The 56,677-nt window shown below is 74.2% G+C and carries 52 protein-coding genes (1 of these 52 cut by a window edge); 19 read left to right on the forward strand and 33 right to left on the reverse strand.

Going from position 1 to position 56,677, the window contains the following annotated elements:
• The 4 genes from ACTWM8_RS28895 to disA all read left to right on the forward strand — a co-directional run.
• Window positions 1-772, forward strand: the 3' portion of a protein-coding gene (locus ACTWM8_RS28895) for a UbiA family prenyltransferase (protein ID WP_446211690.1). It extends 68 nt beyond the left edge of the window; the window shows 772 of its 840 coding nt (coding positions 69-840); its start codon lies beyond the left edge, outside the window; its stop codon occupies window positions 770-772.
• A gap of 141 nt (window positions 773-913) precedes the next feature.
• Window positions 914-1,660: a hypothetical protein gene (locus tag ACTWM8_RS28900; protein ID WP_446211691.1), complete on the forward strand. Its 747-nt coding sequence runs from the start codon at window positions 914-916 to the stop codon at window positions 1,658-1,660.
• An 88-nt stretch (window positions 1,661-1,748) separates the two neighbouring features.
• Window positions 1,749-3,206, forward strand: coding sequence for a DNA repair protein RadA (gene radA, locus ACTWM8_RS28905; RefSeq protein WP_377605441.1), 1,458 nt, complete (start codon window positions 1,749-1,751; stop codon window positions 3,204-3,206).
• A gap of 141 nt (window positions 3,207-3,347) precedes the next feature.
• Entirely contained in the window at window positions 3,348-4,529 is a 1,182-nt protein-coding gene (gene disA, locus ACTWM8_RS28910; RefSeq protein ID WP_446211692.1) for a DNA integrity scanning diadenylate cyclase DisA, read from the forward strand.
• Window positions 4,530-4,538: 9 nt separating this feature from the next.
• Here disA and ACTWM8_RS28915 read toward each other — a convergent pair whose 3' ends face one another.
• The 3 genes from ACTWM8_RS28915 to ACTWM8_RS28925 form a co-directional block, all read right to left on the reverse strand.
• Window positions 4,539-5,267 carry a hypothetical protein gene (locus ACTWM8_RS28915; RefSeq protein WP_446211693.1) on the reverse strand — a complete coding sequence of 243 codons (729 nt, stop codon included), beginning with the start codon at window positions 5,265-5,267 and terminating at the stop codon, window positions 4,539-4,541.
• 114 nt (window positions 5,268-5,381) lie between these two features.
• The gene (locus tag ACTWM8_RS28920; protein ID WP_446211694.1) at window positions 5,382-5,945 is read right to left on the reverse strand and encodes a peptide deformylase; all 564 of its coding nucleotides are present in this window, start codon (window positions 5,943-5,945) and stop codon (window positions 5,382-5,384) included.
• Window positions 5,942-6,454 carry a glycine cleavage system protein R gene (locus ACTWM8_RS28925; protein WP_088959964.1) on the reverse strand — a complete coding sequence of 171 codons (513 nt, stop codon included), beginning with the start codon at window positions 6,452-6,454 and terminating at the stop codon, window positions 5,942-5,944. Before ACTWM8_RS28925 ends, ACTWM8_RS28920 begins: the two co-directional genes overlap by 4 nt.
• A gap of 96 nt (window positions 6,455-6,550) precedes the next feature.
• On the opposite strand from ACTWM8_RS28925, the gene ACTWM8_RS28930 reads away from it, so the two are divergent.
• Window positions 6,551-7,456 (forward strand): A/G-specific adenine glycosylase, encoded by a 906-nt coding sequence (locus ACTWM8_RS28930; protein WP_446211695.1) that lies wholly within the window; start codon window positions 6,551-6,553, stop codon window positions 7,454-7,456.
• 252 nt (window positions 7,457-7,708) lie between these two features.
• On the opposite strand, the gene ACTWM8_RS28935 is transcribed toward ACTWM8_RS28930, so the two are convergent.
• From ACTWM8_RS28935 to lysS, 3 genes are all read right to left on the reverse strand, one after another.
• Window positions 7,709-10,240, reverse strand: a complete 2,532-nt coding sequence (locus tag ACTWM8_RS28935; RefSeq protein WP_446211696.1) for an ATP-dependent Clp protease ATP-binding subunit — start codon at window positions 10,238-10,240, stop codon at window positions 7,709-7,711.
• A gap of 510 nt (window positions 10,241-10,750) precedes the next feature.
• A complete protein-coding gene (locus ACTWM8_RS28940) occupies window positions 10,751-11,101 on the reverse strand; it encodes a histone-like nucleoid-structuring protein Lsr2 (RefSeq protein WP_170285401.1) in 351 nt (116 codons plus the stop codon).
• 107 nt (window positions 11,102-11,208) lie between these two features.
• Window positions 11,209-12,717, reverse strand: coding sequence for a lysine--tRNA ligase (gene lysS / locus ACTWM8_RS28945; protein WP_446211697.1), 1,509 nt, complete (start codon window positions 12,715-12,717; stop codon window positions 11,209-11,211).
• 90 nt (window positions 12,718-12,807) lie between these two features.
• Here lysS and ACTWM8_RS28950 point away from each other — a divergent pair, with 90 nt between their 5' ends.
• Window positions 12,808-13,548 carry a class I SAM-dependent methyltransferase gene (locus ACTWM8_RS28950; protein WP_446211698.1) on the forward strand — a complete coding sequence of 247 codons (741 nt, stop codon included), beginning with the start codon at window positions 12,808-12,810 and terminating at the stop codon, window positions 13,546-13,548.
• A gap of 33 nt (window positions 13,549-13,581) precedes the next feature.
• Here ACTWM8_RS28950 and ACTWM8_RS28955 read toward each other — a convergent pair whose 3' ends face one another.
• The 7 genes from ACTWM8_RS28955 to ACTWM8_RS28985 all read right to left on the reverse strand — a co-directional run bounded on the left by ACTWM8_RS28955 (window position 13,582) and on the right by ACTWM8_RS28985 (window position 20,370).
• Entirely contained in the window at window positions 13,582-14,340 is a 759-nt protein-coding gene (locus ACTWM8_RS28955; RefSeq protein WP_238449292.1) for a type III pantothenate kinase, read from the reverse strand.
• Between the two features lie 77 nt (window positions 14,341-14,417).
• Complete coding sequence (nadC, locus tag ACTWM8_RS28960; protein WP_446211699.1) at window positions 14,418-15,314, reverse strand: carboxylating nicotinate-nucleotide diphosphorylase; 897 nt, start codon at window positions 15,312-15,314, stop codon at window positions 14,418-14,420.
• Window positions 15,315-15,336: 22 nt separating this feature from the next.
• Window positions 15,337-17,031 (reverse strand): L-aspartate oxidase, encoded by a 1,695-nt coding sequence (locus tag ACTWM8_RS28965; RefSeq protein ID WP_446211700.1) that lies wholly within the window; start codon window positions 17,029-17,031, stop codon window positions 15,337-15,339.
• Between the two features lie 73 nt (window positions 17,032-17,104).
• Window positions 17,105-18,001: a septum formation family protein gene (locus ACTWM8_RS28970; RefSeq protein WP_446211701.1), complete on the reverse strand. Its 897-nt coding sequence runs from the start codon at window positions 17,999-18,001 to the stop codon at window positions 17,105-17,107.
• Between the two features lie 86 nt (window positions 18,002-18,087).
• Complete coding sequence (gene panD, locus ACTWM8_RS28975; RefSeq protein WP_179802157.1) at window positions 18,088-18,513, reverse strand: aspartate 1-decarboxylase; 426 nt, start codon at window positions 18,511-18,513, stop codon at window positions 18,088-18,090.
• A 34-nt stretch (window positions 18,514-18,547) separates the two neighbouring features.
• Complete coding sequence (gene panC / locus ACTWM8_RS28980) at window positions 18,548-19,396, reverse strand: pantoate--beta-alanine ligase (RefSeq protein ID WP_446211702.1); 849 nt, start codon at window positions 19,394-19,396, stop codon at window positions 18,548-18,550.
• The gene (locus ACTWM8_RS28985; RefSeq protein ID WP_446211703.1) at window positions 19,393-20,370 is read right to left on the reverse strand and encodes a Rossmann-like and DUF2520 domain-containing protein; all 978 of its coding nucleotides are present in this window, start codon (window positions 20,368-20,370) and stop codon (window positions 19,393-19,395) included. Before ACTWM8_RS28985 ends, panC begins: the two co-directional genes overlap by 4 nt.
• A 259-nt stretch (window positions 20,371-20,629) precedes the next feature.
• Here ACTWM8_RS28985 and ACTWM8_RS28990 point away from each other — a divergent pair, with 259 nt between their 5' ends.
• Both ACTWM8_RS28990 and ACTWM8_RS28995 read left to right on the forward strand, forming a co-directional pair.
• Window positions 20,630-21,712 (forward strand): SAM-dependent methyltransferase, encoded by a 1,083-nt coding sequence (locus ACTWM8_RS28990; RefSeq protein ID WP_446214709.1) that lies wholly within the window; start codon window positions 20,630-20,632, stop codon window positions 21,710-21,712.
• Window positions 21,709-22,878 carry an NADH-quinone oxidoreductase subunit D gene (locus tag ACTWM8_RS28995; protein WP_346537825.1) on the forward strand — a complete coding sequence of 390 codons (1,170 nt, stop codon included), beginning with the start codon at window positions 21,709-21,711 and terminating at the stop codon, window positions 22,876-22,878. Before ACTWM8_RS28990 ends, ACTWM8_RS28995 begins: the two co-directional genes overlap by 4 nt.
• Before the next feature lie 21 nt (window positions 22,879-22,899).
• On the opposite strand, the gene ACTWM8_RS29000 is transcribed toward ACTWM8_RS28995, so the two are convergent.
• The 4 genes from ACTWM8_RS29000 to ACTWM8_RS29015 form a co-directional block, all read right to left on the reverse strand.
• Window positions 22,900-24,351, reverse strand: a complete 1,452-nt coding sequence (locus ACTWM8_RS29000) for a hypothetical protein (protein WP_446211704.1) — start codon at window positions 24,349-24,351, stop codon at window positions 22,900-22,902.
• 119 nt (window positions 24,352-24,470) lie between these two features.
• Complete coding sequence (locus ACTWM8_RS29005) at window positions 24,471-25,475, reverse strand: glycine betaine ABC transporter substrate-binding protein (protein ID WP_446211705.1); 1,005 nt, start codon at window positions 25,473-25,475, stop codon at window positions 24,471-24,473.
• Window positions 25,476-25,632: 157 nt separating this feature from the next.
• Entirely contained in the window at window positions 25,633-26,364 is a 732-nt protein-coding gene (locus tag ACTWM8_RS29010) for an ABC transporter permease (protein ID WP_446211706.1), read from the reverse strand.
• On the reverse strand, window positions 26,361-27,047 hold the full coding sequence (locus ACTWM8_RS29015) for an ABC transporter permease (RefSeq protein WP_446211707.1): 687 nt from the start codon (window positions 27,045-27,047) through the stop codon (window positions 26,361-26,363). The genes ACTWM8_RS29010 and ACTWM8_RS29015 overlap by 4 nt, the downstream gene beginning before the upstream one ends.
• 2 nt (window positions 27,048-27,049) lie before the next feature.
• Here ACTWM8_RS29015 and ACTWM8_RS29020 point away from each other — a divergent pair, with 2 nt between their 5' ends.
• A complete protein-coding gene (locus ACTWM8_RS29020; RefSeq protein ID WP_446211708.1) occupies window positions 27,050-28,048 on the forward strand; it encodes an ABC transporter ATP-binding protein in 999 nt (332 codons plus the stop codon).
• A gap of 87 nt (window positions 28,049-28,135) precedes the next feature.
• Here ACTWM8_RS29020 and ACTWM8_RS29025 read toward each other — a convergent pair whose 3' ends face one another.
• From ACTWM8_RS29025 to folP, 7 genes are all read right to left on the reverse strand, one after another.
• Complete coding sequence (locus ACTWM8_RS29025) at window positions 28,136-28,636, reverse strand: hypothetical protein (RefSeq protein WP_446211709.1); 501 nt, start codon at window positions 28,634-28,636, stop codon at window positions 28,136-28,138.
• Window positions 28,637-28,698: 62 nt separating this feature from the next.
• On the reverse strand, window positions 28,699-29,004 hold the full coding sequence (locus tag ACTWM8_RS29030; RefSeq protein ID WP_179802167.1) for a hypothetical protein: 306 nt from the start codon (window positions 29,002-29,004) through the stop codon (window positions 28,699-28,701).
• Window positions 29,005-29,059: 55 nt separating this feature from the next.
• Window positions 29,060-30,280 (reverse strand): ABC transporter permease, encoded by a 1,221-nt coding sequence (locus ACTWM8_RS29035; RefSeq protein ID WP_446214710.1) that lies wholly within the window; start codon window positions 30,278-30,280, stop codon window positions 29,060-29,062.
• Window positions 30,281-30,382: 102 nt separating this feature from the next.
• On the reverse strand, window positions 30,383-30,919 hold the full coding sequence (locus ACTWM8_RS29040; RefSeq protein WP_446211710.1) for a DUF3180 domain-containing protein: 537 nt from the start codon (window positions 30,917-30,919) through the stop codon (window positions 30,383-30,385).
• A gap of 19 nt (window positions 30,920-30,938) precedes the next feature.
• Window positions 30,939-31,466, reverse strand: coding sequence for a 2-amino-4-hydroxy-6-hydroxymethyldihydropteridine diphosphokinase (gene folK / locus ACTWM8_RS29045; protein WP_446211711.1), 528 nt, complete (start codon window positions 31,464-31,466; stop codon window positions 30,939-30,941).
• On the reverse strand, window positions 31,463-31,822 hold the full coding sequence (gene folB / locus ACTWM8_RS29050; RefSeq protein ID WP_088959940.1) for a dihydroneopterin aldolase: 360 nt from the start codon (window positions 31,820-31,822) through the stop codon (window positions 31,463-31,465). The genes folK and folB overlap by 4 nt, the downstream gene beginning before the upstream one ends.
• Window positions 31,823-31,874: 52 nt before the next feature.
• Complete coding sequence (gene folP / locus ACTWM8_RS29055) at window positions 31,875-32,828, reverse strand: dihydropteroate synthase (protein ID WP_446211712.1); 954 nt, start codon at window positions 32,826-32,828, stop codon at window positions 31,875-31,877.
• A 333-nt stretch (window positions 32,829-33,161) separates the two neighbouring features.
• Here folP and ACTWM8_RS29060 point away from each other — a divergent pair, with 333 nt between their 5' ends.
• From ACTWM8_RS29060 to ACTWM8_RS29090, 7 genes are read left to right on the forward strand one after another with little or no spacing between them, the layout of a single operon-like run.
• Window positions 33,162-33,476, forward strand: coding sequence for a hypothetical protein (locus tag ACTWM8_RS29060; RefSeq protein ID WP_446211713.1), 315 nt, complete (start codon window positions 33,162-33,164; stop codon window positions 33,474-33,476).
• Between the two features lie 13 nt (window positions 33,477-33,489).
• On the forward strand, window positions 33,490-33,852 hold the full coding sequence (locus tag ACTWM8_RS29065) for a hypothetical protein (RefSeq protein ID WP_067302246.1): 363 nt from the start codon (window positions 33,490-33,492) through the stop codon (window positions 33,850-33,852).
• 49 nt (window positions 33,853-33,901) lie between these two features.
• Window positions 33,902-37,408 (forward strand): ATP-binding protein, encoded by a 3,507-nt coding sequence (locus ACTWM8_RS29070; protein WP_446211714.1) that lies wholly within the window; start codon window positions 33,902-33,904, stop codon window positions 37,406-37,408.
• 1 nt (window position 37,409) lies between these two features.
• Window positions 37,410-39,365: an MFS transporter gene (locus ACTWM8_RS29075; protein ID WP_446211715.1), complete on the forward strand. Its 1,956-nt coding sequence runs from the start codon at window positions 37,410-37,412 to the stop codon at window positions 39,363-39,365.
• Entirely contained in the window at window positions 39,362-39,919 is a 558-nt protein-coding gene (locus ACTWM8_RS29080) for a hypothetical protein (protein ID WP_446211716.1), read from the forward strand. The genes ACTWM8_RS29075 and ACTWM8_RS29080 overlap by 4 nt, the downstream gene beginning before the upstream one ends.
• Entirely contained in the window at window positions 39,916-41,115 is a 1,200-nt protein-coding gene (locus tag ACTWM8_RS29085; RefSeq protein ID WP_446211717.1) for a M23 family metallopeptidase, read from the forward strand. The genes ACTWM8_RS29080 and ACTWM8_RS29085 overlap by 4 nt, the downstream gene beginning before the upstream one ends.
• Entirely contained in the window at window positions 41,112-41,714 is a 603-nt protein-coding gene (locus ACTWM8_RS29090; protein ID WP_446211718.1) for a hypothetical protein, read from the forward strand. Before ACTWM8_RS29085 ends, ACTWM8_RS29090 begins: the two co-directional genes overlap by 4 nt.
• Before the next feature lie 4 nt (window positions 41,715-41,718).
• On the opposite strand, the gene ACTWM8_RS29095 is transcribed toward ACTWM8_RS29090, so the two are convergent.
• The gene (locus ACTWM8_RS29095; RefSeq protein WP_446214711.1) at window positions 41,719-42,279 is read right to left on the reverse strand and encodes a hypothetical protein; all 561 of its coding nucleotides are present in this window, start codon (window positions 42,277-42,279) and stop codon (window positions 41,719-41,721) included.
• 192 nt (window positions 42,280-42,471) lie between these two features.
• Between ACTWM8_RS29095 and ACTWM8_RS29100 the strand changes: the two genes are divergently transcribed.
• Window positions 42,472-45,039 carry an FtsK/SpoIIIE domain-containing protein gene (locus ACTWM8_RS29100; protein WP_446211719.1) on the forward strand — a complete coding sequence of 856 codons (2,568 nt, stop codon included), beginning with the start codon at window positions 42,472-42,474 and terminating at the stop codon, window positions 45,037-45,039.
• Window positions 45,036-45,770, forward strand: coding sequence for a hypothetical protein (locus tag ACTWM8_RS29105; RefSeq protein WP_446211720.1), 735 nt, complete (start codon window positions 45,036-45,038; stop codon window positions 45,768-45,770). Before ACTWM8_RS29100 ends, ACTWM8_RS29105 begins: the two co-directional genes overlap by 4 nt.
• A 58-nt stretch (window positions 45,771-45,828) precedes the next feature.
• On the opposite strand, the gene folE is transcribed toward ACTWM8_RS29105, so the two are convergent.
• The 4 genes from folE to ACTWM8_RS29125 all read right to left on the reverse strand — a co-directional run bounded on the left by folE (window position 45,829) and on the right by ACTWM8_RS29125 (window position 49,902).
• Window positions 45,829-46,494 (reverse strand): GTP cyclohydrolase I FolE, encoded by a 666-nt coding sequence (gene folE / locus ACTWM8_RS29110; RefSeq protein ID WP_210774414.1) that lies wholly within the window; start codon window positions 46,492-46,494, stop codon window positions 45,829-45,831.
• A gap of 35 nt (window positions 46,495-46,529) precedes the next feature.
• A complete protein-coding gene (gene ftsH / locus ACTWM8_RS29115) occupies window positions 46,530-48,539 on the reverse strand; it encodes an ATP-dependent zinc metalloprotease FtsH (protein ID WP_446211721.1) in 2,010 nt (669 codons plus the stop codon).
• Between the two features lie 441 nt (window positions 48,540-48,980).
• The gene (hpt, locus tag ACTWM8_RS29120) at window positions 48,981-49,556 is read right to left on the reverse strand and encodes a hypoxanthine phosphoribosyltransferase (RefSeq protein WP_346537805.1); all 576 of its coding nucleotides are present in this window, start codon (window positions 49,554-49,556) and stop codon (window positions 48,981-48,983) included.
• Window positions 49,557-49,656: 100 nt separating this feature from the next.
• On the reverse strand, window positions 49,657-49,902 hold the full coding sequence (locus ACTWM8_RS29125; RefSeq protein WP_446214732.1) for a hypothetical protein: 246 nt from the start codon (window positions 49,900-49,902) through the stop codon (window positions 49,657-49,659).
• Window positions 49,903-49,944: 42 nt separating this feature from the next.
• Here ACTWM8_RS29125 and ACTWM8_RS29130 point away from each other — a divergent pair, with 42 nt between their 5' ends.
• Window positions 49,945-50,907, forward strand: coding sequence for a GlxA family transcriptional regulator (locus tag ACTWM8_RS29130; protein WP_446211722.1), 963 nt, complete (start codon window positions 49,945-49,947; stop codon window positions 50,905-50,907).
• Window positions 50,908-51,184: 277 nt separating this feature from the next.
• Here ACTWM8_RS29130 and ACTWM8_RS29135 read toward each other — a convergent pair whose 3' ends face one another.
• From ACTWM8_RS29135 to dacB, 4 genes are all read right to left on the reverse strand, one after another.
• Entirely contained in the window at window positions 51,185-52,819 is a 1,635-nt protein-coding gene (locus tag ACTWM8_RS29135) for a gamma-glutamyltransferase family protein (protein ID WP_446211723.1), read from the reverse strand.
• Between the two features lie 131 nt (window positions 52,820-52,950).
• Window positions 52,951-53,946 carry a tRNA lysidine(34) synthetase TilS gene (gene tilS / locus ACTWM8_RS29140; protein ID WP_446211724.1) on the reverse strand — a complete coding sequence of 332 codons (996 nt, stop codon included), beginning with the start codon at window positions 53,944-53,946 and terminating at the stop codon, window positions 52,951-52,953.
• A 10-nt stretch (window positions 53,947-53,956) separates the two neighbouring features.
• Window positions 53,957-55,024 carry a zinc-dependent metalloprotease gene (locus ACTWM8_RS29145; RefSeq protein ID WP_446211725.1) on the reverse strand — a complete coding sequence of 356 codons (1,068 nt, stop codon included), beginning with the start codon at window positions 55,022-55,024 and terminating at the stop codon, window positions 53,957-53,959.
• 66 nt (window positions 55,025-55,090) lie between these two features.
• Entirely contained in the window at window positions 55,091-56,602 is a 1,512-nt protein-coding gene (gene dacB, locus ACTWM8_RS29150; RefSeq protein ID WP_446214712.1) for a D-alanyl-D-alanine carboxypeptidase/D-alanyl-D-alanine endopeptidase, read from the reverse strand.
• Window positions 56,603-56,677: the final 75 nt, after the last annotated feature.

The following is a 56,677-nucleotide window of genomic DNA, read 5'->3' on the forward strand; positions in this document are numbered from 1 at the left end:
CTCCGGTCTGCTCGCGTGGGGGGCCGGGCACTCCCCGACCGGCGTCGCCGCGATCACCGCGACGGTGCTGGCCAGCCAACTCGCCGTCGGCTGGACCAACGACGCGCTGGACGCCGGGCGGGACGCCGCGGTGGGGCGTACCGACAAGCCGGTCGCCGCGGGCGCGGTGAGCCGGCGCACGGTGGCGGTGGGCGCGATGCTCGCGGCCCTGGCGACCCCGCTGCTGGCGCTGACCACCAACCCGACCGCCGCGCTCTGGGTCACGATCGCCCTGGTCTCGGCGCTGCTCTACGACTGGCCGCTGAAGTCCAGCCCGGTCTCCGTGCTGCCGTACGCGGTCTCCTTCGGGACGCTGCCCGCCTTCGTGGTGCTGGCCCTGCCCGGCGCGCCCGCGCCACCGGCGTGGCTGGTCGCCGCCGCGGCCTGCCTCGGCGCGGGGGCGCACTTCGCCAACGTCCTGCCGGACCTCGCCGACGACGCGCGCACCGGGGTGCGCGGGCTGCCGCACCGGCTCGGGCCGGCGGGCAGCCGGGTGGCCGCCGCCGCGCTGCTGCTGGCCGCGACGGTCGTCCTGGTCGTCGGGCCGCCCGGGCCGCCGTCGTGGCTGGGGTTGTCGGCCGTGGCGGCCGCCGCCGTGGTGCCAGCGCTCGGCTGGTACGGCGGGCGCGCCGCGGGCGGGGCCGGCGGACGGTCGGTGACGGCTTTCCGGGCGGTGCTGGTGGTGGCCCTGATCGATGTGGTGCTGCTGGTCGCGAGCGGTCGGGTGATCTGACCGCCACCCGGCCAGGTGGCAATACCGGGTCGCCGTGCGACCGTCGATCAGCCCCAACTACCCTGGAGCGCGGTCTGCGCGGGTATGACCACCCCGCGCCCGGGGTACGGCCGGGTGGGGATCGTGACGAGGAGGACCGACGTGACGCGCTCGATCAGGGGTTCCCGGCGGGCGGCCCTGCTGCTGTCCGGCATGGCGGCGGCGACCGCCCTGCTGGCGACGGGATGCGGGGCCGGCCAGGTGGCCGAGACCGCCAACAAGGAGCCGTCGATCCAGGGCATCAACGTCCAGACTCCGGACAACGCCTACAAGGTGCGCGGCCTCTACGTGGAGTACCCCGGCACCCAGGGCCTGCGCACCGGCGCGAACGCCGCGCTCAACACCGTGATCTACAACGACACGCAGAACCCGGTGACCGTGACCGTCACCACGGACAGCGCGCGCGAGGTCGTGATCACCGGCAGGCCGGGCTCGACGCCCCCGCCGGAAGGCACCGCGCCGTCGGAGAGCGCGTCGCCGTCGGAGAGCGCCTCCCACTCCGAGAGCGCGTCGCCGTCCAGCTCGGCCTCGGCCAGCCCGTCGGAGAGCGCGTCGGCCAGCCCGTCGGCCCCGGCCGGCCAGCCGGCCCGCTTCGAGATCCCGGCGCTGAGCTACGTGCAGCTCAACGTGCAGGGTGGCCGTTACCTCCAGCTCGTCGGGCTGACCGAGGCGCTGCGCGTCGGCCAGCAGGTCGACCTGACCTTCGACTTCGGCAACGGCAGGACGATCCAGACCGGCGCTCCGATCGGCGTGCCGCTGACCCCGGCCGCCCCGGTCTCCCCGATCATCGAGCGCGAGGGCGGCCACGAGGGCGGTGGCGAGGAGGGCGGCTCCGGCCACGGCGGCTGATCGCCTCGCCCGCAACTGTCGACACCGTCGGCGTGGTGACCACCACGCCGACGGTGTTTTCGTCGTACCAGGGGGTTAGCGTCCTGTGGTGACCACCTCCCGATCGACCCCGGCACGGGGTGGCGCGGCCTCCGGCGCCTCCCGCGGCCGGGCCGCCCGCGAGCCCCGCCCGGCCTACGAGTGCGACGCCTGCGGGCACCAGCCGCCCAAGTGGGTGGGGCGCTGCCCCGAGTGCGGCGAGTGGGGCTCGGTGGTCGAGTGCACGGTGACCGGGCCGATGGTCTCCGGCCGGGTGGTCAGTTCCCGGCTGCCGGCCGAGCCGGCCCGGCCGATCGCCACGATCAGCGCCGCTCCCGCCCGGGCCCGGCCCACCGGGGTCAGTGAGCTCGACCGCGTCCTCGGCGGCGGCCTCGTGCCCGGCGCGGTGGTGCTGCTCGCCGGCGAGCCCGGGGTTGGCAAGTCGACGCTGCTGCTCGACGTGGCCCAGCAGTGGGCCGCCGGCGCGGGCAGCCCCTCCCTGGTGGTCAGCGGCGAGGAGTCGGTCAGCCAGGTCCGGCTGCGCGCCGAGCGGATGGGCACCCTGCACGACCAGCTCTACCTGGCCGCCGAGAGCGACCTGAGCGCCGTGCTCGGCCACCTCGACGCGGTGAAGCCGGGGCTGCTGGTGCTCGACTCGGTGCAGACCATCTCCACCACCGGCACCGAGGGGGTGCCGGGTGGGGTCACCCAGGTCCGGGCGGTCACCGCCGCCCTGGTCGCCGTCGCCAAGGAGCGCGGCATCGCCACCGTGCTGGTCGGCCACGTCACCAAGGACGGCCAGGTCGCCGGTCCCCGGGTGCTGGAGCACCTGGTCGACGTGGTGCTGCACTTCGAGGGCGACAAGCACTCGTCGCTGCGGATGGTCCGGGGCGTCAAGAACCGGTTCGGCGCCGCCGACGAGGTCGGCTGCTTCGAAATGCACGAGGGGGGCATCAGCAGCCTCGCCGACCCGTCCGGGCTCTTCCTGACCCGTTACTCGGAGCCGGTGCCCGGCACCTGCGTGACGGTCGCGATGGAGGGGCGGCGGGCCCTGGTCACCGAGGTGCAGGCGCTGATCGGCGCGACGGTCGCCGGCTCGCCGAGGCGGACGGTCTCCGGGCTGGACGGGGCCCGGCTGGCCATGGTGCTGGCCGTGCTCCAGCGCCGCACCGAGCGGCTGACGCTGCACGACCGGGAGGTGTTCGCCGCCACCGTCGGCGGCATTCGGGTGGTGGAGCCGGCGGCCGACCTGGCCGTCGCCCTGGCCGTCGCGTCCGGCGGGCTGAACCTGGCCATCGCGCCCAACCTGGTGGCGATCGGCGAGGTCGGGCTGACCGGCGAGGTGCGCCGGGTGGGCGCGGTCCCCCGCCGGCTGGCGGAGGCGGCCCGGCTCGGCTTCCGGGTGGCGCTGGTGCCGCAGGGCTGCGGGCCCGGCAGCACCGGGGCGGGCCCGGAGAACATGCGGGTGATGGAGGTCACGGACGTGCGCGCGGCGCTGCAGTGTGTCGCCCGCGCATCCGCCGAATGACCGACGGTGGCCGCCGGGCCGGACCGCGTGGGCCATACCGGACAGGCCCGGCACAGCCACCGGCACGGAGGGATCCGACGCCGTGACACATCACAGTAACCACGACAGCACCCACCGCACGGCAGTCCGTAGACTGTGCGCGTGCCGATCGACCGCGATACCACCAAGCCTGCCGGCGCGACCCCCCACGCCCGCACCGGTGCCGTGGGCTCGCCCGCCCGCCCGATCAGCGTGAGCGTGACCGGGGGCGCCGGGAGCACTGGCGATCCGCTGCGGGCCAACCTCGCCCTGATGGCACCCGGCACCGCGCTGCGCGACGGCCTCGAGCGGATCCTGCGGGGCCGCACCGGCGCCCTGATCGTGCTCGGCTACGACAAGGTCGTCGACCAGATCTGCACCGGTGGGTTCCCGATGGACGTCGAGTTCTCGGCCACCCGGGTCCGCGAGCTGTGCAAGATGGACGGCGCCGTGGTGCTCTCCAGCGACGGCACCCGGATCGTCCAGGCGGGCGTGCACCTGATGCCCGACCCGTCCATCCCGACCGAGGAGTCCGGCACCCGGCACCGCACCGCGGAGCGGGTCGCCCGGCAAACCGGCTATCCGGTCATCTCGGTCAGCCAGTCCATGCGGATCATCAGCCTCTACGTCAACGGCCAGCGGCACGTCCTGGACGACTCGGCGGCCATCCTGTCCCGGGCCAACCAGGCCCTGGCCACCCTGGAGCGCTACAAGCTCCGCCTGGACGAGGTCTCCGGCACCCTCTCCGCGCTGGAGATCGAGGACCTGGTCACCGTCCGCGACGCGGTCGCGGTGGTGCAGCGGCTGGAGATGGTCCGCCGGATCGCCGACGAGATCGCCGGGTACGTGGTGGAGCTGGGCACCGACGGCCGGCTGCTCGCCCTCCAGCTCGACGAGCTGATGGCCGGCGTGGACGCCGACCGCACCCTGGTCATCCGCGACTACCTGCCCACCGGGCGCAAGTCGCGCACCCTCGACGAGGCGCTGGTCGAGCTGGACCTGCTCGGTGCCACCGAACTGATCGACCTGGTCTCGGTGGCCAAGGCGATCGGCTACCCGGCCGCCTCCGACGCCCTCGACGCGGCGGTCAGCCCGCGCGGGTTCCGGCTGCTGGCCAAGGTGCCCCGGCTGCCGGTGGCGATCGTCGACCGGCTGGTCGTGCACTTCGGCAGCCTCCAGCGGCTCCTCGGCGCCACCGTGGAGGACCTCCAGGCCGTCGACGGGGTCGGCGACGCCCGGGCCCGGGGCGTACGGGAGGGGCTGTCCCGGCTCGCCGAGGCGTCCATCCTGGAGCGGTACGTTTGACCGGTCCGGTCAGCCGGTGATGACCAGCTTCACGGGCTCGCTGAGCTTGGTGCCGACCCGGGCGAAGACCTGGTACGTCCCGGCGGGCGGGGTCGGCCCGGCGGCGACGCCGCCAGCGCACCGGCTGACGTCCTTGCCGTTCCAGGTCAGCTGGTAGGAGCGCTCGAAGCCCGGGGTGAACGACTGCACGTCCGAGCCCTTGCCGGTGCCGCAGGTGTCCGACGACCAGACCTTCTCCGCACCCCGCTTGATGTAGAGCTCCTGGAGGTCGGCCCCGACGTCCCGGCTGCAGGTCCGCTGGGCGGTGTTCTTGACCCGTAGCGTCAGGTCGACCAGGGCGCCCCGGCGCACCTCGGACGGGAGCGCCTGCGACGTCACGCGGAGCTCGGCGTCCGTGCAGGTGCCGTCGTCGACCACGGCCGGGCCGGCGGGCACGACGGGCGGCGCGGCCGGCGGCGTGGTGGTCGTACCCGGATCGCCGGCCGGACCGCCCCCGGAGTCCGGCGCGTCCGACGTGGCCGTCGGTGCGGCGGACCCGGAGGCGGGCGCCGGACCGGTCGGTGCCGGATCGACGCCCTGCGACGTCGGGGTGGACCTGGCCCGCGGTGTCGTGGCGGTGTCCCCCGACTGGTTGCAGGAATAGAGCAGGACAATCAGGAAGAGAAGCCCCGCTCCGAGCACGACGGCTCGACGCCGCCAGTACACGGCGGATGGCAGGGGACCGACCGTCAGACGCATGATGCCCCCACCGTAACGGCGCACCGCACTCGGACCCGTCGCGACGCGCCGGACACCGCCCGGATCACGGCCTCCACCCTCCACCCTCCACTCACGACAGCCGGCGGCGGCCGGTCACAGGTAGACCTTGCGCTGGTAGACGGCGTGCGCGCCGGCGACCCGATCGAGGAACAGCAGCCCCGAGCAGTGGTCGATCTCGTGTTGCAGCGCGCGCGCCTCGAAGCCGTCGGTGACCAGCCGCACCGGCTTCCCGGTGCCGGGCAGGTCGCCCTCCACCACCAGCCGGCTGGCCCGCTTCACGTCCCCGGTCAGGTCCGGCACCGACATGCAGCCCTCCCGCCCCGGCTTCCACCGGGTCGCCTCGACCACCCGCGCGTTGCAGAGCACGAAGGTGCCGTGCACGGTGACCGCCTTCGGGTGACCCGTGACGTCCACGGCGAACACCTGCGCGCCCACGCCGACCTGCGGGGCGGCCAGCCCCACGCAGCCCGGCGAGACCCGCATGGTGGCGATCAGGTCGGCGGCCAGCTGGACGGTCTCCACCGCGGTGGGGTCGACCGCGCCACCGGGCCGGCTCAGCACCGGGTACGGGGCGGCGACCACCTGACGTACCTCGCCGGGCACGGCCAGCGTCTCCGGAGTCCAGTCGCCGAGGCCGGCGTACTCCTCCTGGCTCACAGCAGGTCCGGGTCGGCCGGCCGCAGGGACACCTCGACGCCCAGCTCGGCGGCGGTGGCCGCGAGGCGTCCGGCCAGCTCGTCCGCGCTGCCCGGCGGCAGGTCCACCTCGGCCACCACCACGTAGAGCGAACCGGCTAGCCGGGTGCTGAGGTCGGTCACGTTGCCGCCGGCGTCGGCCAGCACCCGGGTCATCGCCGCCACGATGCCCATCCGGTCCGCGCCGTGCACCGCCATCACGTACGGCTCCCCGGCCCGCGCCGCCACCCCGTCGGGCGTGACCGCCCGTACCGTGGCCAGCAGCTGGCCGTCGGCGGCGAGCGGGGCCAGGGCGGCCTCCACCTCGGCAGCGGCCGGGCCGACGCAGATCAGGGTCATCGCGAAGTGACCGCGCAGCCGGGTCATGGTGGAGTCGGTGAGGTTCGCGCCGAGCCGGGCGAGCACCTCGGCGACGTCGGCCACGATGCCCGGCCGGTCCCGGCCGATGACGGTGATCGCGAGCTCGTTCATCCGGGCATTCTGCACGATCCGCGCCGACGGGCCGCGTCGCCCCGCCCGGGTCGCCCATCCAGCGGGACCGTCCCCCGTGACATCATCGGCGACGCGATGACTGAACCGACTTTCGCCACCCTGGTCAGCCGGTGGTACGAGGAGAACGCCCGCGACCTGCCCTGGCGCGAGCCCGGGGTCGGCGCCTGGGCGATCCTGGTCAGCGAGGTGATGCTCCAGCAGACCCCGGTGGTCCGGGTGCTGCCCGCCTGGCGGGCCTGGCTGGACCGCTGGCCCGACCCGGCCGCGCTGGCCGCCGACACGCCGGCCGAGGCGATCCGGATGTGGGGCCGGCTCGGCTACCCCCGTCGGGCGGTACGGCTGCGCGACTGCGCGGTGGCGATCGTGGAACGGCACGGCGGCGAGGTGCCCGACAAACTGGACCAGCTGCTGGCGCTGCCCGGCGTCGGCACGTACACGGCGCGGGCGGTGGCTGCCTTCGCGTACGGGCAGCGGCACCCGGTGGTGGACACCAACGTCCGGCGGGTGGTGTCCCGGGCGGTGGCCGGCGAGCCCGACGCCGGACCGGCCACCCGACCGGCCGACCTGGTCGCCTGCGAGGAACTGCTGCCGCTCGAACCGGCCGCCGCCGCGCTGGCCAGTGCGGCGTTCATGGAACTCGGCGCGGTGGTGTGCACGGCCCGCTCGCCGCGCTGCCCGGCCTGCCCGGTCGAGTCGGTCTGCGCGTGGCGAGCCTCCGGCCAGGAGGCGCCCGCCGGCCCGACCCGACGCCCCCAGCGGTACGCCGGCACCGACCGGCAGGTGCGCGGGCTGCTGCTCGGAGTGCTCCGGGAGGCCACCAGCCCGGTCCCGCACCAGCGCCTCGACCAGGTGTGGAGCGACGACGTGCAGCGGGCGCGGGCGCTGGCCGGGCTGGTCACCGACGGGCTGGTGGAACCGGTCGACGAGGCCGCCTTCCGCCTGGTCGGCGACGGCCCCGCCACCCCACTCCCCCTCCCCTGACCCCGCCTCCGCGTCGGGGGCCGGCCGCCCGGGCCGGGCTGATCGACTCTGTTTGCGGCGTCGCGGTATCCGGCGCCCGGGACACCGCGACACGCCCCAAGTCGTGACGATCGGACGGCCGGCGCCGCCCCGGTTCGGGCGTCTGGCCTATCCGTGGCCCGGTGGCCGGTCGCGCAGGGATCGGGCACGCGAAAAGGCGGCGGCCCCGGATGGCTTTCGCCGTCCGGGGCCGCCGCCCTCGTGCTGTCGTCCTTACTCGTCCGCCCCCGCGGTGGCCGCGCCACCGAGGTCGGCCGGAACGGCGTCCGGCACCTCGGCCGGCCGGTCCGAGCCGCGGAAGACCAGCTTGGACTTGTCGATGTTCTCCGGGTCGCCCTCGCAGTCCACCACCACGATCTGACCCGGGGTCAGCTCGTTGAAGAGGATCCGCTCGGAGAGGTTGTCCTCGATGTCGCGCTGGATCGTGCGACGCAGCGGACGGGCGCCCAGCACCGGGTCGAAGCCCTTCTTCGCCAGGTACTTCTTGGCGTTGTCGGTCAGCTCCAGGCCCATGTCCTTGTTGCGCAGCTGCGTCTCGATCCGGGCGATCATGATGTCCACGATCGAGAGGATCTCGTTCTGCCGCAGCTGGTGGAAGACGATGGTGTCGTCGATCCGGTTCAGGAACTCAGGCCGGAAGTGCTGCTTGAGCTCGTCGTTGACCTTCTGCTTCATCCGGTCGTAGTTCGACTCGGCGTCCTCAGAGGCCTGGAAGCCCAGCGACACCGCCTTGGCGACGTCACGGGTACCGAGGTTGGTGGTCAGGATGATGACCGTGTTCTTGAAGTCCACGATCCGACCCTGACCGTCGGTGAGCCGACCGTCCTCCAGGATCTGGAGCAGCGTGTTGAACACGTCCGGGTGGGCCTTCTCGATCTCGTCGAAGAGGACCACCGAGAACGGTCGACGCCGCACCTTCTCGGTCAGCTGACCACCCTCGTCGTACCCGACGTAGCCGGGAGGGGCACCCACCAGCCGGGAGACCGTGTAGCGGTCGTGGAACTCGGACATGTCCAGCTGGATGAGGGCGTCCTCGCTGCCGAACAGGAACTCGGCCAGCGCCTTGGAGAGCTCGGTCTTACCCACGCCGGACGGGCCGGCGAAGATGAACGAGCCGGACGGACGCTTCGGGTCCTTCAGGCCGGCCCGGGTACGCCGGATCGCCTTCGAGACCGCCTTGACCGCGTCCTCCTGGCCGATGACGCGCTTGTGCAGCTCGTCCTCCATGCGCAGCAGGCGCGAGGTCTCCTCCTCGGTCAGCTTGTAGACCGGGATACCGGTCCAGTTGCCGAGCACCTCGGCGATCTGCTCGTCGTCCACCTCGCTGACGACGTCCAGGTCACCGGCCTTCCACTCCTTCTCCCGCTGCGCCTTCTGACCGAGGAGCTGCTTCTCCTTGTCACGCAGCTGGGCGGCGCGCTCGAAGTCCTGCGCGTCGATCGCGGACTCCTTGTCGCGACGCACCTGGGCGATGCGCTCGTCGAAGTCGCGCAGGTCTGGCGGCGCGGTCATCCGACGGATCCGCATCCGGGCGCCGGCCTCGTCGATCAGGTCGATCGCCTTGTCCGGCAGGAAGCGGTCCGAGATGTACCTGTCGGCCAGGGTCGCGGCGGCCACCAGGGCGGCGTCGGTGATGCTCACCCGGTGGTGCGCCTCGTACCGGTCGCGCAGGCCCTTGAGGATCTCGATGGTGTGGGCCAGCGACGGCTCACCCACCTGGATCGGCTGGAAGCGGCGCTCGAGAGCGGCGTCCTTCTCCAGGTGCTTGCGGTACTCGTCGAGGGTGGTCGCGCCGATGGTCTGCAGCTCGCCACGGGCCAGCATCGGCTTGAGGATGCTCGCCGCGTCGATCGCGCCCTCGGCGGCACCCGCACCCACCAGGGTGTGGATCTCGTCGATGAACAGGATGATGTCGCCGCGGGTGCGGATCTCCTTGAGCACCTTCTTGAGGCGCTCCTCGAAGTCACCGCGGTAGCGGGAACCCGCGACCAGGGCGCCGAGGTCCAGCGTGTAGAGCTGCTTGTCCTTCAGCGTCTCGGGCACCTCGCCCTTGATGATCTTCTGGGACAGCCCCTCCACCACGGCGGTCTTTCCGACGCCGGGCTCACCGATCAGGACCGGGTTGTTCTTGGTACGGCGGGAGAGCACCTGCATGACCCGCTCGATTTCCTTCTCGCGCCCGATCACCGGGTCGAGCTTGCCTTCGCGGGCGGCCTGGGTCAGGTTGCGGCCGAACTGGTCCAGCACGAGGCTGGTCGACGGCGCGGCCTCACCCGGCGCGGCGCCCGCCGCGGCCGGCTCCTTGCCCTGGTAACCGGAGAGCAGCTGGATCACCTGCTGGCGGACCCGGTTGAGGTCCGCGCCGAGCTTGACCAGCACCTGGGCGGCGACGCCCTCACCCTCGCGGATCAGACCGAGCAGGATGTGCTCCGTGCCGATGTAGTTGTGGCCGAGCTGCAGCGCCTCGCGCAGCGACAGCTCCAGCACCTTCTTGGCCCGCGGCGTGAACGGGATGTGCCCGCTCGGCGCCTGCTGGCCCTGGCCGATGATCTCCTCGACCTGCTGGCGGACGCCCTCGAGGGAGATGCCGAGGCTCTCCAGGGCCTTTGCCGCGACGCCTTCACCTTCGTGGATCAGGCCCAGCAGGATGTGCTCCGTACCGATGTAGTTGTGGTTGAGCATCCGGGCCTCTTCTTGGGCCAGGACGACAACCCGTCGCGCTCGGTCGGTGAACCGCTCGAACATGCCCTCGTGCTCCTCACGTGCCGTGCGCCTTGATGTTCTAGATCTTGGCGGGGCCGGTGCGCGGACGTCCGGGACGGGCGTCCGTGCCTCCTTACTCTATCGCCGCCGACCGACTCCGCTGAGGTCGTGTGTCCCCGCGATGAGCCGTTCTGACGTCGTTTTGACCAACCATCCGCGCTCAGGAGGTGTTCCGGGACCCCGACCTGTACGCGCAGAGCGAAATTCGCCCCGGGTGCGGAAAGCTCCCCCGGCGGACCGGTGGCTCGTCCACAGGTTGTGGACAGATCTTCCACCGCCTGTGGACAACGCCGCCCCCGGCGGGAATCTTCCCGCCCGCCCGGCCCCGCCCGGCAACCGCTGCGCGGCACCACAAGAGGCAACTCGGGGCCGCCGAGCCCCGTTAGCCACAGCGAGCACACCCGACCCCAACGCCCCCACTGGCCGGGAAAACGGCGACGCCGGCCCGGAGTGGTGCTCCGGCCCGGCGTCGTGTCGCCCCTGGCGCTGGTGTCAGTGACCCGCCTTGGAGTGGTACTCGTCGACGATCTCCTGCGGGATGCGGCCCCGGTCGGAGATCTCCTTGCCGGCCTTCTTGGCCCAGGCCCGGATCGCCTTGTTCTGCTCGCGGTCGGCCGTGGCGCCACCCCGGCCCCGCGCCGCCCGGCCACCCACGACCACGCCGCCACGACCGACCCGGGTGCCCGCCGCCACGTACGGCGCGAATACGTCGCGCAATTTCTCGGCGTTGGAGTTCGACAGGTCGATCTCGTACTGAACGCCGTCGAGGGCGAACTTGACGGTCTCGTCCGCGTCCCCGCCGTCCAGGTCATCGACCAGCTTGTGAATGATCTGCTTGGCCACGTCCCACATTCCTTTCGAGCAGGGTGCTCCTGCAATAGGAGCACAATAACCTGCGTGGCACTCGACGCGTCAATAGGATGCGGTAACGAGCCGGAGAAGCTTCCCACTCACTCCGGGCGGACCAACGGGAAGAGGATGGTCTCCCGAATTCCGAGACCGGTCAGCGCCATCAGAAGCCGGTCGATTCCCATTCCCATACCGCCGGCCGGCGGCATTCCGTACTCCATCGCGCGCAGAAAGTCCTCGTCCAGCCGCATGGCCTCGTCGTCGCCACGGGCGGCCAACTGCGCCTGGGCGACCAGCCGCTCCCGCTGCACCACCGGGTCCACCAGCTCGGAGTACGCGGTGCCCAGCTCGAAGCCGAGGACGTAGAGGTCCCACTTCTCGGCCAGCCCCGGCTCGCTGCGGTGCGCCCGGGTCAGCGGGCTGGTCTCCTCCGGGTAGTCGCGGACGAAGGTGGGGGCCTGCAGGCCCGGCACGACCAGTTCCTCGAACAGTTCCTCGGCCAGCTTGCCCGGGCCCCACTTCGGGTCCACGGCGAGCCCCACCTTGTCGGCGTACTCCACCAGGCGGGACCGTTCGGTGCGGACCGTGACCTCCTCGCCGAGCGCCTCGGAAAGCACCCCGAACAGCGTCACCGAGCGCCACTCGCCGCCCAGGTCGAACTCGCCGCCGTCGGCGTGGGTCACCACGGTCGAGCCGCTGACCGCGATCGCCGCCTGCTGCACCAGATTGCGGGTCAGCTCGGCCATCGTGTCGTAGTCGCCGTACGCCTGGTAGGTCTCCAGCATCGCGAACTCCGGCGAGTGCGAAGAGTCGACGCCCTCATTACGGAAGTTGCGGTTGATCTCGAAGACCCGGTCGACGCCGCCGACCACGGCCCGCTTGAGAAACAGTTCCGGCGCGATTCGCAGATACAGATCGGTGTTCAACGCATTGCTGTGGGTCACGAATGGGCGGGCCGCCGCCCCGCCGTGCAGCAACTGCAGCATCGGGGTCTCGACCTCGATGAATCCCTGCCCGTGCAGCGAATCGCGCAGGCTGCGCACCGCCGCCGCCCGGGTCCGCACCATCTGCCGCGCCTGCGGGCGGACGATCAGGTCGACGTAGCGCTGGCGGACCCGGGCCTCCTCGCTCAACGGCTTGTGCGCCACCGGCAGCGGGCGCAGCGCCTTGGCGGTGACCGCCCACTCCTGGGCCAGCACGGACAGCTCGCCCCGGCGGCTGGTGATCACCTCACCGGTCACCCCGACGTGGTCACCGAGGTCGACCAGGCGCTTCCAGTCCTCCAGCCGCTCGGCGCCGACCCGGTCCAGGGAGAGCATGGCCTGGAGTTCGGTGCCGTCGCCGTCGCGCAGCGTCGCGAAGCAGAGCTTGCCGGTGTTCCGTACGAAGATCACCCGGCCGGTGACCGAGACCTGGTCGCCGGTGGCGGTGTCGGTGGGCAGCTCGGCGTACTTCGCGCGGACCTCGGCCAGCGTGCTGGTCCGGGGGAAGCCGACCGGGTACGGCTCGATGCCCTCGGCGAGCATCCGGTCCCGCTTCTCCCGGCGGACCTTCATCTGCTCGGGAAGGTCGTCGGCGGGGTCCACTGGCACGGCGTTCTGCTCGATCACGGCACTGTCCTCAGAAAGGAGATATCGGCGGGGTCAGCCCCCGAGCGTACTCAAGCGCCCAGGTCGCCGTTACGGGATAACCTGCCGCCCATGACCGACCCCACTCACGCGCTGTCCTTCGGGACGGCCGCCACCGACTACGACCGGTTCCGGCCCCGCTATCCGCAGGCCGCCGTCCGCTGGGCCCTGGCGAGCGTCGACGCGCCGGCCCGCGTGGTCGACCTCGGCGCCGGCACCGGCATCCTCAGCCGCGCGATCCTCGACCTGGGCCACGAGGTGCTGCCGGTGGAGCCCGATCCGGGCATGCGGGCCCAGTTGGCCACCGCCACGCCGGGCAGCACCGCCCTGGCCGGCAGCGCCGAGGCGGTGCCGCTGCCGGACGGGATGGCCGACGCGGTCCTGGTGGGGCAGGCCTACCACTGGTTCGACAAGGAGCGGGCGCACGTCGAGATCGCCCGGGTGCTCCGGGCGGGCGGGACGTTCGCCCCGATCTGGAACACCCGGGACGGGAGCGTCGGCTGGGTGGCCGAGCTGGACCGGATCGCCGAGATCCACGACGACGCCGGCGACCTGACCGAGAAGATCACCGACTTCAGTCCGGCCTTCGGCCCGGTCGAGCTGGGCGAGTTCGCCCACCGGGCCACGCTGACCCCGGACGAGGTGGTCGGCATGCTGCGTACCCGCTCGAACTGGCTGACCGCCACGCCGCGGCAACGGCAGCGGGTCGACTCGGAGCTGCGCGAACTGTTCGCCACCCACCCCGACCTGGCCGGGCGGGAGACGGTCGAACTGCCGTACCGGACGCTCGTCTTCCGGGCCCGGCGGCGCTGAGCCCCCGGGCGGCGCCCGACCCGGCGGCCGGGGTCAGGTGTTGCGCTCGTAGACCATCCGCAGCCCGATCAGGGTGATCATCGGCTCGTGGTGGGTGATGGTGCGGCACTCGCCGATCACCACCGAGGCCAGCCCGCCGGTGGCGATCACCGCCTTCACCTCGCCCAACTCCTCGACCATCCGCTCGACGATCCGGTCGACCTGCCCCGCGAAGCCGAAGTAGAGGCCGGACTGGAGGCACTCGACGGTGTTCTTGCCGATCACCGACCGGGGCTTGGTCGCTTCCACCTTGCGCAGCTGGGCGGCCCGGGCGGCCAGGGCGTCGAACGAGATCTCGATGCCCGGGGCGAAGGCGCCGCCGAGGAACTCCCCCCGGCCGCTGATCACGTCGAAGTTCGTGGTGGTGCCGAAGTCGACCACGATCGACGGACCGCCGTAGAGGGTGTACGCGGCAAGGGTGTTGACCACCCGGTCCGAGCCGACCTCCTTGGGGTTGTCGATCGCGAGCTGGACGCCGGTGCGCACCCCCGGCTCGACGATCACGCTGGGCAGGTCGGCGTAGTAGCGGGCCAGCATGGACCGCAGCGAGCGCAGCGCCGCCGGAACCGTGGAGCAGGCCGCCACCCCGGTGATCTCCACCGCGTCACCGGCGAGCAGCCCACGGAACATCAGACCCAGCTCGTCCGCCGTGGACCGGGCGTCGGTCTTGATCCGCCAGGAGTGCACCAGCTTGTCGCCGTCGAAGGTCGCCAGCACGGTGTTGGTGTTTCCGATGTCGATGCAGAGCAGCACACGCGCAGCCTAGACGCCGCCCGGCGGGTCGAACCCGCCGAGCCGCCGGCCGGCCGGCCCGGCCCACCGCGCCCGGCTCACCGCGTCCGCAGGTCCAGCGCGATGTCCAGGATCGGCGAGGAGTGGGTCAGCGCGCCCACCGACAGGAAATCCACACCGGTGGCCGCGTACTCGGCCGCCACCGCGAGGGTGAGCCCGCCGGTCGCCTCCAGCTCCGCCCGGTCGCCCACCCGGGCGACCACCTCCCGCAGCGTCTCCGGGGTCATGTTGTCCAGCAGCAGGAAGTCCGCACCGGCCTCGACCGCCTCCACCGCCTCGGCGACGGTGTCGACCTCCACCTGCACCGGCACGTCGGGGAACGCCTCCCGGACCCGGCGGAAGGCGGGCGCGATGCCGCCCGCGGCGAACTTGTGGTTGTCCTTGATCATGGCAACGTCGTGCAGGCCCATCCGCTTGTTCGTGCCGCCGCCGGCGCGCACCGCGTACTTCTCCAGGGTGCGCAGGCCCGGGGTGGTCTTGCGGGTGTCCAGCACCATCGCCTTCGTACCGGCCAGGGCGTCGGCCCAGGCCCGGGTGTGGGTGGCCACCCCGGACATCCGGCTGAGCAGGTTGAGCGCCGTGCGCTCGGCGGTGAGCAGCAGCCGGGTCGGGCCGGTCACCGTGGCCAGCACGTCGCCGCGCGCCACCCGCTGCCCGTCCCGGGCCACCAGCGACACCTCGACGGTACGGTCCGCACCGGTCACCTCGCCGACCAGCTCGAAGGCCGCGGCGGCCACGGCCAGCCCGGCCACCACCCCGTCGGCGCGGGCGACCACGTCGGCGGTGTCGGTCTGCGTGTCGGGGATGGTGGCCACGCTGGTCACGTCGAGGAACTCCGGCCCCAGGTCCTCGGCGAACGCCCCCACGACGACCGCCCGCACCTGCGCCGGGTCCAGGCCACCGGCCCGCAACGCCTGCTGCGTCGACTCCCTCACGCCGCCACCTCACTCCTCGCGCTCACGCCAACTCCTCCCACCGAGACGTCAACCGACCCTGCGCACCGACCGCACCGAGCAGATGGCCCCGCCACCGCTCGTCGGCGGCCGGGAAGTCCTCCCGCCAGTGGCACCCCCGGGTCTCCTGCCGGGCGTACGCGGCGGCGACCAGGGTCGACGCCACGGTGAGCAGGTTCGTCGCCTCCCAGTCGGCGGTACGCGGAGTGCCCCGGCCCAGGCCCAGCTCGCCCAGGACGGCGGCGGTCCCGGTCAGCGTGGCGGCCGACCGCAGCACCCCGGCGCCCCGGGTCATCGCCCGCTGAAGCGCCGACGTGCCCTCGGCCGGCGCCACCCAGCCCTCGCCGCCCACCCACGCGCCCGTCTCCGCCGGTCGGGCCTGCTCGGGCAGCCCGGCGGCGATGTCCTCGGCGATCCGGCGGGAGAAGACCAGCCCCTCCAGCAGCGAGTTGCTGGCCAGCCGGTTGGCGCCGTGCACGCCGGTGCAGGCGACCTCGCCGCAGGCGTACAGGCCGGGGATGGAGGTGCGGCCGTGCAGGTCGGTACGGACGCCGCCGGAGGCGTAGTGGGCGGCCGGGGCGACCGGGATCAGGTCGGTGGCCGGGTCCACGCCGATGGCCAGGCAGGACGCCACGATGGTGGGGAACCGCCCGGCCAGGAAGTCGCCGCCCAGGTGCCGGGCGTCCAGCCAGACGTGGTCCGCGCCGGTGGCCAGCAGCACCCGGTGGATGCCCTTGGCCACCACGTCCCGGGGGGCCAGTTCGGCCAGCTCGTGCTGGCCGACCATGAACCGCTTGCCGTCACCGTCGACCAGGTGGGCGCCCTCGCCGCGCAGCGCCTCGGAGACCAGCGGCTGCTGGGCGAGGCCGGCGCCGGACACCCGGGCCGCCTGCGGCACGATCAGCGCGGTCGGGTGGAACTGGACGAACTCCACGTCGGTGACCGCCGCGCCGGCCCGCATGGCCAGGGCCACCCCGTCGCCGGTGGAGACGGCCGGGTTGGTGGTCGCCGAGAAGATCTGCCCCATCCCGCCGGTGGCCAGCACCACCGCCCGGGCCAGCAGCGCGCCGACGCCGTCCTCGCTGCCCTCGCCGAGCACGTGCAGGGTGATGCCGCAGGCCGGCCCGAGGCCGTCCGGGCCGTCGCCGGGCGCGCGCAGCAGGTCCAGCACCAGGGCGTGCTCGACCAGGCGGATCCACGGGTCGCGGCGGACCGCCGCGTGCAGCGCGCGCTGCACCTCGGCGCCGGTGGCGTCGCCGCCGGCGTGCACGATCCGGTCCGCCCGGTGCCCGCCCTCCCGGGTGAGCATCAGCGACCCGTCCGGCTTGCGGTCGAACTCCGCGCCGATGCGCATCAGCTCGCGGAGCCGGGTCGGCCCCTCCTCCACCAGCACCCGCACGGCCGCCGGGTCGCAGAGCCCGACGCCGGCGATCTCGGTGTCGTGGGCGTGCGCGGCCGGGGTGTCCGTCGGATCGAGCACCGCCGCGATGCCGCCCTGGGCCCACCGGGTGGAGCCCTCGTCGATATTGACCTTGGTGACCACCGTGACGTGCAGGCCGGCCTCGCGCAGATGCAGCGCGGCGGTGAGGCCGGCGACCCCGGAACCGACCACGATCACGTCGGTCGTCTCCACCCAGCCGGGCGCGGGCGCGGCCAGCAGTCTGGGCAGGGCCGGCAGGTCGACGGTCGGAAGGTCCATGAGCACAGTCAACCCGAACGCCCCTCATCCCGGGCGGCGGGGGCACGACGAGTGGTTTGGACTACGGCGTCCGCTACTTCGTCCGGACGGGCAGCCCGGCCGGGCCGGCGCCCTTGAGCGAGGCGGTCACCGTCCGGTCGCTGAGCCAGAGGTGACAGCGCACACCCCGGTCACCCGCCCGCCAGCGGCCGGCACCGGGCGGGCGGACCACCACGCCGCTGCGGAAGCGCAGGTCGGCGTCGTCCGGCACGCCGACGTACCGGGCGAGGACGCTGCGGCAGCCGGCGTAGAGCGGCAGCCAGTCGGCGTCCCGGGTCGGGTACGGTCGGTCGGGCGCCTGCCACACGCCGACGAACTCGGCGTCGTGGGCGGTGGCGCACTCCGCCGGGAGCAGCACCTGCACGCCCCGGCCGGTGCCGGTGCGGGTGCGCTGGCAGCCCAGGCGCAGCGGCGACGGACCTTTCAGGGCGTCACGCAGGCTGCCGGTGCGGGTCACCACGGCGGCCGCCGCCTCGACGGTGGTCAACTCGCTGAGGTCGCAGCGGTACCAGCGGGAGCCGGCCGCCCAGCCGGGACGGGTGGGCAGCGCCACGGCCATCCGCAGCCGGCCGGCACGCCAGTCGTCGCCGACGTACCCGGTGGCGTGCGCGTCGCACTCGGCGAAGGCGCCACGCAGGTCGGGCGAGCCGGTGGCGGGCGGGTCCGCCCGGCCGGCCGGGAAGGTCCCCACGTGCACCGTCTCCACCCGGTGCGCCACGGCGCAGTCCACCGGCGCGTACGCGTCCAGCGCGACCGTGTCGGTGAAGTCGCCGACCTGGCAGATGCCGGCCTCGGGGGTGAACGGCCCGGCAGCCGCCGGGGCGGCCCAGTCGTCGGTGAGGTCCCCGTCGACCCCGGCGGTGGCGGCGCACCCGGCCAGCAGGACCCCCGCGACCAACGCGGCGAGCGGTCTCGTCATCGCACGGCGCATCGCGGCCTCCCCCAGCCGACCGTCGATCCCGACGGTCCGCCCAGGGTAACCAACAATGACCTTCCGGTGACAGACCGGAAGTGCGCTCAGCCCACCACGGCCAGCGGGCTCGGGGTGGGGTCGCCGGCGGTGCCGGGAGCCACGGCGGCCGGGTCGGCGCCCAGGTCGACGACCTTGTTGTCGGCGTCGACGTGCACCACCCGGGGCCGGTACGAGCGCGCCTCGGCGTCGTCCATCTGACCGTACGAGATGAGGATGACCAGGTCGCCGGGGTGCACCAGGTGCGCCGCCGCGCCGTTGATGCCGATCACCCCGCTGCCCCGCTCGCCGGGGATGACGTACGTCTCCAGCCGGGCCCCGTTGGTCACGTCCACGATCGCCACCTGCTCGCCGGGGAGCAGGTCGGCGGCGTCGAGCAGATCCTGGTCCACGGTCACCGAGCCGACGTAGTGCAGGTCGGCCTGGGTCACCGTCGCCCGGTGGATCTTCGACTTGAGCATGGTCCGGAACATCGGTCGCCTCTCAGCGGGTGTGGTGGTCAGGTGGTCAGGAGCGAGGGGCGAGTCGGATCGCCATGTTGTCGATCAGGCGGGTGTCGCCCACCCAGGCCGCGACCAGCAGCCGGGCCGGGCCGGCCACCGGACCCGGTTCCAGGTCCGGGTCGGTGAGCACCAGGTAGTCCAGCCGGGCGTCGGCGCCCACCGCGGCGAACGTCCGGTGCGCGGCGGCCAGCACCTCCCCGGCGTCCCGGCCCTGCTCGGCGGCGGTCGCGCCGGCCCGCAGCGCGGCCGACAGGCTCAGCGCGGTCCGCCGCTGGTCCGGCGAGAGGTAGCGGTTTCGGCTGGACAGGGCCAGTCCGTCCGGTTCGCGGACGGTCGGCACGCCGACCACCTCCACCGGGACGTCCAGGTCGCGGGCCATCCGGCGGACCAGGGTGAGCTGCTGGTAGTCCTTCTCGCCGAAGAAGGCGAGATCGGGGCGGGTGAGCTGGAGCAGCTTCATGACCACGGTCAGCACCCCGTGGAAGAAGCCGGGTCGGCTCTGCCCCTCCAGGTCCTCGCCGAGCTGTCCCGGGTTCACCCGGACCGCCGGCTGCCCGTCCGGGTACATGTCCGACACGGCGGGGGCGAACACCACGTCGGCCCCGGCCCGGCGGCAGATCTCCAGGTCGGCGTCGAGGGTGCGCGGATAGCGGTCGAAGTCCTCGTTCGGCCCGAACTGCAGCGGGTTGACGAAGATCGTGACGAGCACGTGGTCCGCCCGCTCCCGGGCCGCCCGCAGCAGCGTCTCGTGCCCCGAGTGCAGCGCACCCATGGTCATCACCACGCCGACGGTGCCCTTGAGTCCGTCCCGCGCCTTCGCCAGCTCGGCCCGGCTGTGCACCAGCTCCGTCACGCTGCCACCTCCCGATGGATCCCGGCCAGCACGTCGAGCAGCGACTCGGCGTCCACCGGCCGCAGCCGACCGGCCGCGATCGCCCGATCCGCGCTCCGTCGTGCCAACGCCAGGTAGGGGGCCACCGATTCCGGGGCGGTCTCCGCCAGCCGGTCCAGGTGTCGGCGCACGGTGCCCGCGTCGCCCCGGGACACCGGGCCGGTCAGCGCGTCGTCGCCGAGCCGCAGCGCGTTCTCCAGGGCCGCCCGCAGCAGCGGGGCCAGCACCTTCTCGGGCTGGGCCACGCCGGCGTCGCGCAGCCGGTCGGCCGCCTCGTTGACCAGGGTCACCAAGTGGTTCGCACCGTGCGCCAGCGCCGCGTGGTAGAGCGCGCGGTCCGCCTCGCCGACCCACTCCGGCACCCCGCCCAGGTCGGCGACGAGCCGGGCGGCGAGCGGGCGCAGCTCCGCCGGGGCGGTCACCCCGTACGAGATGCCGGCCAGCCGGCCGAGGTCGTCGGGCGTACCGGTGAAGGTCATCGCCGGGTGCAGCGCCAGCGGGCGCGCGCCGACGGCGGCGGCCGGGGCCAGCACGGCCAGGCCGTGCGCACCGGAGGTGTGGGCGACCACCTGGCCGGGGCGCAGCGCCCCGGTCTCGGCCAGCCCGGCGACCACGCCGGCCAGCGCGTCGTCCGGGACGGCGATCAGCAGCAGGTCGGTGGCCGCGCGGGCGACCGAGGTGGCCGAGCGGTTGCGGGTGCCGGGCAGCAGCAGCGCGATCCGGGCCTTCGCGGCCCCGGAGACGCCGGCGGCGGCGACCACCCGGTGGCCGGCGGCGGCGAGCGCCGCGCCCAGCACCGCACCGACCCGGCCGGCGCCGATGATGCCGACGGTGAGGGTGCGGGGGAAGACGAGCGGGGCGCCGGCAGGGGCGCCGCCCGCGGGAACGGCGGCCTCGCGCGGGGCGGCCGAACGCGGGCGCAGCGGTGCGCTCATGGCAACGATCCAGTCCTCGAAGGGGGTACCGGTCGACCGCAAGTATGCGCTGGGGTTACGGAGCCCTAACAAGAGTGTGTGAAAACCTTCACCGGCCGGTGGGCGGGCGGTTTCCGGGCGGCGCGGACCACGCGCCGCGGTTACAGTGCCGCCCGCCGGCCCCGGCCTCCCGGACGTCCGATCCGTCCCGGCGGGGATGAACAGTCGTCTCATCCCGGCTGACCGTAGGGTCGGCACGGTGACGCACCCTGAACGCGGGATGAACTCGATGCGCTGGCGGGACGCCATGGACGCCGCCCTCTACGGCCCGGCCGGCTTCTTCGTCGCCGGCGCCGGACCCGCCGCCCACTTCCGCACCAGCGCGCACGCCCCCGGTGTCCTCGCCACCGCCCTGTCCCGCCTGGTCGACCAGGTGGACGCCGCCCTGGGCCGGCCCGACCGGCTGGACGTGGTCGACGTGGGCGCCGGCCGAGGCGAGCTGCTGCGCGCCCTCGCCCGGGCCGTGGGAGCCGACGGGCATCCCACCGGGCGGCCGGCTTCCCCGGAAGCCCCGACCGCCACGGCCGCCGCCGCGCCGTCACCCGCCGCGCCGGTGCCGCTCGCCCACCGGGTACGGCTCACCGCCGTCGAGCGGGCGCCCCGCCCCGACGACCTGCCCGCCGGCATCGACTGGCGGGACGAGATCCCGGACGGCGTCACCGGCCTGCTGGTCGCCACCGAATGGCTGGACAACGTCCCGCTCGACGTCGCGGTGCACGACGGGGACGGCTGGCGGTACCTGCTCGTCGACCCGGCGAGCGGGGCGGAGTCGGTGGGCGATCCGGTCGACGCCGCCGACCTCGACTGGCTGCACCGCTGGTGGCCCGCCCCGGTGGCCGCCGGGCGGGCCGAGATCGGCCGGACCAGGGACGACGCCTGGGCCGACGCGGTCGGCAAGCTCGACCGGGGACTCGCGCTGGCCGTCGACTACGGACACCTGCGGCAGGAGCGGCCGGTGGACGGGACGCTGACCGGGTACCGCGCCGGCCGGCAGGTGCCACCCGTACCCGACGGCTCCCGCGACGTCGCCGCGCACGTCGCCGTGGACTCGGTCGCCACCGCCGGCGCGCGGGTCGCCGGGTGCGCGTACACGCTGGTGTCGCAGCGGGAGGCGCTGCGGGCGCTCGGGGCCGACGGCGGCCGACCACCGCTGACCCTGGCCGGTCGCGACCCGGCCGGCTACCTGCGGGCGCTGGCCGCCGCCTCGGCGGTGGCCGAGCTGACCGACCCGGCCGGCCTCGGCGGGCACTGGTGGCTGCGGCAACCGGTCGGCGTCGACCCCGCCGCGTTCATGGCACGATGACCCACATGACCACGGACGCCGGCGACCTCCGCGAGCTGACCGTCGGCACCGGCGCGGGCGGGGAGCAACTGGGCACCGACATGGTGCTCAACATCGGTCCGCAGCACCCGTCCACGCACGGAGTGCTCCGGCTCAAGCTGGTGCTCGACGGCGAACGGGTCGTCGCGGCCGAGCCGATCGTCGGCTACATGCACCGGGGCGCGGAGAAGCTCTTCGAGGTCCGCGACTACCGGCAGATCATCGTGCTGGCCAACCGGCACGACTGGCTGTCCGCGTTCTCCAACGAGCTGGGCGTGGTGCTCGCCGTCGAGCGGCTGATGGGCATGGAGGTGCCGGAGCGGGCCACCTGGCTGCGGATGGCCCTCGCCGAGCTGAACCGGGTGCTCAACCACCTGATGTTCCTCGGCTCGTACCCGCTGGAGATCGGCGCGATCACCCCGGTCTTCTACGCGTTCCGCGAGCGGGAGACCCTCCAGGCGGTGATGGAGGAGGTCTCCGGCGGCCGGATCCACTACATGTTCAACCGGGTCGGCGGCCTCAAGGAGGAGGTGCCCGCCGGCTGGACCGGCCGGGCCCGCGCCGCGATCGGCGAGGTCCGCCGCCGGATGCCCGACCTGGACCGGCTCATCCGGCGCAACGAGATCTTCCTGGCCCGTACCGTCGGGGTGGGGGTGCTCTCCGCCGCCGACGCCGCCGCGTTCGGGGCGTCCGGGCCGGTCGCCCGCGCCTCCGGCCTCGACCTGGACCTGCGCCGCGACGAGCCCTACCTGGCCTACGACCAGCTCGACGTGCCGGTGGTCACCCGCACCGCCGGGGACTGCCACGCCCGCTTCGAGGTGCTGCTCGACCAGGTATACGCCTCGCTCGACCTCGCCGAGCAGTGCCTGGACCGGGTCGACCGGCTGACCGGGCCGGTGAACACCCGACTGCCCAAGGTGGTCAAGGCGCCCGAGGGGCACACCTACGCCTGGACCGAGAACCCGCTCGGCATCAACGGCTACTACCTGGTCTCCCGGGGCGAGAAGACCCCGTGGCGGCTCAAGCTGCGCACCGCGTCGTACGCGAACGTGCAGGCGCTGGCCAGCCTGCTCCCCGGCACCCTGGTGCCGGACCTGATCGCCATCCTCGGCTCGATGTTCTTCGTGGTCGGCGACATCGACAAGTGACCGGCGGCTGACCGGAGCGGGTCAGCGCCAGCGGCCACCCGCGCGCGGGGAGTCGTCCTGCGGCGGTTGGCCGTACCGCTGCTCGCCGCCCCACTGCTGCTGGCGGGCGCGCGGCTCCGGCTCGGCGGCCCGCCAGGAGTCCACCGGCTCCCGCTGCGCGGGCGCTCGCCACTGGTCGGCCGACCGCTCGCCCCACGACTGCTCGGCATGCTGCTGGCCGCGCGCCTCCCCCCGCCACTCCTGCGGCACCGGCACCCCGCCGGCCGGCAGCGCGGGATGCTCCTCCGGCTCGCCCCAACCGCCGCCCCACTGCTCGGCGGGCCGGCGGGGCTCGTCGTGGCGTACCGACGCCCACCGGTCCTGCATGCGGAACTCGGCGCCGTCGGCGTGCAGCTCCGCCCGGCGCTCACCGACCCGCACCTCGCGGCCCCGCCCGTCGTCGCGTACCTCGGCCCAGCGGTCGCCGGCCCGCATCCCGGACCAGTTCTCCTCCGCCGGGTACGACCCGCCCGCCCAGGACTGGTCGGCGCGGTCGTCGGCGGCACCCGACCAGGACCGCTCCTCGGGCTGCCCGGCCGACCAGGACCGCTCCTCCCGCTGGCCGCTCGACCGTTCGTCGCGCTGGCCCGCCCAGCCCCGCTCCGGCTCAGCCCGCTCCGACCAGGAGTTCTCCGGCTCCGCGCCGCTCCAGGACGACTCCTCCGGCGCGGGCGACCAGCGGCCGGCGTAGCCGGCGTAGGCGTTGCCGACCGCCGGGTCCGCGCCGTCCACCACGGTGTGCCGGGTGGTCACGTGCACCGTCTCGGTGTGCCGCACCACGGGACGGCCGCCCGCCTCGGGGGCGGGGGCGGCGCCGCGCGGTTCGCGGGGAGCGCCGTACACCCCGGCCTGGCCGGCGGCGGGACGCTCCGCGCCGTAGCGGCGCCCGGCCGGCTCCTCGTCGTCCCGCTCGGTGGCGCGCCCCCAGGTGGACGGGGTCTCCTCCGGCGCGGCGGCCCACCGCCGCCCGCCCGACGCCTGTTCCTGCGGGGCGGACACCCGGGCCCGGCCGGCGCCGGCCGGTTCCTCGGCCACCGCCCCGGAGATCCCGGCGGCCGCGGCGATGCCGGCCGCCGCCGCGTCCAGCCGGCGGCGCAGTGCGGAGACCTGGTCCTCCACCCGCTGGGACTGGTCGAGCGCCTGGTTGCCGCGCTGGGCGGCGGCCACGATCTCGGCCCGCAGCTCCCGGCGAAGCTGCTCCAGCTCGTCGAGGAACTCCTCGCCGCGCGGCTGGCCGCCGTCGGCGCGCAGCGCGATCGACAGACCGATCAGGACCACGGCCATGATGGCCAGTACGGCGGCGAACCGGAGCGGACCGTTGCCGTCGGCGATCAGCAGGATCAGCGCCGCGACGGGCGCGATCGCCACACCGATCCAGAACAGGACGGTCAGCAGCTGCGGGTGATGCTTCTCGGGCACGACCGGGGCGGGCATGGCTGTGGAGCCTACCGAGAGATGCCCTGGGTGGGAACGGTCCCGAGGACCGAATCGCGACGTCAGGGGGTGCGGGCCGGGCGCGGCCGGCGGAGTGCCGCCGCGCCCGGAACGCGTGGTCAGCCGGTGGCGAGCGCGCCGTCGGAGGAGAAGACCAGACCGACGCTGGCGGTGCCGGTCTTCAGCGCGTTCTTGGTCTGCGGGCCACCGGCGTCGAGCGAGCTGAACGAGCCGGCCTTGAAGTCGTAGACCTCCACCAGACCGGCCTGGCACTTCGGCCGCTGCGGGCACTCCGGCGGACCGGCCAGCACCGTCGCCGAGCCGGAGCACTTGGCCGCCAGGTCGGAGATCGTCTGCACGCCGTACTTGTCGGCGAACGCCTTCGTCACGGCGAAGGCGTTCTGGTCCTGCGCGGCGGCGGGTGCGCCGAAGGTGATGCCCACCTTGTCGCCGGCGGCCTTCAGCGCGGTGACGGTCTTGTCCAGCTCAGGCGAGGAGACCGGGGTGGCGTTCTTCCCGTTGGCCTTGGTGTTGAGGAACTCCGCCATGGTCGCCGCGTACTCCGGGACGACCTGGATCTCGCCCTTCTCCAGGGCCGGCTCGTAGAGCTCGCGGTTGCCGATCTGCTGCACCTTGACCTGGTAGCCGGCCGCGGTGAGGACGATGTTGTAGAGCTCGGCCAGGGTCTGGCTCTCGCTGAAGTTGCCGGCACCGACCACGATCTGCCCGCCGGGGCCCTTGGCGATGCCGGCGGTGAGGTTGTTCGCCGAGGCGAACCCCTCGGCGGCGGCCTTCGGGGTCTTGCGGTCGACGTCGACGGCCTTGTTGAGCGCGATCAGCTTCGGCGTGTCCAGCGCGGTGGAGACCTTGTCGAGCGCGGCGACCAGCTGCGGGTTGGCCGCGTCGACGTTGATCGCCGGGATGATGTTGTCGGTGTTCTGGAGCTTCTTGTCGTCGTTCAGGACGACCAGCTGGTCGCCGGCGACCGGGGCGCACCCGGCCCCGCTCGCGCCCTGCTTGGGTGCGTCCGTGCCGGAGGACCCTTCGTCCCCGCAGCCGGTGAGCAGACCTGCCACGGTGAGCGCGCCCACCGCGCCGACCGCCAGCCGTGTCCGTACGCGCATGATCGCGCCCGCCTTCCGTGTCCCGGCGCGACCCCGGGTGGGCCGGCCGCGTGTCCGACGGGCGATCCGATCGGCCGCCCGCGACTCCAGCCAATATCCTCCGGCTCCGACCGACAAACTCCGGGCGAGGTTCGTCACCGGATCGTCACCGGATCGCTCAGTTCCCGGCGACGGCGGCCGCCGCCCGCCGGTTCGCCCGGCCCCGGGCCCGCCGCAGCGGGCGCGGGGTGACCGCCCGCTCGACCAGCGCCAACACCCCCTCGACCAGCAGCGCCAGCCCGGCCACCAGCACGCCCCCGGCGATGATCTGGCCGCCGCCGGCCGCGATGTCCAGCCCGAAGCCCGCCCGGATGATCTGGCCGAGCCCGCCGCCGTTGACGAACGAGGCGAGCGCGGCGGTCGCCACCACCTGCACCGCCGCGGTCCGGAATCCGGCCGCCAGGTACGGCACCGCCAGCGGCAACTCCACCCGGCGCAGCACCTGCCCGCCGGACAGCCCCATCCCCCGCGCCGCGTCCCGGGCCTCCGGATCGGCCTGCCGCACCCCCGTGTACGCGTTGGCCAGCAGCGGCGGCACCGCGAAGACGGCCAGCGCCACCACCACCGCCGGCCGGCCGAACCCGAGGAAGGTCAGCGGCAGGATGGTCAGCAGCGCCAGGGTGGGAATCGCCAGCGTGACGTTGGAGATCAGCAGGACCGGCCCGCCACCGCGACCGCTGTGCCCGAGCCAGAGCCCGATCGGCCAGGCCACCAGGCAGCCGAGCAGCACCGCGGCGGCGGACATGCTCAGGTGCTCCCCGAGCCGGTCCAGGATGCCGCCCGGGTTCGTCCAGTTCAGCGGGTCGTTGAGCCAGACCACCGCCTGCTCGACCGGATTCGTGGCGGTCATCCGGCCCGCCCGCGCAGCCACGGCGTGAGCAGCCGGCCCACCACGGCGAGGATCAGGTCCAGCACCAGGGCGAGCAGGACGCAGAGCAGCGTCCCGGTCATGATCTGGGCCTTGTAGAAGTTGTTCTGGAAGCCGGCGAAGATGAGCTGCCCGAGGCCGCCGCGACCGACCACCACCCCGACGGTGACCAGGGCGACCGTCGAGACGGTGGCGAGGCGCACCCCGGTGAGGATGCCGGGCAGGGCCAGCGGCAGGTCGATCCGGAACAGCCGCGCCCAGCGGCCGTACCCCATGCCCTCGGCCGCGTCGCGGACCTCGGGGGGCACCTGGTTCAGCCCGGCCACCGCGTTGCGCACGATCACCAGCAGCGCGTACAGCACCACCACGGTCAGTACGGTGATCGCCCCGATGCCCAGGTAGGGCGCGATGAAGGCGAACAGCGCCAGCGACGGGACGGTGTACAGCACGCCGGTGAGTGCGAGAATCGGCCCGGCGAGGGCGCGGAACCAGTACGCCGCCACCGCCAACGGCAGGGCCACCAGGGCGGCGATCAGCACCGCCCGGGCGGTCAGCGAGGCGTGCTCGCGCAGCGCGGCGAGGATGGTGTCAGAGTTGTCCCGCACGTACTGCCAGGAGAACCACGGGTTACCGGGGTCGGCCCGGTAGCTCAGGTGGAGGGACACACGTGGACGTTACCCCGGGACCCACCGGCGCGGCCGGGCACAGCGCGGCCTCGATCACCCTGGACGGCATCCGGAAGCGCTACCCGGACGGCACCGAGGCGGTGCGCGAGCTGAGCCTGGAGGTCAAGGCCGGCGAGCTGGTGGTCCTGATCGGCCCCTCGGGCTGCGGGAAGTCCACCGTGCTGCGGATGGTCAACCGGCTGATCGAGCCGACCGGCGGCCGGATCCTGCTCGGCGACGAGGACATCACCCGGGTCGACCCGGTGAAGCTGCGCCGCCGGATCGGCTACGTGATCCAGAACGTCGGGCTCTTCCCGCACCAGACGGTGCACACCAACGTGGGCACGGTGCCCCGGCTGCTCGGCTGGCCGAAGGAGCGGATCCGCCGCCGCGCCGACGAGCTGCTGGAGCTGGTCGGGCTCGACCCGGCGCAGTTCGGCCGCCGCTACCCGCACGAGCTCTCCGGTGGGCAGCGGCAGCGGGTCGGGGTGGCCCGGGCGCTCGCCGCCGACCCGGTGGTGCTGCTGATGGACGAGCCGTTCTCGGCGGTCGACCCGATCGTCCGGACCCGGTTGCAGGAGGAGTTCCTCCGGCTCCAGGCCGAGGTCCGCAAGACCATCGTGCTGGTCACCCACGACCTGGACGAGGCGGTCCGGCTCGGCGACCGGATCGCGGTGCTCTCCCAGGGGGGCCGGCTGGAGCAGTACGACACCCCGGCCGCCCTGCTCGGCGCCCCCGCCTCGCCGTTCGTCCGCGAGTTCGTCGGCGCGGACCGGGGCATCCGCCGGCTCGCCGTCACCCCGGTCACCCGGGACACGCTGGCCCCGCTCCCCGGCGCGACCGCCGACCTGCCGGCGGTGCCGCTGGGCGGTTCCGCGTACGACGCGCTGGCGGCGATGCTCACCACGGGCTCCGAGGCGGTCGTGGTCACCGCCGACGGCGAACCGGTCGGCGCGCTCACCCGGGCCCGGGTGCTCGAACTCGGCCAGACCGGAGCCTGACCTCGCCGGCCGATGACGCCGCGGCCGACGACCCGGCCGTTCCGGCGGCAGCCGGGCCGTTCCGGCGGCCAGGTCGGGTCCGGAAGGTCAGGCCCGGCCGCCGAGGCTGGCGGCGCCGATGATCCAGCCGGCGAAGAAGCCGTAGGTGGCGCCCGTGCCGGTGGTCTGGAAGTCGGCGAGCAGCGGCCCGTCCGAGGTCAGCAGCGCCGCCAGCAGGGTCGCCGTCGCGGCGGCCAGGACGTACGCGGCCCAGCCGGAGAAGAACTGGCTCACCGAGCCCTGCACCCGGGCCACCTGCGAGGTGGGCAGCAGGTAGAGGAAGGTCGCGGCGAACACCAGCAGCAGGATGGCCCGCAGGTCGGTGGCGAGCACCCCGTGCTCGCCACCGGCGGCCTCCAGCCGCCAGGCGGGCCAGGCGAGCAGCCGCAGGAACCAGCCGCCGGCGGAGTTGGGGTCGGTGTGCGCCTCGGCCCAGTCGACGTACCACGGGCTGCCGCAGACCCCGACCAGGATGAGCGCGGCCAGGGTGCCGGTGCCGGCGGCGGTGCCGTACCCGCTGACGGTCCGGGGACGGTTGGTGAGGGCCATGCGGCGGGAAGTTCCCGACCCACCCCGGCGGGCAAACCTCAGCCAGCCGGCGGTACGACCGGTCAGTGCTTCACCAGGTAGTCGATGAACGCCGCACGCAGCAGCGGCGCCGACTCCTCGTACCCGTGGCCGGTCAGCTCCCGCCACAGCGCCGAGGCCTCGTCGATGGTCGGGCCGATCGAGTTCGGCGCCCCGTCCAGCGCGGCGGCCTCGTCGGCGTTCGGCAGGTGCCGCAGCACCGACCAGAAGAAGCCCACGTCGCGGCGCTCCCGGGCCAGCGCGAAGGCCCGCTCCCGCAGCTCCTCGGTGGAGAGCGCGTCGAGCTCATCGAAGGTGCGGCCGGTACCGGCGGAAGGAGTCTCGCTCATGCCCGCGAGCCTAACCGGCGAGATCACCTACGGCCCGTCGGACGCGGGCACGGCCTCACCGGTCGTCGTCGTCCCAGCGGCGCGCCCCGGTCTCCCAGCGGGGGGCCTCCCACGGGTCCGGCGGGGTGGCGGTCGACTGGGACGGGAGCGCGGGCGGCCAGTTGTCGACGGTGCTCGGCCGGGGCAGCGACCAGCCGGTGCTGATCATGCCGTCGCCGGCGGGCGTCGTCTCGGCCGGCTCGCCGAGCGTCCCGCGCGGGCGCCCGCACGCCTCGACCAGCCGGGTCACCACCACCCCGACGCCCAGCGCCACGCCGCCCACCGTCCACCGGGAGACCGTCCAGCCGTGCGCGGTCGCCCAGGCCAGGAAGACCACCACCGCGCCCACCGCGAGCAGGGTGCCGAAGATCCCGCCGCGCCGGCCGTACGCGCTGGTGCCGCCGAGCATCGCCACGCCGACCGCCAGCACCGTCCAGTCCAGCCCCGACGCCGGTACGACCGGGCCGGCGTCGTTGGCGGCCAGCAGCACCCCGGCCAGCATGGCGAGCACGGTGGAACCGACCAGCGCCGCGGCGGTGACCAGGGCCGCCAGCACGCCCCGGCGGCGGGCCGGGTCGACCACCGGCCGGAACCGGCCGACCACCCGCCGGACCGCCCGGGTCGCGCCGAAGATCCCGCCCAGCACGGCGACGGCCGCGAACCCGGCGAAGAGGTAGAAGGCCGTGCGGCGCGGGTCGTAGTCGCCCTGCACTCCGACCGCGCCGGAGCGCCGCTCGATGTAGACGATCACGCCCGCGGCGGCGGCGAGGCTGGCCGCCCAGCCGGGCACGTGCAGCACCACCACGGCCAGGGCCAGGGCGAGGCCACCGACGGCGGCGGCCACCAGGGCCGGGGTGAGCGCGGCCGTGACACCGCGATCGCCCTGCTCGGCGAAGTGCAGCGCGGCGGCGACGGCGACCGGCCCGACCGCCAGGTTCACCGCCGCGGTACGCAGGCTCACCCCGGCGGCGAGGGCCAGCAGGCCGAGCGCGACCACGTCGACCAGGAGGGTGCGCAGCCCGTCGCCGCGCAGCGCGTCGGCGTCCTCGCGGCGGAGCAGCAGCACCACACCGACCAGCCCGACCAGGAGGAGCGTCTCCCACACCAGGTGCACGCCGACCCGGTCCCGGCCCGGCTCACCGTGCGCGGGATCGTCGAAGACGTTCTCCAGCACGGCGGCGGGCACCCCCGGCGTGGGCTCCGCGGATCCGGCCCGGCCTGGTTCGTCGTACGCCATGCCGCGCGCCTCCCACGTGGCCAACCGTCCTCGTCGACGGTCGTCTGCTCTCCGGTCGCCAGGGACGGTACCTGCGCACGCGGCCGCGCGTAACCCCCCTGATCAGCGGCGCGGCGGGCGGCCCTCCCGCTCGCCGGGCTCCCGGTCCTCGTCGTCCTCCTGCTCGGGGACCCGGCAGGCGCGTTCGAGCCAGAGCGCGGCGGCGGTCAGGGCGAGCGAGGCGAGCAGGCCGGCGCCGGCCGCCGGCCGGTCGTCCATGGCGGCGTTGGTGTCCTCGATGAAGAGCCACGCGGTCAGCCCCGCATAGAAGCCCGTGAAGATCGCCCCGGCCAGGGCGGACGCCTTGGCCAGCACCACGAACCGGGCGACCAGCAGCGGGTTGACCGGCTCGCGGCCCGGCCGGCGCTCGATCCGGCTGCGGGTGTTGGCCGCCGCGTACGCCTCCAGCACCGCGAGCGCGGCCAGCGTGACCACCGGCAGCCAGGGCAGGTCCGGCGCGACGTCGTAGTAGAAGGTGCTGATCAGCAACCAGGCCACCGCCGCGGCGCCGAGGGCGGCGACGACCAGGGTGGCGATCCGGGTGGGGCCCATCCGGAAGCGGTCGGGCTCGCTTCCGCGCGGGGGCTGCGCCTGGGTCATGCCGGCCGGCTCCACTCGGTCATGGGGTCGACTCTAACGCCAGATCGGGCCGGGGGCTCAGTTCCAGCGCGTCGCCGGCCAACGGCTCGGCGTTGAGCAGGTCGGTCAGCCAGCCGTGTCCGGGCAGCCGCCCATGCGGCTCGATGTCGATCCACGGCCGCAGCACGAACGCGCGCAGGTGGGCGCGGGGGTGCGGCAGGGTGAGTTCGGGGTCGTCGCTGAGCACCGGCTCGCCGGCCGCGTCCCAGACGGCGATGACGTCCACGTCCAGGGTGCGCGGTCCGAACCGGCGCTCGGGGTCGCGGGCCCGGCCGGCCGCCCGCTCGGCGGCCCGGGCCCGCTCCAGCCAGTCGCGCGGGGCCGCCGCCGGGTCCGCGACCATCACCGCCGCGTTGAGGTACGCCGGCTGGTCGGCGTCCCCCCACGGTGGAGTCTCGTAGACCCCGGAGACCACCAGGACCGCGTCGCCGAGCGCGGCGACCGCGGCACGCAGGTGGCCGAGGCGGTCGCCGAGGTTGCTGCCGAGGGAGAGCACGGCCCGGGTCATCGGGTACGCCGCATCGTCACGGCGACGTCGGAGAAGGTGTGCGGGATCGGCGCCTCGGGCTTGTGCACGGTGACCGTGGCGGCGGCGACCAGCGGCTCGGCCAGGCAGACCGCGAGCAGCCGGTCGGCGAGCGTCTCGATCAGCGCGACCGGTTCGCCGGTGATGACGGCGACCAGCTTCTCGGCCAGCTCGCCGTAGTGCACCGTGTCGGTCACCTCGTCGGAGCGGGCCGCCGGGGCGAGGTCGAGTTCGAGCACCGCGTCGACGACGAACTCCTGCCCCTGGGCGCGTTCGAAGTCGTAGACGCCGTGCCGACCGCGCGCCCGCAGGCCGGTCAGCTCGATCCGGTCGGTCATCGCTCTCCCTCGTCCCGGCCGACGTACGCGGCGGTCCCCAGCCCGGACGCGGTCACCGCGCCGGCTCGCTCTCCTGCCGGCCGGCAGGCCCGGCCGCCCCCACCGCGGGCACGCCGGCACCGCCCGGTTCCGCGCCGTCCTGGCCGGCGCGGCGCGCGGCCGGCTCGGCGACCAGGCGGGGGCGGCCGGTGGCCTGCCAGACGGCGAGCGCGTCGGCGGTGCCGCGCACGTCGTGCACGCGTACCCCCCAGGCGCCGGCGGCGACGGCCAGCAGGCTGGTGGCCGCGGTGGCCGCCTCCCGGTCGGCGGTGGGGCGCGGCTCGCCGTCGGCGTCGGCCAGCAGCCGGCCGAGGTACGACTTGCGGCTCGCCCCGAACAGCAGCGGGAAGCCGAGCGCGACCAGCTCCGGCAGGCGGGCGCTGAGCTCCCAGTTGTGCTCGGCGGTCTTGGCGAAGCCGAGGCCGGGGTCGACGATGATCCGGTCGGCGGCCACCCCGGCGGCCAACGCCTCGTCGACCCGTCGGCCCAGCTCGGCGCGCACGTCGGCGACCACGTCGGTGTAGGTGGCCAGCTCGCGCATCCCCCGCGAGTGCCCGCGCCAGTGCATCAGCACCCAGGGACAGCCGGCGTCGCGCACCACCCGGGCCATGTCCGGGTCGGCGAGCCCGCCGGAGACGTCATTGACGACGGTCGCTCCGGCGGTCAGGGCGGCCTCGGCCACCGAGGCCCGGCTGGTGTCGATGCTCACCGCCACGCCGGCCGCGGCCAGCTCCCGGATCACCGGCAGGACCCGGGCCGCCTCGGTCGCGGGTTCGACCCGGTCGGCGCCCGGTCGGGTGGACTCGCCGCCGACATCGATCAGCGCGGCGCCCTCCGCCCGCAGCCGTACCCCGTGTGCGACCGCGGCGTCGAGGTCGGCGTAGCGGCCACCGTCGGAGAAGGAGTCGGGCGTGACGTTGAGGACGCCCATCACCACCGGGGCCTGCGCCCGTACCAGATCGGTCACGACTAGACGGTACCGGTCGTCCACGCCCGCTCCGGCAGCCCCCTGACATGCGCATTGGAACAGGTGTACGATCGGTCGTCCGGGGCGAATCGGGCCGACTCTTCGCGGGTTGTCGCAAAGGAGGGCGGGCCGTACGCTGTGGAATTGCCCAGCATCGAGATGGCGAAGCCTGGAGGGAGGGCCGAAGCGGGAAGAATCCCCCCAAAGCTCACCACTCTTCGTGGTGGGTAACGAACGTAGCGTCGCCGACGCTGCGCTGAGTGAGCACATTTCCCGCCAGGCTTGCCTACTGCACCACCGCGGCACCGCCGGCCGCGACATGGGGAGGTTCCAGTGATCGCCTTCGAGCTCATGCAGACGGCGACGTCCGGCGTCGCGCAGGCCCTGCACACCCTGGCGACGACACCGCTCGCCGAAGCGGCTCCGAAGGGCATCGACACCAACGGCGTCGTCACCTTCTTCGCCAGCAAGATCGCGCCCATCCTGCTCGCCGTGCTCGGTGTCATCTTCATCGGCCGGGCCAGCCGGGGTGAGATCTCCAAGGTGCTCACCAGTTCGGCCATCGCGATCGTCGGCCTGGCCTTCATCGCCGGGGCGGCCACACTCTTCTTCGTCGGTGACTACCTGATCGACCTGATCTTCGAATAGGCCCGGGCGAGACATGCGGCTGCGCACCGACGACGACATCTACCGGGCTCGCCTGGTCTACCTCGGGCCGCCCGGCTACACCCTTCCCGTCCACCTGCCGTACGCCCAGTACGGCCTGTTCATGCTGCTCGTACCCCTCTACATGTTCATCCACTGGCTGTTCACGCTGCAGGTCGAGCTCTTCCCCGCCTGGGAGATCGCGCTCGCCATCGTGAGCACCTCGTTCATCTTCCGGTACGTCGACCCGGACCGGCCGGCACGGATGGTCATCCGCACCGCCCTGACCGACTGGCGACGCACCCGGGAGCCGGCCGCCGAGCTGCGGGACCCCCGCCTGGTCGGCAGCCGGATCAGGATCCGGGAGGAACTGGCATGACCGGGCGTACGTCGATCGGGCAGTCGAACCACGCGGGTGAGGCGGTCGCATGAGTCGCTCTTCCACGCCGGGTTTCCCGGCCGGACGTCACAGCGCCCCGCACGGTAACCGTGCGCGGTCGCTCGACTACCCGGAGGAGGAGATCCAGGACGAGCAGCCGTCCGACCCGGCCCTGGTGACCAGTCCGGGGCAGGGTGGTGTCGGCGTCTTCCAGCCGCCGCGGCCGACGAACGGCCGGGGCGTACCGCCGGTCGAGCCGAGCCCGCCGATGCTCGTCGGCGACGGCACCGACATCGACTCCCCGTTCCTCGACCTCTTCGGCGGCCCCGGCGCACCGCCGCGCCCCGGCCCGCCGCCGCCGGTGTCGTCCCCGCGCCGTGGCCGGGAGCACCCGCCGATCCCGCACCAGCCGGCGGCGATCGAGGCGCCGGCCGCGCCGCAGCCCCCCAGCGCGCCGGAGACGCCGCCGGCGATCGAGGCGCCGGCCGCCGACCGCCCCGCCCGCACCCGGGTCCCGCACCAGCCCGGCGACCGCCTGCCCGTGCTGCGCCCGCCGGCGGAGGCCGAGCCGGTCGCGGACCGACCGGTGGAGACCCCGGCGCCGCGCGTGCCGCGCGCGGTGCCCGCCGAGCCGCTGACCGCGCGCAAGGCCACCGAACGCAGCCGGCGGGAGGCCGTCGAACGGGCCCGGCGGGAGGCCGCCGCGCGGGCCCGCCGGGAGACCGTCGCACCGGTCCGTCCCGAGCCGGCCGAGCCGACCGAGCCGGAGTGGCCCGAACCGGGGGAGCTGCCCCGGTCGGTGCCCGCCGGGTCGTCGCGACGCGAGGTCGAGGAGCCGGCCCGGCACGCGATCGCCGAACCGGGCCGGCGCGAGCTGGCCGAGCCCGGGCCGCAGGAGCCGGCGGAACGGACGTCCCGGGAGCTGGCGCCGCCGCGCCAGCGCGCGGCCAGCCGGCGCACCCCCGCCAAGCCCGTCCGGGTACGCCCTCCGAAGATCAAGTTCGGGGACCGGGACCCGTCGATCGACCTGGCGATCACCGAGATCGCCGGCCACCTGACCTTCACTCCCAACACCGTCACCGCCTGGTACTGGCTGCCCGAGGTGCGCTGGGCGTTCCGCCCGGACGCCGAACGGGAGGCGCTGCTCTCGGCGATCTCGGAGCAGTTCGCCGGCCTGGCCGGGTTCCGGCTGCACCTGCGCCGCACCACCCGCCCCTTCCCGGCCGACGAGTGGGCCCGCACCATCGACGCGCACACGGCCGCGCCGCTGCCCGACGTCCCCGGCACGCCCGGCTGGGCCGACCACCTGGTCGCCGCCCAGCGGCACCTGATGTCGGTCAACCACGCCGAGGGGCAGACCTACCTCGGCGTCACCTTCGCCCGGCGCTCGCTCGGCGACTCGCTCACCGAGCGGCTGCTGCGCACCTTCGGCCGGGGCACCGCCGACGGCGAGCGCCGCAGGCTCGGCCGCACCGTCGAGCAGTTCGACGAGGTGCTGGGCGCGTTCGGCATGCGCGGCCGCCGGGTGACCGCGCAGGAGCTGGAATGGCTGCTCTACCGCTCGGTCGCGCTCTGCATGGCACCACCCGGCACGCTCTCCCCGGTGACCAACGGCCGGTGGGAGCGGGGTGACCTGCTCGCCCTCACCGAGCAGGTCGAGCGCTACCGCACCCCGTACGGCTCGACCGTGAAGCTGGTAAACCGGATGACCGGCGAGGAGCGGCACGTCGCCGTGCTCGCCGTCGGCCGGATGGAGCCGCTGGAGATCCCCGAGCGGCACGAGCCCTGGCTGCACTTCCACGAGCGGCTGCCCTGGCCGATGGAGATCTCCACCCGGGTCGACATCCTCGGCTCCGGCGACTCCTTCCGAAACCTCGAGCACCGGCTGCGGATGATCCGCTCGCAGCAGCTCGACTACGCCGAGCACGGCATCGACGCCCCGCCCGAGCTGGAGCGACTGGCCAAGCGGGCGCTGGTGATCGGCGACGAGATGACCACCGGCCTGCCGGTGGACTCGGCCCGCGCACACGGCTGGCACCGGATCGCCGTCGGCGGCCGGACCAGGGAGGAGTGCCTGGAACGGGCCCGTCGCCTCATCCAGCTCTACTCCCGCGAGCTGCGCATCTCCCTGCAACACCCGAAGAACCAGGACTGGCTGGCCCGCGAGTTCATCCCCGGCGAGCCGATCGCCAACACCGGCTATGTCCGGCGGATGCCGGTCAACCTGCTCGCCGCCGCGCTGCCGCAGGCCGCCTCCACCGTCGGCGACCGCCGGGGCGACCTGATCGGGCGTACCGCCGGCACCTGCCGCCGCCCGGTCTTCCTCGACCTGCACTTCCCGATGGAGGTCCGCGAACGCTCCGGCCTGGCGGTCTTCGTCGCCGAACCCGGTGGTGGCAAGTCGACCCTGCTCGGCGCCCTGGGCTACCTGGCCGCGCGGCGCGGGGTGCAGGTGACCCTGCTGGACCCGTCCGGCCCGCTGGCCCGGCTCTGCGCGATGCCGGAGCTGCGCCCGTACGCACGGGTGCTCAACCTGACCGGGTCGGAGCCCGGGACGCTGGCCCCGTACTCGCTCATCCCCACCCCGCTGCGCAGCGAGTTCAGCAGTGGCGCGGCGGGCGACCGGGAGTTCGAGATCGCGGTCTCCAACGCCCGGGCCGAGCGCCGGATGCTCGTGCAGGACATCTGCATGATGCTGGTGCCGCCGCAGGTGGCCCGCGAGGCGTCCACCGCGACCCTGTTCCGGCACGCCGTACGCCAGGTGCCGGCGGAGGAGACCTCCACGCTGGACGACGTGGTCGCCTGCCTGCAGGGGATGGACGACGACGCCGGCCGGGAGCTGGCCAACCTGCTGCTCGACACCGCCGAGATGCCGCTGGCGATGCTCTTCTTCGGCCGCCCGCCGGAGGGGCTGCTCGGTGCCGACGCGGCGCTCACCGTGATCACCATGGCCGGCCTCCGGCTCCCCGACCTCAAGATCGAGCGGGAGTACTGGTCCGCCGAGGAGGCGCTGGCCCTGCCGATGCTGCACACCGCGCACCGGCTCGCGGTGCGCCGCTGCTACGGCGGGTCGATGTCGTCGCGCAAGCTGGTCGGCCTGGACGAGGCGCACTTCATGGAGGGCTGGCGCTCCGGCCGGTCGTTCCTGGTCCGGCTGGCCCGGGACTCCCGCAAGTGGAACCTCGCCGCCCTGGTCGCCTCACAGAACCCGAAGGACATCCTCGGCCTCGACGTGCAGAACCTCGTCTCCACCGTCTTCGTCGGGCGGATCGCCGAGGACGCCGAGATCGCCTCCGAGGCGCTGCGTCTGCTCCGGGTGCCGGTCGACGACGGGTACGAGGCCACCCTCGCCTCGCTCTCGGCCGTGGACGCCACCTCGGCGGACCGGCTCGGTTTCCGCGAGTTCGTGATGCGCGACGTGGACGGCCGGGTGCAGAAGGTCCGGGTCGACGTGTCGTACGTCGAGGGGCTGCTGGCACACCTGGACACCACCCCCGCCGGGGTCGCCCAGGTGGCCGGGCAACTGCCGACCGTCCTGGCTGACCTGGAGGCGTGACATGGCGAGGGCCCGGGCACGGATCGCGGCGCTCCTCCTCGCGATCGGCGTACTCGCCGGTGCCACGATCGCCTGGCCGGTGGTCGGGGCGACACCGGCCTCAGCGGCACCGCCGGTGACGGCCCAGGCGGCGGCGGAACTGTGCAGCACCAAGGAGTGGCAGGCCGACTTCCGCGCCTGCGTCGCCAAGCTGCAGCAGGTCAGCGAGAACGAGATCACCTGTCGGAAGCCGCCGGTCGCCTCCGCGCCGGACTCGGGTCTCGCCGGCTGGTTCGCCTCCCGGCCGGACTCCTCCAAGCTGCCCGGCCCCAAGGGCCTGTACAGCGATTACGGCTACGCCGGTTACAGCTTCAACACCTATGACGTGGAGGGTGGCTGCGCCTCGACGGTGCTGCACCCGGACTACAAGTTCACCACGACGGTCGCCAACGGCGAGTTCATGTTCGCCACGGCCATCATCGGTGCCTCGAACGCCCTGCGGGAGCGGGCGTGGGACCCCCGCTCGATGTGGGGCTGGGCCGACCCGCTGGTGGAGAAGGCGACCAAGGCCGTCTACCAGAAGGTGTTCAGCGTCTTCGGCATCGTCACGCTCTGCGTGGTGGGCCTCTACCTGCTCTGGCGCTCCCGCCAGTCGGACATGAGCAACGCGATGACCACCGCCGGGTGGGCCCTGCTGGTGATGGTCGCGGTGACCGCCCTGGCCGCCTGGCCGGTCAAGTCCGCCAACATCGCCGACGGCACGCTCATCACCTCCCTCGGCGTCGTCCACGACGCGGTGGGGCCGGGTTCGAGAACCGTCCCGGCCGACAGGTGCGTACTTCCGAACCCCGATGCCTGCGTCGACAAGCGGCCACCGGCCGTCCGGGCCAGCGACACGGCTACCGAGTCGATGCTCTACCGCAACTGGCTGCGTGGTGTGCTCGGGTCGGCGGACAGCGAGACGGCCAAGAAGTACGGACCGGTCCTCTACGACGCCAAGTCGTTCTCCTGGGAGGAGGCGGGGAAGCTCCGGCAGAATCCCGCCACCCGCGAGGCGACGATCAAGGCCAAGCAGCAGCAGTGGATGACCGTGGCCGAGCAGATCAAGAAGGAGGACCCCGAGGCGTACGAATACCTCACCGGCGCCCGGGACATGGACCGGATCGGTTCCGGTTTCATCGCCGTGCTGGCCTCGCTGCTCTTCGCGATGTTCGACCTGACCGCGTCGCTGCTGGTGCTGCTCGGCTTCCTGATCTTCCGCTGGGCGGTCATCGCGGCACCGATCCTGGGCACGGTCGGCCTGCTGAGACCGGCCAGCGCCGGGCTGCGCCGACTCGGCAACGCGGTCGTCGCGGCGCTGTTCAACATCGCCATCTTCGGCACCGGAGCCGCCATCTACCTCTTCGCGGTGGACCTGATCATGAGCACGCCCACCCTGGCCGGCTGGCTCCAGGTGGTGCTGGTCTGGCTCTGCGGCGTGGTCGGCTGGCTGCTGCTGCGCCCGTACCGGCGGATCACCCAGCTCGGCGGCAAGGACAGCAGCGAGGCGGTCAGCTCGGCCGGCTCCTGGCACCGTCGCTTCTTCCGCGACATGCGGATCGCCGCGCGGCTCGACGTGGTGGAGCCGGGAGGCACGGCCGAGCCGGCCGTCGCCCGGCGGCGCGGACTGGCGCTGGAGCCGTCGAAACTGCGCCCGGAGGCCCGACGGGAGGACCCGTCGCACTCCTCCGCCACCCTCGCGGTGCGTGGACGACCGGACGGCCGGAAGCCGGCGGACGAGACCGAGCAGCCGGAGATGCGGACGGGTGGTGGCGAGCGGCGCACCGCGCCGCGCGCCCGCCGGCAACAGCCGGCGAGCTGGACGGAGCCGGACGTGCCGGAGGAATCGCCGTCCTTCGTGGTGTACCGACCCGACTCGGCCGAGCGCGCACCGGCCAGCACCAGGCCCAGCCCTCGGGTGCGCTCCGAGGCACGGTGACGGCGATGCGACGGGCGATCGAGTTCCTGGTGACCCGGGTCCTGCGGTCCCGGATCGGTATCGCGCTCGCGATCGCCGTGCTGGTCTTCGCGGTGATCGGGACCGCCCGCCTGGTGACCGGCCCCGTCGACCCGGCCATCGGGCTCAGCAACCGCCCACGCGAGCCCATCACCACGGTGGACCCCACGGAGGGCGACGACGGTGTCATCGCCACACCGGTGCCGGCCTCCCCCAGCACGCGTCCCGGTGAGCTGACCCCCCAGCAGACCGCGGACCGGTTCGCCCGGCTGTGGCTGGGTGGGGCGGCCACCACGGCGGAGAAGTGGCAGTCCGACCTGCGTCCGCTGTCCACCCCGGGGCTCACCGAGAAGCTGACGGGCGCCGATCCGGCGGGGGTGCCGGCGGAGAAGGTGACCGGGGAGCTGATTCTCCGGCCGCGCACGGAGGCCTTCGCGGAGGTGCTGGTCCCGTTGGAGACCGGGCGGCTCCGGCTGGAGTTGGTGGCGCCGGACGGGCGCTGGTTGGTGGACGCCGTGGACTGGGAGCGGGAATGACTGCCGAGCTGCCGGGGGTGGGCCAGCCGCCCCGTCGCCGACTCCGGGTCCGCGCCGTGGTCACCGCGCTGACCGCCACCCTCACCCTGCTCTGCTGCGGCGGCGGCACGGCGGCCTCCTTCCTCACCAACCTCGGCGGCGACGACCAGGATCTGGTGGCCTCGGAACAGACGTGCGGCGAGGACCACCGGGTCGACGTCACCGGCAGGATGCCGCGCATGTCCGACTACGGCGACAGCCAACTGCGCAACGCCGCCGTCATCATCAAGGTCGGGCAGGAGATGAAGGTGCCACCCCGCGGCTGGGTGATCGCGGTGGCGACCGCGATGCAGGAGTCGGCCCTGCGCAACCTGGCGAACAGCACCGTCGCCGGATCCCGCGGCATCCCCAACGAGGGGATCGGGCGCGACCACGACTCGGTCGGCCTGTTCCAGCAGCGGGCCGGCTGGGGCAGCGTCGCGCAGCGGATGAGCCCGGACTACGCCGCCCGCAAGTTCTACGAGAAGCTGCTCAAGGTCGACGGTTGGGAGCGACTCCCGCTGACCCTCGCCGCCCAACGGGTCCAGATCAGCGCCTACCCGGACGCGTACGCCAAGCACGAGGACACCGCCAGCCGGATCGTGAACGCGCTGGCCAAGGGTGCCGCCCGGACGGTGCGGATCGCCGACAAGACCGTCTGCGACCGGGCGTCCGCCAGGACGATCGCCGCCTCCGGCTGGACGTCACCGATCCCCGGCAGAGTGGGCTCGGGCTTCCGGACCGCGAGCCGACCGCAGCACAACGGGGTGGACATCGGCGCGCCCAAGGGGACCACGCCGATCCACGCGGCGGCCACCGGGCGGGTGCTGGTGGCCCGCTGCGACCCCGACCACCGGGGCCGGCTCGACTGCGACGTGGACGGCTACCCCGGCAAGGGCGGCTGCGGTTGGTTCGTCGACATCCTGCACGCCGGCGGGTACATCTCCCGCTACTGCCACATGGTGGAGAAGCCGCTGGTCGTTCCCGGTCAGGAGGTGCGGGCCGGTGAGATCATCGGACGGGTGGGCAGCAGCGGCAACTCCTCCGGCCCGCACCTGCACTTCGAGGTGCACCGGGACAGCGACCGCAGCTCCCTCGGGGCGATCGACCCGGTGCCGTTCATGCTGCAGCGGGGTGCGCCCCTCAACGGGTCGAGCACGAGGCAAGCGGCACGATGAGCGGTCCGCTGCCGGATCCCTTCGCCGGCCAGCCCGACTGGGCGCCACTGACCCCCCGGCCGGTCGAGATCGTGCCTGCCACCGGGCGGGTCGAGCTGCGCGGGCGGCGGGTCCTGGTCGGGCTGCCGGGCCTGGGCTGGCGGGGCGACCTGCGGGCCGACGAACGGGTGGTGCAGGGCAGCCGCACCTACGTGCCGGTGATCCCCGAGCACGAGTGGTACCGGGCCGAGTCCGACCAGGTCGAGGTGTTCGCGCCGTTGATCCCGGTGGAGCGGGTCTGGGTCGAGACGCTCGGCGAGCGTCCGTCGCCGGGGGCGGCCGCTCGCGAGCAGGGCATCCGGCTGGTCTCGTTGGACGAGCCGGCCAACCGGATACCGACGCCGGTCTTCGAGGCCGACACGGTCAGCGGCCGGCGGGTGGTGCACGTCGAGGATTCAGTCGAGCACCGGGATCTGCGCGCGGTGACCGAGACCTATTCCGGCGCCGACGGCGACATCTGCATCCGCGTCACCCCGGAACTGGAGTGGTACCGGTGGGCCTGGCGCGGGCAGCCACCGACTACCCTGGAGGTTCCGGTGCACCTGTTGTGGATCGAGTGAGGACTCAGCCGGCGCGGGCGGCCTCGCAAACCCTCCAGTGGTCACCCAACTGCGTGCGGAACCGCCACCTCTGACGATCGCTTTGAGAGATGCCGTCGACCGAGGCCGAGATGATCAGGTCAGCCTCGACTGCGGCGCTCCCGCCCTGCTGCTCCACCTGAAGAGCGCCCCAGCTGACGGTGATCGTGGTCGCGAAGCGCTCCTCGCGTGCCCTGAGGTCATCACGTAGGGACTGCAGCGCCGGCAGCCCGGTCGGACTGCCCTCACAGACGAGCAGGCTGGCCCGCGCGTCGTTGCGGTTGACCAGATATTCGCGCAGGTAGTTGTCCACCACGACGTCGGGGGCGCTGCGGTCCGGCGCTGTGGCGCGGTCGTAAAGCATGTAGCCGATCACCGCGCCGCTCACGCAGAGCAGCGCCAGCACCCCCGCGACCACGGTGAGGACGGTGCGGGTCCGGCGGGGCTGCTGCTGTGGCGCCGGCGTGACGGCCGGGGGCGGCAACTGGTCCGGCGGGGTCCGCTGCGCCGGTACGCGGGAGACCTGGGAACCGGCGGGGGGCTGCACTGATTCCACCCCCTGAGGCTATCGGCTGAGCGCCCCGCACCCAATGCCCCAGATGCTGCGGATCGTGACAGGACGAACCCGTGACGCCACGCTTTGCGACAAGACGATCCCGCACCGCCGCGCTTCCCGGGCGAGCGGTCGGACCTGGGATACCGTCGGGGCTCGGGGAGGTTTCCAACCTCGGAAAGAGGGGTGGACACGGTGGCCGGTCCGAAGTCGCGTACGAACCGTGCCGCCGCCCTGCACCGGCGGGCCGCCGCCACCGCCGTAGCCGCCGCCGGCGTGCTCGACGAGACCCGCCCGGCCCCCGCCGACCAGCGCCGGCAGTACGAGCTGGCCGACCGGCTGCGGACCGCGGCGGCGGTGCTCGCGCCGGGCTGGGCCGGCGCCCCGCTGGACACCCTTCCGCCGGACACCCCCGCCGGCGAGGAGAATCCGCCGTTCGTCCGGGTCGGCACCGCGGCCCCGCTGGACGACGCCCGCTTCCCCGCACTGGTGCCGTTGCTCGGCGCCGGCCACCTGACGCTCGACGTCGACGCGCGGGAGCCCCGGTCGGTCGGCCTGCTCCGGGCCATACTGCTTCGGCTGCTGGCCGCGACGCCGGCCGGCTGCCTGCTGGTACGCGCGGTGGACGGCGCCGGCGTGGGCGACACCTTCGCGTCCTTCGCGCCACTGGCCGACGCGGGTCTGCTGCCGCCGCCAGCGGTGGACGTGGCCGGCCTGCGGGCGGTGCTGACCGAGGCCGAGCAGTGGGTCTCCCCGGGCACCGGTCGCCCCCGCCGGCACGACCGCACGCTGCTGCTGGTGATCGCCGGGCTGCCGGAGCTGACCGGGCCGAGCGACCTGGCCCGGATCGAGGCGCTGGCCGCCCAGGGCCGCCCCGCCGGCCTGCACCTGGTGGTCGCCGGCTGGCCCCCATCCGGGCCATACGCGGCCCGCCCGCCGCTGCCGGAGGCCACCCGGCTGGAGCTGCGGACCGCGTACGCGCTGCTCGGCGATCCGCCCGGCAGCCCGTTCGGCGGGCCGGGCGGCGACGGGCCGGGCGGCCTGAACTCTCCGGTCTTCGTGGACGAGGACCCGGGGCCGGACCTGATCGGGCAGGTCTGCCGGCGGTTGGCCGCGCAGGTGGAGGAAGGTTCGCGGCTCTGCCTGGCCGAGCTGCTGCCGCCGCCGGAGGAGCCGCTCTGGCAGGCCGGCTCGACCGACGGGCTCTCCACCACGGTGGGCGACGCGAACGGGCGGCCGGTGACCGTCGGTTTCACCGAGCTGACGCCGCACTGGCTGGTCAGCGGTCGGTCCAATGCCGGCCGGTCGGCGTTCCTCACCAACGCGCTGCTCGGTCTCGCCGCGCGGTACGGCCCGGACGAGCTGGTGCTGCACCTGGTGGACCTCGGCGACGGCGAGTCCTTCGTGGAGTTCCTGCAGACCGAGCGGGACCGCTCGTGGGTGCCGCAGGTCCGGGCCGCCGCGATGGCCGCCGACCCGGAGTACGTGCGGGACCTGTTCGACCAGTTGGCGGCGGAGACCCGCCGGCGCGAGGAGGCGGGCGCCCGGGCCGGCGGGCAGCGCTACGCGCAGCTGCGGGAGCACCAGTCGCTGCCCCGGATCGTCTGTGTGATCGACAACTTCCCGCTGCTGCTGGCGACCCGGGATCCGGTCGCCGCGGACGTGCTCGCCCGGCTGGACGGCCTGGCCCGCGCCGGGCGCGCGTACGGCATCCACCTGGTGCTGGCCGGCGCGGGTGACCTGGGCATCGGGGCGGGGCCGGCGCCGCGGGACTCGGTGCTGGGCCAGTTCCCGGTGCGGGTGGCGCTCTCCGGTGGCGGCCCGGTGCTCGCGCCCACCAACGACGCGGCGGCGGGGCTGGCGGTGGGCAGCGCGGTGGTCAACACCGCGGGCGGGCTGGGCGGGCCGCGCGGCGCCACCCGGGGTCACGAGCGGCTGGTCCGCTTCCCCGACCCGCACGACGCCCCGGAGACGATCGAGCGGCTCCGGCACCGGCTCTTCGAGGCCCGCCCGGAGGGGACCATCCCGCCGGTGGTCTTCGCGGGCTGGGCCCGGCCGCTGCTGCGCAACGACCCCCGACTGCGGGCCGCCCTGGCCGGCCGGGCCGGTGGGCCGGCCGCCCTGCTCGGCCGGGCGGTGGACGTGGCCCGGACGACGGTCGCCGTCCCGCTCGGCCCGGTGGCCGGCCGCAACCTCGCCGTCCTCGGGGCGGGTACGGGGGCGGCCGGGCTGCTGGCGAACGCCGCGCGGAGCACCGCTGCCCACCATCCGCCGGGTGCCGCCCGGTTCGTACTCGCGCCGCTGGCCGAGGGCTCCGCCGCGCTGGCGGCCGGGTTGGCGACCGAGCTGGCGCAGCGGCAGCGGGTGGAGACGGTCGACGCGGCGGGCCTGCTGGCGGCGATGGACGGCGACGGTCCGGCGTACCTGGTGGTGTTCGGGGTGGACCTGGCGACGGCGGAGGAGCTGCCGGCGGAGCGGTTGCGCACGCTGCTGCGCGAGGGCCCGCCGTCCGGTATCCACCTGCTGGGCTGGTGGCGGACGGTGCCGCCGTTCGCGGCGCTGCTGGAGCCGGACGGCGAGGTCGACAAGCTGGCCGCGGTCGCCGCGGTGGACGTGCCGGGGGCGATGCTCGGTGCGGTGTTCGGCCGACCGGTGGAGTGGCGGCCCCGCCCCAACCGGGTGGTGCTCTGGGACGGTCCGGGTGAGCGGGGCACGGTGCTGGTGCCCTTCGCCGACGGGGAGGAGCCGGCGTGAGCGGGCGCGACGAGCGGGCCGGCGCGGCGGGCGTCGACGAGGCGTCCCCGGCGACGCCGGTCCGGCAGCGGATCGGGACCGAGCCGGTCGGCGCGGTGGCCGCCGCCTGGACGGACTACCTGGCCGCCGCGCGGCAGCTGGACGGGGTACGCCGCGCCGCCGCCACCGCCGCCGCCGAGCAGGCCCGGGCGGTGGAGTCGGCCCGGGAGGAGCTGGCCGAGCTGCACGCCCGGTTGGCGCCGCAGCAGGCCGGGCTGCGGGAGCTGGGCGTACCGGCGATCACGCTGACCCCGACGCCGCCGGAGCTGACCGAGGCGGCCCGGTCGATGGTCGGTGGCCCGGCCGCCGTGCTGGCCGCGTTGCGGGTGGCCCGCGGCTGGGCGGACGCGGCCGACGCGACCCTGGCCGCGCGGGGTCCGCTGCGGCCGGCGGCCTGGCCGCCGCAGGCCCGCAACCTGCTCGTGTACGGCCCGCTGGCGCTGCTGGTGCCGATGGTCCAGCTGATCGTCCTCGCGGTCGCCGGGGCGGGCGCGGCGAGCCTCGTGGCGCTGGTCGTCGGGCTGCCGATGCCGGCGGTCGCGTTCGGGGCGGGCTGGGTGGCGGTGGGTCGGCTCTTCCCGCCGCGCCCGGGCGAGCGGCTGGACCGGACGTCCCGGCTGGGGGCACTGACCTGCCTGCTGCCGGCGGTGGTGACGGCCAGCGTGATCACGCTGGCGCTGCTGGCCGGCTGAGACGCGACGGCCGCGCCGTCCCCACGGGGGGCGACGCGGCCGGTCGGGATGCTACGGGTCAGCGCGGGATGATCAGGGCCATCGCCTCGGCCCGGGACTTCGCGTCGTGCTGGAGGGTGCCCCGCACCGCGGAGGTGATGGTCTTGGCACCACTCTTCTGGATGCCGCGCATCGCCATGCACATGTGCTCGCACTCGAGCACCACGACGACGCCGCGGGGCGCCAGCTTGCTCATCAGCAGGTCGGCGATCTGCGAGGTGAGCCGCTCCTGGACCTGCGGGCGGCGGGCGAAGACCTCGACCAGCCGGGCCAGCTTGGACAGGCCGGTGATCCGGCCGTCCGGCCCGGGGATGTAGCCGATGTGCGCGCTGCCCCGGAACGGCAGCAGGTGATGCTCGCAGAGGCTCATCACGTCGATGTCCCTGACGAGCACCAGTTCCTGGTGGTTGGCCTCGAAGGTGGTGCTGAGCACCTGGGCCGGGTCGACCCGGAGGCCGGCGAAGAGTTCCGCGTACGCCCGGGCCACCCGGGCCGGGGTCTGCTGGAGTCCGTCCCGGTCGGGGTCCTCCCCGACCGCGATGAGGATCTCGCGGACGGCCTTCTCGATCCGGGCGAGGTCCATGGTGTCCTCGATCGGACGGCCGGTCAGCTTGCCGCTGATCAGCCGGGCCGCGACGTAGTCCAAGGCCTCGTCGCCGTCGGGCTCGGTCGACGAGGCGGCCAGCCCCGAGTTCTCGGGGCTGGCCGCGGCGTCCGTGTTCAGTGGGTACCGTCCGAGTTGTTCGAGCCGCCGACCGACGCGCCGTCGGCCTGCGCCTGGGCCTTGAGCTTGTTCTTCTCGGCCGGGGTGAGCACCGGGGGCTCGGTGGAGGGCTGACGCTTGCCGAAGCCGTTGTAGGGGGCCATCGGCGGGCGCTTCGCCACCCGGGAGCAGATCCGGGCCATGTCGGCGGTGGAGAGGGTCTCCTTCTCCATCAGCTCCAGGACGATGTTGTCCAGGACGTCCCGGTATTCCACCAGGATCTCCCAGGCCTCGTCGTGGGCCAGCTCGATCAGGGCCCGCATCTCACCGTCGATCTCGGCCGCCACCACGTCGGAGTAGTCCCGCTCGTGGCCCATGTTGCGGCCGAGGAACGGCTCGTCGCCGCTGGTGCCGTACTTGATCGCACCGAGCTTGGAGCTCATGCCGTACTGGGTGATCATCGCGCGGGCCAGCTGGGTGGCCTTCTCGATGTCGTTGCCGGCACCGGTGGTCGGCTCGTGGAAGACCAGCTCCTCGGCGGCCCGGCCACCCAGCGCGTACGCCAGGGTGTCGACCATCTCGGCGCGGGTCTGGGTGTACTTGTCCTCGGTCGGCAGGACCAGGGTGTGGCCCAGCGAGCGGCCGCGGGACAGGATGGTCACCTTGTGCACCGGCGCCGCGTGCGGCAGCGCCCAGGCGACCAGCGCGTGGCCACCCTCGTGGTACGCGGTGATCTTCTTTTCCTGGTCGCTCATCACCCGGGTCCGGCGCTGCGGACCGGCGATCACCCGGTCGATCGACTCCTCCAGGGAGTCGTTGGTGATCGCCCGCTGGTCCTTGCGGGCGGTGAGCAGTGCCGACTCGTTGATCACGTTGGCGAGGTCGGCGCCGCTGAAGCCGGGGGTACGCCGGGCCACCGAGTCGAGGTCGACGTCGGGGGTGAACGGCTTGCCCTTGGCGTGCACCCGCAGGATCGCCTTGCGGCCCTCCATGTCGGGAGCGTCCACCGGGATCTGCCGGTCGAAGCGGCCCGGGCGCAGCAGCGCCGGGTCGAGGATGTCCGGCCGGTTGGTGGCGGCGATCAGGATGACCCCGCCCTTGGTGTCGAAGCCGTCCATTTCGACGAGCAGCTGGTTGAGGGTCTGCTCGCGCTCGTCGTGGCCGCCGCCCATGCCGGCGCCACGGTGCCGGCCGACCGCGTCGATCTCGTCGACGAAGACGATCGCCGGGGCGTTCGCCTTGGCCTGCTCGAAGAGGTCGCGGACCCGGCTCGCGCCGACACCGACGAACATCTCCACGAAGTCGGAACCGGAGATCGAGTAGAACGGCACCCCGGCCTCGCCGGCCACCGCGCGGGCGAGCAGCGTCTTACCGGTACCGGGCGGGCCGAAGAGCAGCACGCCCTTGGGGATCTTGGCGCCCAGGGCCTGGTACTTCGCCGGGTTCTGCAGGAAGTCCTTGATCTCGTGCAGCTCCTCGACGGCCTCCTCGGCCCCCGCCACGTCCGCGAACGTGGTCTTCGGCGTGTCCTTGGTGATCATCTTCGCCTTGGACTTGCCGAAGTTGAGCACGCGGGAGCCGCCGCCCTGCATCTGCGACATGAAGAAGATCAGCAGGAGCACCAGCAGGGCGATCGGGAGCAGGTTGACCAGCAGGCTCACCCAGATGCTGTCGGACGACACCTTGGCGTCGGCCGGGCCGGTGACCCGGTTGCCCGCCTTCGCCGCGAGGACGTCGTTCCAGACCTCGTCGCCGACCGCGTACGGGAACTGGGCCTCGATCCGGTCGGTCGTGGTGTCGCCGAACTTGGTCTTCTCGGCCAGGTCGAGCTGGATCGTCTGTTCCTTGTCCTGGAAGACGACCTTCTTGATCGTGGGCTTGCCGGTGTGGAGCTGATCGAGCGCAACGGAAGTGTCCACGCGGTGGTAGCTGGGACCAGCGGTGAACAGCTGACTGAGCACAACGGCGCCGAGGATGACCAGGATGATCCAGACCACCGGTCGGCGGAAGAAACGCGTACGTTCCATGCTGTTGTCGAGCGCCGAGACGCCCGCATCCTCCTGATCGACGTCCTGACCGTCTGAATGGTGTCGCCGCGTTGGCGGCGCCGAGCCGCCGTGCGGGCCGGCCTCGACCCCGAGGCGCGCGAACTGCCGCGCCGCGGTCATTCGACGGTACACCGTGTGCGCCAGGAGTGAGCTTCTGAGCCCAGCACTTACGCGGACGGCGAACCGGGGTTCAGCCGGCGTGGCGGGAGCTCCGCACCCGGCCACCCGACCGCCGGTCACACACCAGTCGAGGGGTCGGGCGTGGAGATTGCCTCCACGCCACCGGCACCTACCGTAGTCCGATTTGCTGAGAGCCCGCTGAACGTCCGCTCGATGGACACCGATACGAGCAGCTCTCGGCCCGACCGGGCGGTACCACCGCCGGGCCGGCGGCGGGCGCGGACCCGGCCGGCGACGGGCTCAGGCCCGGGCGTAGACCTCCGGCTTGAGCACGCCGACGTAGGGCAGCTCGCGGTAGCGCTCGCCGAAGTCGAGGCCGTAGCCGACCACGAACTCGGTCGGGATGTCGAAGCCGACGTACTTCACCGGGACGGGGACCTTCACCGCGTCCGGCTTGCGGAACAGGGCGACCACCTCGACGCTGGCCGCCGAGCGCGACTCCAGGTAGCGCAGCAGCCAGGAGAGGGTCAGCCCGGAGTCGACGATGTCCTCGACCACGACCACGTGCCGGCCGGCGATGTCCCGGTCCAGGTCCTTGAGGATGCGGACCACGCCGGAGGAGGTGGTGCCCTGGCCGTACGAGGAGATGGCCATGAAGTCCAGCTCGGCCGGCGGCCCGTGCCGGCCCAGCGCCCGGGCGAAGTCGGCCATGAACATGATCGCGCCCTTGAGCACGCAGACGAGCAGGAGTCCGTCCTCGACGCCGGCGTAGTCCGCCGAGACCTGCTTGGCCAGTTCCGCGGTCTTCTCGCGGATCTGCGCCTCGGAGATGATCACGTGATCGATGTCGGCGTCGTACCAGGAGCCGTCAGCCATGACTCCTAGCCTGCCGTACGCCGGCTGGCCTCCGTCGGCGGGGCCGCCCCTTTTGGAGCGGTCCCGCCAGGGATTTTCTCGGCAATCCGGACCAATCACCTCAGCAGGTACGGGACTGCCAACGGCGGCCCTGGTCGGTCGGCTTCCAGTCGGCCGAATCGTGACTGTCCGCGGTGAGGCCGACGGCCGAGGCGACGGCCAGACCGACGAGGAAGAGCAGAAGCAGCAGGAGTTCCATGGCGGCGCTCGCTTTCGCGTTGTTTGGACTGTTATCGCCGCCGGTGCGCACCGGACTGGTACCAGTTTCCGCCCGCCACCCGGAGCCGGACAGTGGCAGGAATGCCATTGCCCCTCGATTTCCTGCCACCGCCGGGGTTACCCTCGTCACATGCTCCGATCCGTCGCCGTCCTCGCGCTCGACCAGGTCGCCCCGTTCGAGCTCGGCGTCCTCGCCGAGGTCTTCGGCACCGACCGCACGGCGGACGGGTTCCCCGGCTACCGGTTCGCCGTCTGCACCGCCGACGGCGGCCCCGTCCACACCTCCTCCGGCTTCGGGCTGACCCCGCACGCCGACCTCGGCCCGGTCGAGGAGGCCGACCTGGTCGCCGTGCCGGCGCACAGCCAGGGCGGCGCGGTGCCCGAGCCGGTGCTGGACGCGCTGCGCCGGGCTGCCGACCGGGGGGCGTACCTGCTCAGCGTCTGCTCGGGCGCGTTCGTGCTGGGCGCGGCCGGGCTGCTCGACGGCCGCGAGTGCACCACCCACTGGCGGTACGTCGACGAGCTGCAACGCCGCCACCCGGCGGCCCGGGTCCGGTGCAACTCGCTCTACGTCGCGGATGGGCGGGTGCTCACCAGCGCCGGCACCGCCGCCGGCATCGACGCCTGCCTGCACCTCGTGCGCCAGGAGCACGGCTCCGCCACAGCCACCCGGCTGGCCCGCCGGATGGTCGTCCCCCCGCACCGCGACGGCGGCCAGTCCCAGTACGTCGAGACGCCGATACCGGTCACGCCGGAGGCCCCCACGCTGGAGCCGGTGCTGAGCTGGCTGATCGGGCACCTGGACCGGCCGACCACGGTGGACGAGCTGGCTGCCCGGGCCGGCATGTCGGCGCGGACCTTCGCCCGCCGGTTCCGGGCCGAGACCGGCACCACCCCGCACGACTGGCTCACCAACCAGCGGGTGCTGCTGGCCCGCCGGCTGCTGGAGGAGACCCGGCTCAGCGTCGACACCGTCGCGGACCGGGCCGGCTTCGGCGACGCCGCCGCCCTACGCCACCACTTCACCCGCCGCGTCGGCACCACCCCCCACGCCTACCGCACCACCTTCCGCGACCGAGTAACCACCACCTGACGACCCCGACGACCCCGACGACCGCGACCACCGCGACCACCGCGACCACCGCGACCACCAAAGATCCACCCACCCCGCCGGCGCGGCCCACCCAGCCCGACCCGCACGGGTTTCGCCGGAGCCCGACCCGCGCAGGGATCAAGCCTGACCGCCCGGAGCGGGTCGGGCTCCGGCGAAACCCCACCCCGAGCCCGACGAACCGAAAGAGTCAGAACCCGACCGCAGCCCCGTCGACACGCGACTCCGACCCCACCCCGAGCCCGACGAACCAGAAGAGTCAGAACCCGACAGCAGCCCCGTCCACCCGAGACTCCGACCCCACCACGTACCCGCCGGACGAAGCACGCCACACCGCCTGCCCGTACCCGAAGACCGAAGGCTCCTCCGCGACGGTGACCTCGTGCCCCCGCGAGCGCAACCCCGCGACCAGGCCGGGCACCGCCCCCAGCGTCGGCTCGACCAGCAGGGTCCGGCCGGCGTGCCAGTACCAGCGGGGAGCGTCCAGCGCGGCCTGCGGGTCGAGGCCGGCGTCCAGGGTGGCGGAGACGAGCTGGACGTGCCCCTGCGGCTGCATGTGCCCGCCCATCACGCCGAACGGTCCGACCGGCGCGCCGTCGCGGGTCAGGAAGCCCGGGATGATGGTGTGGAAGGGCCGCTTGGCCGGCCCGACCACGTTCGGGTGCGCCGGGTCGAGCTGGAAACCGAGGCCCCGGTTCTGCAGCGCGAAGCCGTGCCCGGGCAGCACCACCCGGGAGCCGAACGCCAGGTAGGTGGACTGGATCAGGCTGACCATCATCCCGCCCGCGTCGGCGGTGCACAGGTAGACCGTGCCGCCGCGCTCCGGGTCGCCGGCCACCGGGTCGCCGGCCCGGTCGGTGACCAGGGCCCGCCGGGCCGCCGCGTAGCCGGGTTCGAGCAGGGCGGCGGTCGGCACCGGTGCCCGCTCCGGGTCGGCGACGTGGGCGTGGGCGTCGGCGAAGCCGAGCTTGACCGCCTCGATCTGGCGATGCAGCCGCTCCCCGGGGTCGAGTGCGGCGAGGTCCGTGCCGTCCAGGATGTTCAGCGCGAGCAGGGCGGCGATCCCCTGCCCGTTGGGCGGCAGCTCCCAGACCTCGTGTCCCCGGTAGCGGGCGCTGACCGGGTCCACCCAGGTGGAGGCGTGCCGGGCCAGGTCGTCGCCGGTGAGCAGGCCGCCCGTGCGGGCGGCGTGGGCGTCGAGCGCGGCGGCAATGTCGCCCCGGTAGAAGTCCTCCGCGCCGGTCTCGGCGATGCGGCGCAGGGTGCGGGCCGCGTCCGGGTTGCGCCACCGCTCGCCGGGGCGCGGCGCCCGCCCGTCGATGGTGAACACCCGGTCGAACTCGGCGTACTCCTCGCCGCCCGGCTCGACCCGCGCGGCCAGCGCCCGGTCCCAGGTGGCGGCGGTTCCGGTGGCGACCGGGTAGCCGTGCTCGGCGTAGGAGATCGCGTCGGTGAAGAGCTCCGCGAAGGGCAGCGACCCGAACCGCTCGTGCAGGTCCCGCCAGCCGGCCGGCGCGCCGGGCACGGTCACCGGCAGCCAGCCCCGGGCCGGCATCGCCGGACCGCGCGCCTGCGCGCCCCCGAGCGCGTCCACCGCTGCCGACGCGTTCCCTCCGGTCGCGGTGAGCACCACCTCCCGGGTCAGCGCGGCCGGGGACCGGCCGGAGGCGTTCAACCCGTGCAGCCGCTCGCCGTCCCAGACGATCGCGAACAGGTCACCGCCGATGTCGTTGGAGGGCGGCTGCACCACGGTGAGCGCGATCGCCGTGGCCAGCGCGGCGTCGACGGCGTTGCCGCCGCGCCGCAGCACGGCCAGACCCGCGGCCGCCGCGAGCGGCTGGCTGGTCGCGACGGCACCGTTCGGGGCGAAGAGCGGCTGTCGGGGGTACGCCATCCGCCATGTCTACCGCCTCCGGCGGCTCCCGGGGAGAGTCCGCCTCACCTCCCCCGTGATCGGAACCCGGGAACCGGGACGACACGTCCCGCGGACATCGTCACCTGATCGACCGCGGCCCCGGCCTTGCCTCAGTCGACCGGGAGCAGGCGGCCGGCGCGGCGGGCCACCCGCAGCCCGCCCGGCAGGTGCGTCGCGCCCTGCCCGCGCCAGTCGGTGACCAGCGCGTCCAACGCGGCCACGTGCCGGTGCGACAGCGCCGCTGGAGAAGCGCCCAGTTCCCGGGCCCAGGCGTGCAGCACCCGGGTACGCACCGCCGGGGCCAGCGCGACCAGGGCCGCCACGGACAGTCCCCCGTCGACGGCCCGTACCCCGGCCGGGGCGGCGAGCGCGGCGGTGGCCAGGTCGTCCAGCGCGGCGGTGTCGGCGGCCACCAGCCGGGCGGTCCGGGCCAGGTTGTCCAGCACCCCCGGGCCGAGCGTCCGCAGCAGCACCGGCAGCACGTCGGTGCGTACCCGGGCGCGGGCGTACGAGGGGTCGGCGTTGTGCGGGTCGTCCCACGGGGTCAGCCCGAGCGCGGCGCACGCCTTGCGGGTGTCGTCCCGGGTGACGTCGAGCAGCGGACGCAGCAGCGGCACTCCGTCCAGCTCGCGGCGCTCCGGCATGCCGGCCAGCCCGCGCGGTCCGGCGCCCCGGGCCAGCGCGAGCAGCACCGTCTCGGCCTGGTCGTCGCGGGTGTGCCCGACCAGCAGCGCCGCCGCGCGGTGTCGCCGGGCGGCGTCGACCAGCGCCTGGTAGCGGGCCTCGCGGGCGGCCGCCTCCGGACCGCCGGGGCGCCCGGCCACGGTCACCGGCACCGCCTCGACCGGGTCGAGACCGGCCTCGACGGCCCACCGGGCCACCGCCTCGGCCCGCCCGGCGGAGCCCTCCTGCAACCCGTGGTCCACGGTCACCAGACCGGCCCGCCGGCCGAGCCGGGGCGCCACGAAGGCGGTCGCGGCGGCCAGCGCGAGCGAGTCGGCCCCGCCGGAGCAGGCCACCAGCACCGCCCCGTCGGCCGGCAGCGCGGTCAGCGCGCGGCGGACCGCGATCCGGATCGCGGCGACCGGCGGGGCGAGGGCGGCCACGGCCGTCCGCTCAGCCGGCGCTCGGGGTGGCGCCGGCCGGCCCGTGCACCCGGGCCACCCAGGCGTCCGGGTCGCCCAGCTCGTCCAGCCGGGGCAGGGTCAGCGGGGAGCCGAAGATCTTGTTGAAGCCCTCCATGCCGACCCGGTCGACCACGCCGTGCACGAACTTGCGGCCCTCGGCGTACTGGCGCATCTTGACGTCGACGCCGAGCAGCCGGCGGATCGCCTTCTCCAGCGGGTTACCGGCCTCGCGGCGTCGGTTGAACCCCGCCCGGATCCGCTCCACGCTGGGGATGACCTGCGGCCCGACGCCGTCCATCACGAACTCGGCGTGCCCCTCCAGCAGGGTCATCAGCGCGGTGAGCCGGTCCAGCACGGCCCGCTGGGCCGGGGTCTGCACGATGTCCAGCACGCTGGTGCGGCTCTCCGGGTCCTTGATCGCGTCGGAGAGGGTGGCGACGCCCCGGCGCAGCCGCTCCAGCAGGTGCTCGTTGCCCTGCGCGGCGTCGACGAAGGCGTTCACCTCGCCGAGGAAGTACGCCCGCATCCAGGGCACCGAGGTGAACTGGGTGCGGTGGGTGACCTCGTGCAGGCAGACCCAGAGCCGGAAGTCGCGCGGGTTCGCCTCCAGCTTCCGCTCCACCTCGACGATGTTCGGCGCGACCAGCAGCAGCTGGCCCGGGTCGGCGGAGAACACCTCGTACTGGCCAAGGACCCGGCCGGAGAGGTAGGCGAGCACCGTGCCGGCCTGCATCCCGGTCAGCCGGGAGCCGATCGCCTCGGTGAGCGGCCCGGGGCGCTTGTCGCCGGAGAGCCGGTTGACCAGCGGGGTGATCACCTCCCGCAGGCCGGCGATGTTGGCGGCCGCCCAGTCCCGGCGGTCCACCACCCGCACCGGCGGGTGGATCACCTGCGAGCGCAGCCCGGTGTAGTCGGCGACGTGCCCGGCCGCCTCCTCGGTGAGCCGTCGCAGGTCGACGACCACGTCGGTGGCCTCGGCGTACGACACCCGGGGGCCCGACTTGCCCAACGCCCCCGCGGTCGCGGCGGCCAGATCCCAGTCCACGAACTGCGCCATGCACCCACCGTACCCGCGCCGGAACACCCCGGCCCGGCGTGCGAGCAGGGGCTCCGGCGGTCGGGGTCAGCGGCAGCCGCAGCCGGCCAGGGCACCGGCGATCCGGTCGAGGGCCTGACGGCTGACGTCCGAGTCGCCGGCCGGGGCCCGGTCGGTGAGGACCGCGAAGGTGAGCAGCCGACCCTCGGCCGTGGTGACCAGCCCGGCGATGGCGTGCACCCCGGTCAGCGTGCCGGTCTTGGCCCGGACCACCCCGGCACCGGCTTCGGTCGCGTCGACCCGGTAGCGGTCACCCAGGGTGCCGGACCAGGCGCCGACCGGCAGGCCGCCGAAGATGGCGCCCAGTTCCGGGTGGTCGCCCTTGCCGGCGAGTGCGATCAGGTCGGTGAGCAGGGACGGGCTGATCCGGTTGTTCCGGGACAGCCCGCTGCCGTCGGAGAGGCTGATCTCGCCGGCCGGCAGGCCCAGCTCGCCGATGACCTCGTCCATCGCCGCCGCCCCGCCGACGAAGCTCGCCGGCTGGTTGCGGGCCAGCGCCACCTGCCGGGCCAGCGCCTCGGCGATCACGTTGTCGCTGTCGCTGATCATGATGTCGACCAGGCGGATCATCGGCAGCGACTCGACCTTGCCCAGCTCGGTGCCGGGCGCCGGGGCGCCGCTGGCCGCGGCGCCGCCGGCCGGCGGGGCGGTGCCCCGGGTGACCTGGACGTCCCCGCCGAGGCCGAGGAGCCGGGCGAAGGAGCGGCCGGCGGTCAGGTCGGGCTGCGGGACCCGCTCGGCCGCGCCGTGGGTGTCGTCGAAGGTCTTCCGGGCCGCCTCGGGGTCGCTGCGCGCGCCGTCGGTCATCAACGCGGTGATCGAGGCACCGTAGCCGCCGGTCGGGATGTCGTCGTCCCAGCCGGGGCCGTGCACCGGGCCGGGGAAGAGCGAGGAGTCGACGACGACCTTGGTCGGAGCGGTGCCGCCGAGCGCCTGCTTCACCTGCTTGGCCAGCGTGTCGAGGCGGGCCGCGCCGGGGTAGAAGCCGTTGCCGTTCACGGCGAGGGTCGGGTCGCCGCCGCCGACGAGCACCACCTCGCCCGGGTTCGCCCCGGCCACCGCCCGGGTGGGGATGCGGTACCCGGGGCCGCGGGCCTCCAGCACGGTCACGCCGGTCGCCAGCTTGGTCACCGAGGCGGGCACCGTGCCGTCGTCGCCGCCCCGGGCGTAGATGGACTGCCCGGTGGTCAGGTCGGCCACCGAGATGTTCACCCGGCTGCCGAGGGCGGCGGCCCCGAGCAGCGGCTCCACGGCGGCGCGTACCCCGGCGGAGGTGGGCTGCGGGGCGTTGGCGTCGGGGCCGGCGAGCACCGGCGACGGGTCGGGCTCCGGCGCCTGGGCGGCGGCGGCCGGTCCGGTGGCGTCGTCGCCCAGCCACCCGGCGACCGGCCCGGGGCGGAGCACCCCGGCGACCCCGGCCAGCACGAGCAGCAGCACCGTGGCGAGCACCGCGACCGGTAGCAGCCGGCGACGCCGGCGCGGCGCGGGGGGCGGCGGAGCCAGCGGCCCGATGCCCGCCGGCGGCGGGGAGACGGGCACGGAGCCGGCGGCCGGGGAGACCGGACCGGCCGAGGGCGAGACCGGCGCGGCGCCGTAGACGTGGCCCTGGCCGGG

This window comes from Micromonospora sp. IBSANI012, assembly GCF_052814045.1.

Bases quoted from the DNA above. Each gene is read 5' to 3' on its own strand.
- hpt (WP_346537805.1), bottom strand. From the start codon at position 49,556: ATGGCTGACGGCTCCTGGTACGACGCCGACATCGATCACGTGATCATC.
- ACTWM8_RS29030 (WP_179802167.1), bottom strand. From the start codon at position 29,004: ATGAGCGAGACTCCTTCCGCCGGTACCGGCCGCACCTTCGATGAGCTC.
- ACTWM8_RS29035 (WP_446214710.1), bottom strand. From the start codon at position 30,280: ATGGCGTACGACGAACCAGGCCGGGCCGGATCCGCGGAGCCCACGCCG.
- ACTWM8_RS29010 (WP_446211706.1), bottom strand. From the start codon at position 26,364: ATGACCGCCACGAATCCGGTCGAGCAGGCGGTGGTCTGGCTCAACGAC.
- folK (WP_446211711.1), bottom strand. From the start codon at position 31,466: ATGACCCGGGCCGTGCTCTCCCTCGGCAGCAACCTCGGCGACCGCCTC.
- ftsH (WP_446211721.1), bottom strand. From the start codon at position 48,539: ATGGAACGTACGCGTTTCTTCCGCCGACCGGTGGTCTGGATCATCCTG.
- ACTWM8_RS29085 (WP_446211717.1), top strand. From the start codon at position 39,916: ATGACTGCCGAGCTGCCGGGGGTGGGCCAGCCGCCCCGTCGCCGACTC.
- panD (WP_179802157.1), bottom strand. From the start codon at position 18,513: ATGTTCCGGACCATGCTCAAGTCGAAGATCCACCGGGCGACGGTGACC.
- ACTWM8_RS29005 (WP_446211705.1), bottom strand. From the start codon at position 25,475: ATGCGCGTACGGACACGGCTGGCGGTCGGCGCGGTGGGCGCGCTCACC.
- ACTWM8_RS29090 (WP_446211718.1), top strand. From the start codon at position 41,112: ATGAGCGGTCCGCTGCCGGATCCCTTCGCCGGCCAGCCCGACTGGGCG.
- ACTWM8_RS28995 (WP_346537825.1), top strand. From the start codon at position 21,709: ATGACCCACATGACCACGGACGCCGGCGACCTCCGCGAGCTGACCGTC.
- ACTWM8_RS28915 (WP_446211693.1), bottom strand. From the start codon at position 5,267: ATGCGTCTGACGGTCGGTCCCCTGCCATCCGCCGTGTACTGGCGGCGT.
- ACTWM8_RS29025 (WP_446211709.1), bottom strand. From the start codon at position 28,636: ATGGCCCTCACCAACCGTCCCCGGACCGTCAGCGGGTACGGCACCGCC.
- ACTWM8_RS29130 (WP_446211722.1), top strand. From the start codon at position 49,945: ATGCTCCGATCCGTCGCCGTCCTCGCGCTCGACCAGGTCGCCCCGTTC.
- ACTWM8_RS28970 (WP_446211701.1), bottom strand. From the start codon at position 18,001: ATGCGCCGTGCGATGACGAGACCGCTCGCCGCGTTGGTCGCGGGGGTC.
- ACTWM8_RS29065 (WP_067302246.1), top strand. From the start codon at position 33,490: ATGCGGCTGCGCACCGACGACGACATCTACCGGGCTCGCCTGGTCTAC.
- ACTWM8_RS28930 (WP_446211695.1), top strand. From the start codon at position 6,551: ATGACTGAACCGACTTTCGCCACCCTGGTCAGCCGGTGGTACGAGGAG.
- ACTWM8_RS29145 (WP_446211725.1), bottom strand. From the start codon at position 55,024: ATGGCGCAGTTCGTGGACTGGGATCTGGCCGCCGCGACCGCGGGGGCG.
- ACTWM8_RS28990 (WP_446214709.1), top strand. From the start codon at position 20,630: ATGAACTCGATGCGCTGGCGGGACGCCATGGACGCCGCCCTCTACGGC.
- ACTWM8_RS29075 (WP_446211715.1), top strand. From the start codon at position 37,410: ATGGCGAGGGCCCGGGCACGGATCGCGGCGCTCCTCCTCGCGATCGGC.
- ACTWM8_RS28935 (WP_446211696.1), bottom strand. From the start codon at position 10,240: ATGTTCGAGCGGTTCACCGACCGAGCGCGACGGGTTGTCGTCCTGGCC.
- ACTWM8_RS28950 (WP_446211698.1), top strand. From the start codon at position 12,808: ATGACCGACCCCACTCACGCGCTGTCCTTCGGGACGGCCGCCACCGAC.
- ACTWM8_RS28985 (WP_446211703.1), bottom strand. From the start codon at position 20,370: ATGAGCGCACCGCTGCGCCCGCGTTCGGCCGCCCCGCGCGAGGCCGCC.
- ACTWM8_RS29125 (WP_446214732.1), bottom strand. From the start codon at position 49,902: ATGGCATTCCTGCCACTGTCCGGCTCCGGGTGGCGGGCGGAAACTGGT.
- ACTWM8_RS29070 (WP_446211714.1), top strand. From the start codon at position 33,902: ATGAGTCGCTCTTCCACGCCGGGTTTCCCGGCCGGACGTCACAGCGCC.
- ACTWM8_RS28965 (WP_446211700.1), bottom strand. From the start codon at position 17,031: ATGGACCTTCCGACCGTCGACCTGCCGGCCCTGCCCAGACTGCTGGCC.
- folB (WP_088959940.1), bottom strand. From the start codon at position 31,822: ATGACCGACCGGATCGAGCTGACCGGCCTGCGGGCGCGCGGTCGGCAC.
- ACTWM8_RS28925 (WP_088959964.1), bottom strand. From the start codon at position 6,454: ATGAACGAGCTCGCGATCACCGTCATCGGCCGGGACCGGCCGGGCATC.
- ACTWM8_RS29135 (WP_446211723.1), bottom strand. From the start codon at position 52,819: ATGGCGTACCCCCGACAGCCGCTCTTCGCCCCGAACGGTGCCGTCGCG.
- ACTWM8_RS29000 (WP_446211704.1), bottom strand. From the start codon at position 24,351: ATGCCCGCCCCGGTCGTGCCCGAGAAGCATCACCCGCAGCTGCTGACC.
- ACTWM8_RS29040 (WP_446211710.1), bottom strand. From the start codon at position 30,919: ATGACCCAGGCGCAGCCCCCGCGCGGAAGCGAGCCCGACCGCTTCCGG.